A 57,671-nucleotide genomic window follows, 5' to 3' on the forward strand; every position below is an offset into this window, starting at 1 on the left:
TCCCCCAGCAGAGCCTCCGCGTCCGCCCGCGCCCCGTCGAGGGCACCGGGGAAGATGTGCAGGCCGTGCGCCACGAGGCCACCCTCGTGCAGCAGCATCAGCGTCCGGCCCAGGCGGGCCGCCCCATCCGGGGCGATCTCCTCGGCGAGGCCGGTGAAGAGTTCGAGCATCCAGGCCTTCTGGCCGGTGATGACCGCGTACGCGGGGTGGGCGGGGTCACTGATCTCGGCGTGCGCGTTGACCATGCCGCACCCCTTGGTCAGGCGACCATCGGCCCAGTCGCGAGCGGCGTCGAAAACCGCGAGGACCCGGGCGTGCGGCGTGGGCGCGGCCTTCAGATACGGAGCGAGGAAGGACCGCCAGCGCTCGTCCCGGTCGGCGAGGTACTCGACGACGATTCGCTCCTTGGACCCGAAGCGGTCGTAGAGGGTCTTCTTCGTCACCCCCGCCTCGGCGGCGATCAGATCCACGCCGACGGCATGGATGCCCCGCTCGTAGAAGAGCCGCCCGGCGGCGTCGAGGGCGCGCCGCGCGCCCGGAGTCATGGCGATGCGCCGCGGCGCCGCGGTCTCGCCCTCTGTTCCGCGCCCGTTCCCGGTGACTTCAGTCATGACTCCATAGTAAACCGACTGGTAAACCGATCTGTATACTCGCGGCCAGGTAGACCGATCGGTTTACTCGCCCGCCTCTCGGGCGCGGCGCGCACGACGGGAGGAACTCATGAACGTCCTGCTCTCGACCGCCTTCGTGCTGACCTGGAGCTCCGGGTTCATCGGGGCCAAACTGGGCGCGGGCAGCGCGTCCGCGGTGACCGTGCTGATGTGGCGCTTCCTGCCGCTGGCCGCCGCCCTCGGGCTCGTCGCGCTGCTGTGGGCCCGGGCTTCCTGGCGGGGCCTGACGGCGCGTGACGTGGGGCGGCAGGCGGCAGTGGGAGCCCTGTCGCAGAGCGGCTACCTGCTCACCGTGTACTACGCGATCCAGCTCGGCGTATCCAGCGGCACCACAGCCCTGATCGACGGGACTCAGCCACTGGTGGCGGGCGCCCTCGCCGGGCCGCTGCTCGGCCACTACGTCTCCCGCACCCAGTGGGCCGGCCTCGGCCTCGGGGTGACCGGAGTCGCCATCGTCACCGCGGCCGACTTCTCCGGCGGTGGCGACGCCCCGTGGTGGGCCTACGCGGTGCCGTTCCTCGGGATGTTCTCGCTGGTCGCCGCGACCTTCCTGGACCGGCGCGCGACCCGCGGGGTCACCCCTGCCGTGTCCCTGACGGTCCACTGCGGCACGAGCGCCGTCGTCTTCACGGGGCTCGCGCTGGCGTCCGGCGCCGCGACACCGCCCGCCGAGGCGTCCTTCTGGGCGGCGATCGGCTGGCTGGTGGTCCTCTCCACGTTCGGGGGCTACGGCCTGTACTGGCTGATCCTGCGCCGGTCCGGGGTGACCCAGGTCAATACACTGATGTTCCTCATGGCACCGGTGACGGCCCTGTGGGGCGCCCTGATGTTCGGTGAGCCCTTCGGACCGCAGACGGCGGCCGGACTGGCCGTCGGGCTCTCGGCCGTGGTGGTGGTGCGGCGCGGCGCCCGGACGCGCCCGCCCGCCGCACCGGCGGCCCGGGTCACGGAGGCGTCAGGAAAGCCTGCACCGCGGGTGCGTAGCGGCCGGTGATCTCGGCGATCTCGGCGCCGCGCACGTGCGGGCCGCGGGCGATGCCGTACATCACGCCGAGACCGAGCAGCATGCCCACGGCGAGCTCGGCCCGCAGCCCCGCGTCCGGCCCCGTGAGCCGCTCGCTCAGCCGCTCGGCCACCTGGGCACGGAAGTTGGCGCGCAGGATGTCGCCCTGCTCGCCGTGGAGCGGGGCGAAGACGATGCGCAGGATCGGGTCGGCGCCCCGTTCGGCCTGGCCGGTGAGCAGATGGTGGACCATGTGGCGGCCGAGGTCCGGCAGCGGCGCGTCGAGGAACCCCTCGGCGTCGGCGTCGAACGACATGACCCGGGAGAACAGCGCGTCCTTGTTGCCGAAGTACTTCAGGATCAACGGAGCGCTCACCCCGGCCCGTTCGGCCACCGCCTTGAGGGTGATGTCACCGTGCGCGTGCCGGGCGAGGAGGTGGCGGGCGGCGCGGACGATGGCGCCCTTGGTCGCCTCGGCGTCCCTGCGGCCCGGGGGCGGCGGAGTCTCCGGGGCCGGGTCGGCCCGAAGTGCCGCGCTCGCCGCGGACCCGTTCGTCTCCGCCATGGTCACCGCCCCTCCAGGGCCGTCTCCTGGGCGGGCCCGCCGGGTCCGGCGGCGGCCCGCCCGCTCTCCGGGGCCGTGTCCGAGGGTATGGCCAGGGCGGCGGCGCAGGCGACGAGCGCCACGGCTCCGGCCATCGCGAAGGCGAGTCGGTAGCCGCCGAGAGTGGGGATCCGCAGGCCCTCGACAGCCGAGGTGTGCCGGACGAGCACGGCGGCGATCGCCGCGCTGGAGACGCTCTGTCCGATCGTGCGCATCAGGACGTTCACACCGTTCGCGGACGCGGTCTGCGCGACCGGCACCGCCCGCAGGATCAGCGTGGGCAGGGCCGAGTAGGCGAAGGTCGTCCCCGTCGAGACGACCGCGGCGCCCAGCACGATCACCCACAGGTCCCGGCTGTCCACGATCCGTACGGCATACCCGAGCGCCATGATGACGGCGCCGCCCGCCAGCGTCACCCTGGGGCCGCGCGATGTGGAGACGCGGGCCGACACCGGCGAGAGGACCAGCATGATCACGCCGTTGGGCAGCAGGCACAGGCCGGTCGCCACGATCGACAGGTCGAGGCCGTAGCCGCTCCCGGCGGGCGCCTGCACCAGTTGCGCGGTCACCAGCGAGTTGGCGTAGAAGGCGAAACCGGCGAGCAGCGCCGTCACGTGCGGCAGCGCCACGCGCCGCCCGGACGCCAGGCGCAGGTCCACCAGCGGCTGCTCGGAGCGCAGTTGCATCCGCCACCACAGGGACAGGATGCCGACGGCGCCCGCGAACAGCCCGAGGACCGGACCGCTCCCCCACCCCCACTGGCCGCCCTGCGACACCGCGAGCAGCAGACAGATCAGACCGGCCGCCAGACCGAGCGCGCCCCAGGTGTCGAACCGCCCCGGCGAGCGCACCGGCGACTCGCGGACGGCCCACCGGGCGAGCAGGAGCCCGCAGGTGCTCAGCCCCGCGGTCACCCAGAACATGACGTGCCAGTCCGCGTACTGCACGAGGAGCGCGGCAAGGGGCAGGCCGAGTGCGGCGCCGATCCCGACCGTCGAGCTCATCAGGGCGACCGCCGAAGCCGTCCGCTGCGGCGGAAGTTCGTCGCGCAGAATGCTGATGGAAAGCGGCACGACCGCGGCGGACGCGCCTTGCAGGGCGCGCGCCGCGATCAGCAGCCGGATGTCGGACGTGAGCGCGCACAGCACCGATCCCCCGGCCATCAGGCCGAGGGCGATGAGCAGTACGCGACGCTTGCCGTACATGTCGCCGGCCCGGCCGAGGACGGGGGTGAGGACGGCCCCGGCCAGCAGGGTCGCGGTGACCAGCCAGGACACGGCGCCGGGCGAGCTGCCGGTGAGCCGGGGCAGATCCGGAAGGAGCGGGACGACCACGGTCTGGGTGACGGCCATGAGGATGCCGCCGAAGGCCAGGACGGGGACGGCGAGGCGGGCGCGCAGGCCCCTCGTGTCACCCGGTATCGGAACGTTCCCCATGACGTGTCCCCCGCCCTGTTGAGGTGAATTGGAATTCACCATAGCGAGTGAATGGGAATTCACCCCGAGGAATTCGGAATGCGACCGGGCATGCGCGCCTGCCGAGGCGCCACGCGGGCGGTGACCGTCAGCCGACCGTCAACCGCCCCACCGGACAGAGTGGCTGCCGCCGGGCAGGTCCGCGCCGGGCGGTGTCGGTCATACTGCCGCCCATGAACCGACTCCGCATCGGCCTGGTGGGCACGGGCCCTTGGGCCACCGCCACGCACGGCCCCGCGCTGGCCCGGCACCCCGGCGTCGACCTCAGCGGCATCTGGGGCCGACGCCCGGAGGCGGCCGCCTCGCTCGCCGCCGCGCACGGTACGACGGCGTATCCGGACGTCGACGAGCTGTTCGCCGCGAGTGACGCGGTGGCGTTCGCGGTTCCGCCCGACGTACAGGCGCCGCTCGCCGCGCGCGCCGCGGCGGCCGGCTGCCATCTGCTGCTCGACAAGCCGGTGGCCACGACGGTGCGGGGAGCCCGCGACCTCGTGGCGGCGGTCGAGCGCGCCGGGGTGGCGTCCGTGGTCTTCTTCACGCTGCGCTACGCCGCCGTCAGCGCGGCCTGGGTGTCGGAACAGGCCACTACGGGCGGCTGGTTCACCGGCCGCGCGGACTGGTACGGCTCGTTCTACGCCCCGGACGGCGGCGCGGAGTTCTCGTCCCCGTGGCGGGCGAGCCGGGGCGGGCTGTGGGACGTCGGCCCGCACGCCCTGTCGATGCTGATCCCCGTACTCGGCGACGTGACCGCCGTGACGGCGGCGTCCGGCCCCCGGGACACGGTCCATCTGATCCTGCGGCACACCGGCGGGGCGTCCAGCACGGCGACGCTGAGCCTCACGGCTCCGGCCAAGTGCGCGGGACTGACCGTGGAGTTGCGCGGTGAGAGCGGGACGGTGGTGCTGCCGACGTGGGAGGAGTCGGGCGACGCATTCGCGACGGCCGTCGACGAACTCGCCGAGTGCGCGGCGGGCAGCCAGTCACATCCGTGCGACGTGCGGTTCGGGCTGCGGGTCACGGAGATCCTGGCGCGGGCGGAGGAGCAGCTCACGGCCACGTGAACGCCCCGGAACGACCACGGGCGGTCGGTACCGTGGCCGCTACGTAATGGCGAGTGACGGCACCGACCGCAGCCGGTGGCCCTATGAAACCGGCGCGGGAAGAAGAGCGGTGCGGTCCCGCACTGCTCTGATTCCGACCACGCAGACCGGAATACGAACAGTTGTCCCACACGCTTCCCGCATCGGCCCGATAGGCCTAGGGGGTACCCAATGCCGGGGAATTTCAGCCATTCTCAAACGCCCCGGACAAGATGCCCCGCTGTTGTGCACGGGTGCCGCCCGACGATCAAACCTGCAGGTCGGTGACCCCGCACGCTCCATCATGCCTGAGCGACTGATCGTTTTCTTCGGGCAATGTTTACTACCAAAGCCGATGTGAATATTTAGACTGATCACGCTCCAACTCGGCGTGCACCAAGAGGGATTACCCACCATGAACAAGACGGCGCTCCGCGCTCTGCTCCGCGAACGACGTTCCCTCATAGCCCCGGAATCACACGGCTTCGCCCGCCCGACAGGCCAGGGCCGACGCGCGCCCGGCCTGTCCCAGCACCAGGTCGATCAGCTGCTGCACCGTACGTTCGGCACGTACCACCGTCTCGAATCCGGCAATTACCCCAACCCGCCGACCTCGCTCCTCCGGGACGTCGCCCGCCTCTTCGGGCTCAACGAGCAGGAGTGGGTGTCCCTCTGCCGTTACGCACTGCTGCAGGACCCGCCGGGACCGCTCCACCTCTCCTCCGGCAAGGAAGTGCCCGGAGTCTGGCAGGAGGCCGTCGACGGGATAGGGCACATGGCCTACGTGACCGACGCCTCCTGGGAAGTACTCGCCTACAACTCCGCGTTCGCGAGCATGTTCCCGGGCGGCAAGGTCCCCGGCAACACCCTGCGCTGGATGCTCCTGGACCGGCACGGCCGCCAGACCCTGATGGACTGGCACCACTCCTGGGCGCCGATGGTGCTGCCACAGCTGCGCGCGGCGCTCGCCACCAGGCCGGACGACGACATCCTGCGGCAGATCGAGAAGGAGATCCTCGCCGACCCGCTGACCACCGACCTGTACACCGCGGGCACCTCGCACCCCCAGCCCGACGGCGACGAGCGCCCCCTGCTGCACGCCACGGAGGGGCCGGGCTGGGTCACCATGTGCGCGGCACAGCCCCTGACGGCGCCCGGCTCCCGGCTGATGATCCTGGTGTTCCACCCCGGCGCGGTACGCACCCACTCGCCCACGCCCAGCCTCCGCTCCGAGTGAGCGCGCCCCCGGCACATCTCTGCACGTCACCGCGCGCCATTCGTACGCACTTTCGACTTCACGGTGCGCAGAGCGCTTGTCCTCAACAGGGCACTCCCGCCCCAGTGAAGTAGTTTGGCCACACCCCACCCTTCAGCGTTCCTGGGGAGTGTCGCCCCGTGACTGCTCACGTACTCAGCCCCCACACCGTCCTCGGTGGCCACAAGGTCACCACGGCCGAGATAGCCGACGACGTGAGCGCGCACCACGCCGACCACCCGCGCCTGCGCGCGCTCCTGCGCGTCATCGGCAACTGCGGGGTGCAGACCCGCTACTTCACGCGCCCCCTCCACTCCCCCACCGTGGCCGGCACGGCCGACGTCGAAGAGCGTGTGCGCACCGCCTTCGCCGACGCGCTCGCCATGGCCGAGCGCGCCGCGACACTCGCCCTGGACGGCGCCGGGCTCACCGCACCGGACATCGACGCGATCGTCACCACGCACACCACGAGCTGGGCCGTCCCCAACCTGGACGTCCACCTCGTCTCGCGCCTCGGCCTCCGCCCCGACCTGCGCCGCGTCGCGCTCACGTCGGTGGCCTGCCCCGGCGGCACGCAGGCCCTCGTACGGGCCGCCGACCTCATCGCGGCGCGGCCGGGCAGCAAGGTCCTCGTGGTGGCCGCCGAGGTCCTCTCCAGCATCTACCACCACAGTGACACCGCCATCGAGTCGATGATCTACAAGGCGCTGTTCGGCGACGGGGCCGCCGCGACAGTCGTCACCGACACCCCGCTGGGTCCCGGGATCGCCATCGACGACACCTTCGAGTACGTGCTGCCGGACAGCCTCGAACGGCAGCGCGGCCGGATGGCCGCCGACGGCATCCACTTCGACTCCACGAAGCAGGTCCTCGCCGCGGTCACCGACGTGATGCCCCGCCTGCTCGAGTGGCTCGGTCCGCGCCGCCCGGATTTCGCCGTCCTGCACCCCGGCAGCACCCGCATCATCGCCGACACCGTGGCCGCCCTGCGCATGGACGACCACGCCGCACGGCACTCCCTCGACACCCTCAGCGACGAGGGGAACCTCGGCGGCGTGAGCATCCTGCGCGTCCTGGAGCGGACCCACGCGGATCCGCCCGCCGAGGGCGATGACGGCGCCGTCATCGCCTTCGGCCCCGGCTTCGCCGTGACGGCGCTGCGCTGCCGCTGGCAGAGCTAGGTCCTTTCGGTTGGATCAGGCCGGTGTCGGAAGTCCCGTCCGCCCCACCGAAATCCCGTTGCCGCCCGGTCGCCTCCCTGCTGAGGTGGCCGCATGAATCATGAAGCGGTACTGGCCGCGTACGACCGGCAGTTGCGGCACGGCGCGGGGAGCGAGGGCGCGAGCACGCGGGTCGAGCGGACCGGCGGCGTCGTGCGGGTGACCGGCTCCGCCCACGACTGGAACGGTGTCCTGTGGGCGGACATCGACGCGACGACGGCCGACCCCGTGATCGCGGCGCAGGTGCGTCACTACACCGAAGCCGGGGTGGAGTTCGAGTGGAAGCTGCACTCCTACGACCGTCCCGCGGACCTCGCCGAGCGGCTCCTCGCGGCCGGGTTCGAGGCCGAGCCGCTGGAGACCGTCATGGTCGCCGAGGCCGACACCCTGCTCGACGATCCGGGGCTGCCCGACGGCATCCGGCTGCTCCCGGTGACCGACGCGGCGGGCGCGCGGCTCATGGCCGAGGCCCACCTGTCGGCCTTCGGAGCGGACGACGCGGCGCTCAGCGAGCACCTCGCCCGGCGCGTGCTCGACCGGCTCACCGAGGCGCCGGACGAGATCGCCGCGGTCGTGGCCATGGCCGGGGACCGGCCGGTCTGCGGTGCGCGGACGGAGTTCCGACCGGGCACCGACTTCGCCGGCCTCTGGGGCGGCGGCACCGCCCCGCAGTGGCGCGGCAAGGGGATCTACCGCGCGACCGTGGCCCACCGCGCCCGGATCGCCGTCGCACGCGGCTACCGCTATCTGCAGGTCGACGCCTCGGACGACAGCCGCCCGATCCTGGCCCGGCTCGGCTTCGCCACGCTCTGCACGACCACGCCATACGTGTACCGGCCGTAGGACAGGAACGCACCGCCCTGCCGCCCGGAGCGGCCGCTCAGCCGAGCAGCTTGGCGATGGCCTCCGCGGTGTCCGTCTCACCGAGCCTCGGGAAGATCTTCTCGACGCTGTTGGTGTGGGCGTCGACGTCCATGTCGGTGACGGCGTCCACGGCGACGGTGACGTGGTAGCCGTGCTCGTGCGCCGCCCGCGCGGTCGACTCCACGCCGATGCTCGTCGCGATACCGGCGAGCACGACCTGGGTGACGCCCCTGCGGCGCAGCTGAAGGTCGAGGTCAGTGCCGTAGAAGGCGCCCCACTGCTGCTTGGTGACGACGATGTCGCCGTCCGCCTGCCGCAGTTCGGGCACGAGGTCCGCCCAGTCCGCGGGCGCCTCGCCCCCGCGCGTGGGGCCCTCGATGCGGCCCGGGGCGCCGCCGGTCACCCGTACCAGGATCACGGGCAGGCCGTGCTCGCGGAAGGCGTCGGCCAGGCCGGCGGCCCGTTCGACGATCTCCTGCGAGGGGTGGGCGGTGGGCAGGGCGGTGATGCCCTTCTGCAGGTCGATGAGGACGAGGGCGGTGGTGGGGTCAAGAACGGTCGCGGTCATGGGAATTGTGCCTTTCGGTAGCGGTGTCGCGGTTCCGCAGCGCGCGGTCCGTGACGGTCAGGACGATGAGGGCCAGCGCCAGAACGACGCCGACCGCGGCCATGAGGTGGAGCCCTCCGTCGTCGGCCCGCTGCCCGTAGGCGAGGCCGATCAGCCCGGACGCCGTGATGGCGCCGAGGTACTGGGCGGTGCGCTGGAGGCCCGCTGCCGCCCCGATGGCCTCGGCGGGCGCGTACTGCTGCACGGCAGCCTGGTTGCCGGTGCCCATGAGCCCCTGCGGGATGCCGAAACAGGCACCGGCCAGGAGCAGCACGGCCAGCGGCGTGGAGCCCGTGGTGCCGAGCAGCAGCGCGCTGCCGACGGCCAGGAGCACGGCCGCGACGGTGAGGGGTGCGCGAATGCCCTTCGTGCGCGCGCCGATCAGCGAACAGGCCAGCGCCGCGAGGGACATCGGCAGCATGACGAGTCCGGTGTGCAGCGACGAGTAGCCGCGCTCTTCTTCCAGCCACTGCGTGAAGCCGTACATCACGCAGTACACGACGAGGTAGCTGAGTCCGTGTCGCAGATAGGTGCGGGCGAGTGCATGGTTGGTGCCCAGCATGCGCAGGTCGATGAAGGGGTTCGGGTGGCGCAGCTGCCACCGGGTGAGCACGGCGGCGAGCAGCGCGGCGGGGGCGAGCAGCCACCACATCGGGTGGCGCAGGTCGAGCAGGAAGACGACGAGGCAGCTGAGCGCGCCGGTGAAGAGCAGTATCCCGAGCGGATCGAGCGTCCCGGCACGCCCGCCGCTCGTGCCGCGCGGTCGCTCCTCGCGCGGTGCGTCCTTGGGGATCCAGCGCAGGGCGCTGCCGTACGCGAGGAGCGCGACCGGCACGTTGACGGCGAAGATGCCGCGCCAGCCCGCGGTCGCGGCGAGGAGTCCGCCGAGCGTCGGCCCGACCGCCGCGCTGCCCAGTGCCGCGAAGGAGAGGCGGCCGAGGACAGTACGGGGGGTGGGGCGCCCGAGCCGGGCGGACTCGGTGCGCAGGACGGCCATCGCGGCCGGGTAGGCGGCGGACGTGCCGATGCCGAGCAGCAGCCGCGAGACGAGAAGCAAGGCGAAGCCGGGGGCGAGCGCCCCGACCAGACCCGACGCCACGACGACCACCAGGCCGCCGAGGAAGACCCGGCGCGGTCCGATGCTGTCGGCGAGCTTGCCGAGGACGGGCTGGGCGACGGCGCTCGCGAGGTAGAGCACGGAGACGAGCCAGGCCGTGTCGGCGGCGCCGACGCCGAAGTCGTGGCCGATCGCCACCAGGCCGGTGGAGATCATCGTGGTGTTGAGCGGGTTGAGCAGCGAGCCGATGAGCAGGGGTGCGGTGAGGCGTGCGCCGAAGCCCGGCCGCCCGTCCGCCGGGGCCCGGGTCCGGGTGACGGACGCGGCCCTCACTTCTGCACCAGTCGCTCCAGCAGGACGACGGCCTCGGCCAGTTGGCGCCGCTCGGCCGGGTCGAGCTCTTCGGCGACGGCCACCGACAGCCAGCCGTGCTTGGCGGCCCGCGCGTCGGTGAGGGTGCGGCGGCCCTCCTCGGTGAGGGAGACGACGGACTGCCGCCCGTCGTCCGGGTCGGGGGTCCGCTCGATGAGCTCCAGGGACTCCAGCGCGCTCACGGTCATCCGCATCGACTGGGGCCGTACGAACTCCGCACGCGCGAGGCCCGCGGTGGTCGAAGAGCCGCCTCCGTCGAGGCGGGCGAGCACGGAGCGCTGCGAAGGGCTGAGCCCGCTCATGGGCGATGCGGCGCGCAGCCGCCGCACGAGACGTCCGACGACGTTCGTGAGGTCGGCGGCGACCTGCTCCGGCATGGGCTCGTCTGGATGTCCGCTCATACGGGGCACCGTAGGAGATGGACAGGCAGACTTGCAAGTTTCCCTGCCTGACATCTCGGAGGGGGGGGCGCCGACGACGACACCCCCGCACCCCATGGAGGGGTACGGGGGTGTGACGGCGTACGGCGGCGCCCAGGTCCCTAGCGGATCGGCATCCCCGACAGCGTCCGGGCGATGACGAGGCGCTGGATCTCGCTCGTACCCTCGAAGATCGTGTAGATCGCGGCGTCGCGGTGCATGCGCTCCACCGGGTACTCGCGGGTGAAGCCGTTGCCGCCGAGGATCTGCACGGCCTGCGCGGTGACCTTCTTGGCGACCTCGCTCGCGTACAGCTTCGACATGGAGCCCTCGGCCGACTCGAACTTCTTGCCGGTGGAGGCCATCCACGAGGCGCGCCACACCAGGAGGCGGGCCGCGTCGATCTGGGTGCGCATGTCGGCGAGCTGGAAGGCGATGCCCTGGTTGTCGATGATCGGGCGGCCGAACTGGGTGCGCGTCTTGGCGTACTCCAGTGCCTCTTCGTACGCGGCGCGGGCCGTGCCCACGGCCATGGCGCCGACCGCCGGGCGGGACGCCTCGAACGTGGCCATCGCGGCGTTCTTCACCCGCTCACCGCCCGACTTGGCGCGCTCCCGCGCGCGGGCCATGCGCTCGTCCAGCTTCTCCTTGCCGCCGAGCAGACAGTGGCCGGGCACGCGCACGTCCTCCAGGACGACCTCGGCGGTGTGCGAGGCGCGGATGCCGTGCTTCTTGAACTTCTGCCCCTGGGACAGGCCGGGGGTGGCAGGCGGGACGATGAAGGAGGCGTGCCCCTTGGAGCCGAGCTCCGGGTCCACGACCGCGACGACGACGTGGACGTTGGCTATGCCGCCGTTGGTCGCCCAGGTCTTCGTGCCGTTGAGGACCCACTCGTCCTTGGCCTCGTCGTAGACCGCGCGGGTCCGCATGGCCGCCACATCGGATCCGGCGTCGGGCTCGGAGGAGCAGAAGGCGGCGACCTTCACGTCGTTCACGTCGCCGTACATCTGCGGGATCCAGGTGCCGATCTGCTCCTCGGTGCCGTTGGCGAGCACACCGACGGCGGCCAGGCCCGTCCCCATGATGGACAGGCCGATACCGGCATCGCCCCAGAAGATCTCCTCCGTAGCCATCGGGATGCCGAGGCCCGAGGGGTCGAAGAACTGCTGAGCATAGAAATCCAGCGAGTAGATCCCGAGCTTCGCCGCTTCCTGGATGATGGGCCACGGGGTCTCTTCGCGCTCGTCCCACTCGGCGGCCGCGGGGCGGATCACCTCGGCGGCGAACCCGTGGAGCCAGTCCCGGACCTCCTTCTGTTCGTCGTTGAGCTCCATGGTGAACTCGGCCATGACCCCTCCAGGACCTGCGATCAACTGCGGCGTTACTTGCGGTAACCGCAGTCTGTTACCGGCCAGTAGTCCATGTCAACTCCCGGCAGCCCGTTCGATACGCGCCGGCCGGCGGGTGTTACGTTGCGCGTGCGTCACCGATACAGCACGGGCGGGGAGAAACGATGGAGACCACGCAGCGGACCGATCAGCAACGGTCCGCGGAGAACCGACGGCGCGAGTTGCTCGAAGCCGCGGACCGGGTCGTGCTCCGCGACGGTCCCGGCGCGTCGATGAATGCCATCGCCGCCGAGGCGGGCATCACCAAGCCGATCCTCTACCGCCACTTCGGCGACAAGGGCGGCCTGTACGCGGCGCTCGCCAAGCGGCACACCGACGCGCTCCTCGAAGCGCTGCGCGCCGCGCTCGACGCCCCCGCCGAACGCAGGGAGCGCGTCGAGGCCACCCTCGACACCTACCTCGCGGCGATCGAGGCACGCCCCCAGGTCTACCGCTTCCTGATGCATCCGTCGGAGACCCCCTCGCCCGGCGAGCAGGGCTTCGACGTCGGCCTGCACTCCGCTCCCCTCCTGCGGCGCCTCGGCGAGGAGCTCGCCGAGGTCATCGAGGAACGCGTCGACCTCGGCCCGGAGAGCGCCCAGCTCGCCCGCGTGTGGGGGCACGGCATCGTCGGCATGATGCACGCGGCCGGAGACTGGTGGCTCGGCGAACGGCCGTGCCCGCGCGCACAGTTGGTGCGCAGCCTCGCCGACCTGCTGTGGGGACGCCTCGCCGCGGCGGGCAACCGGGTCGGGGGCCCCGGGTTCTGAATTCAGACGTTCCAGGGGGCCCTGGCGGCGGCCCGCAGCACCCTGCGGCGCCGCCAGCCCGTGACGCGGTCGGTGTAGACGCCGCCTCCCAAGTGGTCGTACTCATGCTGCAGACAGCGGGCGAACCAGCCCGTCCCGTGCACCTGGACCGGCTCCCCGCGCAGGTCGACACCTTCGACCACGGCGTGGTCGAAGCGCGTCGTGCCCGCCTCGAGGCCGGGCAGCGACAGACAGCCCTCGGGCCCGCGCACGGTCACTCCATCGGCCTCGACGAGCGTCGGATTGACCACATGCCCGAGGTGGCGGACGTCGTCGTCGTCCTCGCAGTCGTACACGAACACCCGCAGGCCCACGCCGATTTGATTCGCGGCGAGGCCCACCCCCCGTGCCGCGTACATCGTCGCGAACATGTCCTCGACAAGGCCCGCCAGTTCGGGGCCGAAGTCGGTGACGTCCTCGCACGCCGCGTGCAGCACGGGGTCGCCGAGCAGGGTCAGAGGTCTTACGCGCCCCGAGGCGCCCGGGATCGTGCCGTGTCGCATGGCGGCAAGAGTACGGTCCATGGGACGGAGCGGCACCGCCGAGGTGCCGAGGTGGTGCCGTGATTCGGGCTTGCCAGTGGATCTCGATAGGCTGAGCAACGAATCGATGCCGGGGGCAGGCGCGGCGCCGTACGCAAGGAGGATCTCGACAGATGTCAGGCAACACGGACCCGCTGTCGCCGCGGGCCAAGCTGGCCGTGACGGCGGGCAAGGCGGCCGCGGCGGTGTCGCGCGCGGCGGGCCGCGGCAGCGGATCGGTGATCGGCGGCAAGGTCGCGCTCAGGCTCGACCCCGAACTGCTCGGACGGCTCGCCACGCACCTGGACGTTGTCCTCGTGTCGGCCACCAACGGCAAGACGACCACCACGCGTCTGATCGCCGAGGCGCTGCGGGCCAGCGGCCCGGTCGTCTCGAACGCGCTCGGTGCGAACATGCCCGCCGGAATCACCTCGGCCCTCGCCGGCGGCTCCGACGCCCGGTACGGCGTGATCGAGGTCGACGAGAAGTACCTCGCGGGTGTCGCCCGTGACGTCGACCCGAAGGCGATCGCGCTGCTCAACCTCTCGCGCGACCAGCTGGACCGCGCCGCCGAGACCCGCATGCTCGCCGAGCGGTGGCGCGAGGGCCTGGCCGGTTCCAAGGCCGTGGTCATCGCCAACGCCGACGACCCGCTGGTCGTCTGGGCGGCCTCCTCCTCGCCGAACGTGGTGTGGGTGGCCGCGGGCCAGGAGTGGAAGGACGACGCCTGGTCGTGCCCCTCCTGCGGTGGTGTCATGCAGCGCCCCGGGGACGACTGGTTCTGCGGCGAGTGCGGCTTCCGCCGCCCCGCGCCCAGCTGGGTGCTCTCCGGCGACCACGTCCTGGACCCGCACGGCTCGGCCTGGCCGATCCACCTCCAGCTGCCCGGCCGCGCGAACAAGGCCAACGCCGCGTCGTCGGCTGCCGTCGCCGCGGTCTTCGGAGTGCCCCCGCAGGTCGCCCTGGAACGCATGTACCAGGTGCAGGCCGTCGCCGGACGCTATGACGTGGTGCAGTTCCAGGGCCGCGATCTGCGCCTGCTGCTCGCGAAGAACCCCGCGGGCTGGCTCGAGACGTTCTCGCTGATCGACCCGCCGCCGACCCCGGTGATCCTGTCCGTGAACGCCCGCGGCGCGGACGGCACGGACACCTCCTGGCTCTGGGACGTCGACTACACCCGTCTCGCCGGTCACCCGATCTTCGTGCTCGGCGACCGCAAGCTGGACCTCGCCGTGCGCCTGGAGGTCGCGAACCTGGACTTCCGGGTCTGCGAGAGCCTCGACGAGGCGGTGCAGCTCGCCCCGCCCGGACGCATCGAGACCATCGCGAACTACACCGCGTTCCAGGACCTGCGCCGCCGCGTCGGCAACTGACCCGCCCGGCCCCTCTAGATCTTCGTAGGGACAAATGAGCATGAGCGACAACAGCCTGCGGCTGGTGTGGGTCTACCCCGACCTGCTGAGCACGTACGGAGACCAGGGCAACGCCCTCGTCGTGGAGCGCCGCGCCCACCAGCGCGGCCTCCAGGTCGAGCGCTACGACGTGCGCAGCGACCAGCCGGTGCCCACCTCCGGCGACATCTACCTGATCGGCGGCGGCGAGGACCGTCCGCAGCGCCTCGCGGCCGAGCGGCTGCGCCGCGACGGCGGCCTGCAACGGGCCGTGGGCAACGGCGCGATCGTCTTCTCGGTCTGCGCCGGCTACCAGATCCTCGGCAACGAATTCATCAACGACCTCGGCCAGCGCGAGCCCGGCCTCGGCCTGCTCGACGTGGTCTCCACCCGCGGCGAGGGCGACCGGTGCGTCGGTGACGTCCTGGGCGACATCGACCCGCAGCTGGGCCTGCCCCCGCTGACCGGCTTCGAGAACCACCAGGGCATCACGCACATCGGCCCGTCCGCACGGCCGTTGGCGCGCGTCACGCTCGGCCGGGGCAACGGCACGGGCGACGGCACCGAAGGCGCGTACAACGGCACCGTCTTCGGTACGTACATGCACGGCCCCGTCCTCGCCCGCAACCCGCTGATCGCGGACCTGCTCCTGAAGCTGGCCCTCGATGTGAACGCGCTGCCGCCCACGGATGACCGGTGGTACGAGGCGCTGCGCAACGAGCGCATCGCCGCCGCGCAGCAGCCCGCGTGACACCCCGGCACGGAGCCCGCCTGACGCCCCGCCCGCACATGTGAGCGGGGCAGTCCAGCCCTCGGACGCCTGATGTGGCCCCGCCCCCCGCCGCCTATAGGGTGGCGGGGATCCAGCCGGACGACGTGGTCCGGTCATCGACCCACGTTGCAAAGGTATTCCGGGCAATGCGCATTGGTGTCCTGACCTCCGGCGGCGACTGCCCCGGCCTGAACGCCGTCATCCGGTCCGTCGTGCACCGCGCGGTGGCGGACCACGGTGACGAGGTCATCGGCTTCCACGACGGCTGGAAAGGCCTCCTGGAATGCGACTACCGCAAGCTCGACCTCGACGCGGTGGGCGGCATCCTCGCCCGCGGCGGAACGATTCTCGGCTCCTCGCGCGTACAGCCCGCGCATCTGCGGGACGGCGTGGAGCGCGCCAAGGGGCACGTCGCCGAACTCGGCCTCGACGCGATCATTCCGATCGGCGGTGAGGGCACCCTCAAGGCAGCTCGGCTCCTATCCGACGCGGGCCTGCCCATCGTCGGGGTGCCCAAGACCATCGACAACGACATCGCGGTCACCGACGTCACCTTCGGCTTCGACACGGCCGTCGGCGTGGCCACCGAGGCCCTCGACCGCCTCAAGACCACCGCGGAGTCGCACCAGCGCGTCCTGATCGTCGAGGTCATGGGCCGGCACACCGGCTGGATCGCCCTGCACTCGGGCATGGCCGCCGGTGCGCACGCCATCGTCGTCCCGGAGCGCCCCTTCGACATCGAGGAGCTGGCGAAGAAGGTCGGCGAACGCTTCTCCGCGGGCAAGAAGTTCGCGATCGTCGTGGCCGCCGAGGGCGCCAAGCCCCGTGCGGGCTCCATGGAGTTCGACGTGGGCGCCAAGGACATCTACGGCCACGAGCGCTTCGCGGGCATCGCCCGGCAGCTCTCCCTCGAACTGGAGCACCGCCTCGGCAAGGAGGCCCGGCCGGTCATCCTCGGCCACGTCCAGCGCGGCGGCACGCCCACCGCGTACGACCGCGTCCTCGCGACCCGCTTCGGCTGGCACGCGGTCGAGGCCGTGCATCGCGGCGAGTTCGGCAGGATGACGGCGCTGCGCGGCACGGACATCACGATGGTGCCGCTGGCCGAGGCGGTCGAGACGCTGAAGACGGTGCCCGAGGAGCGGTACGCCGAGGCGGAGTGCGTGCTCTAGCAGGTTGTGCTCCAGCCAAGTCGTCCGTCGTCGCACTACTTGCCCCCGGTCGTGTCAGCGGCCGGGGGCAGTTCTACTCTGGTGCCGACACACGTCGCACAATCCGCACGAATCAGGAGCCACTGGATGGATCACAGCGGGCACGGCATGAACATGGATCTGCCGCCGTTCACGCTGGGGCGAGGCCTGGAACTCTCCGCCGACCCCTTCTTCCTCATCAGCTGCCTGGTGGGCCTCGCCCTGTACGGGTGGGGCGTGGCGCGGCTCGTGCGGCGCGGTGACAAGTGGCCGGTGGGCCGCACGATCTCGTTCGTGCTCGGCGTTCTCACCGTGCTGCTCGTCATGTGCACCAAGCTCAACGACTACGGCATGGTCATGTTCAGCGTGCACATGTCCCAGCACATGGTGATCAGCATGCTGTCGCCGATCCTGCTGCTGCTCGGCGCGCCGATCACGCTGGCACTGCGGGCGCTGCCGGTGGCGGGGCGCGGCCGCAAGGGCCCGCGTGAGGCGCTGCTCTGGCTGCTGCACAGCAGGTACATCAAGATCATCACGCATCCCGCGTTCACCATCCCGCTGTTCATCGCGAGCCTGTACGCGCTCTACTTCACGCCGCTCTTCGACACGCTGATGGGCTCCAAGGCGGGCCACATCGGAATGATGGTGCACTTCCTCGCCGTCGGCCTGGTCTTCTTCTGGCCGATCATGGGCGTCGACCCGGGGCCGCACCGGCCCGGCTACATCTTCCGGATGCTGGAGCTGTTCGCGGGCATGCCGTTCCACGCGTTCTTCGGCATCGCCCTGATGATGGCGACCCAGCCGATGATCGGCACCTACATGCACCCGCCCGCCTCCCTCGGCATCGACGCCCTCGCCGACCAGGAGGCGGCCGGCGGCATCGCGTGGGCCTTCAGCGAGATCCCGTCCGTGGTGGTCCTGGTCGCCCTCCTCTTCCAGTGGCGCAAGTCCGAGGAGCGTGAGGCACGGCGCAAGGACCGCGCCGCGGACCGCGACGGCGACAAGGAGCTCGAGGCGTACAACGCCTATCTGGCCTCACTGTCCGCTCGCGGACGCTAGCGCCAGGGGCGCTTTCCGGGTCAGGATGGCCTTCGGACCGCGGCCTCGGCGCGATGTCGTCGCAGGCTGCCGGGAGGAGGCTGAGCGATGCCCAGTTCCACGAAGACCATGGGTGGGTTCACCATCGGAGGCCTGGTCATGGTGACGGCCTACACCGCAGCGCTCGGAAGCAACGGCTGGCTGTGGTTCGGCTGGGTGGTGGTCGGTCTGATCACCCTGGCCATGGTCCTGTCGCGCGGCACGCCCTGAGGCCTCCCCCGGAAGGCCCCTCCCCCAGCACCCCCGTACGTCCGGCCGGTCAGAAGCGGAAGACGTGACCCGTCTCCACATCCATGGCGCAGGCGTTCGGATACGTCTTGTGCCAGCCGACCGCCCGCCCCCGGTACGTGCCGGTGACGGTCGCGGTGACCGGCTCGAACTCCTTCGTGCACACGTGCGGGTCCCGCGGCAGCGCGTCGAAGTCCCCCCGCGCGTGAGCGATCGCCTCACAGGCCTCGGCCGCCCGCGGATGGTGCCCGGCGGGCTCGGGCGCGCAGCGAAGCAGCACGCCGCGGACCCAGGTGTTCTGGGCGCCCGAGACGGTGAGGAAGAGACCGCGCTGCGGGGCCGGGGCCGCCGGGGTCCCGTCCGCCGCCTGGGCGGGCACGGCCGCGGCGAGGGCGATCAGGGCGGCGGCCGCGAGGGAGAAGGGGCGCATGGGAGACCTCCGGGAACGTGGCGTCGGACGTACCGGTGCCGGTGCCACCACAGGGGCCGGTCCGGTGCCGGTGACGCTCCGTGGCGTCGGGGACGCCGGGAAGAGGCCAGGGCACCCCTCGTACGCGCCGCAGGGCCTGCCGCCGCGCCGACCGGTCCCCCGTGCGGGCGCACGCAAGGGTCCGAACGGGCTCTCGCGTCCGCGCTGTCGATTGGCTACTGTGCGTCGGCACCGGGACCAGGGGGAAGGCTGCAGCCATGTTCTACCTACTGCTGAAGCACGTGATCATCGGCCCTCTGCTCCGGCTGATGTTCCGGCCCAGGATCGAGGGGTTGGAGCATATCCCCGACAGCGGAGCGGCGATCGTCGCGGGCAATCACCTGTCGTTCTCCGACCACTTCCTGATGCCCGCGATCATCAAGCGCCGCATCACCTTCCTCGCGAAGGCCGAGTACTTCACGGGGCCCGGCATCAAGGGCCGCCTGACCGCCGCGTTCTTCCGCAGCGCGGGGCAGATCCCGGTGGACCGGTCCGGCAAGGAGGCGGGCCGGGCGGCGATCCGTGAGGGGCTCGGCGTGCTGCGCAAGGGCGAGCTGCTCGGCATCTATCCGGAGGGCACCCGCTCGCACGACGGGCGGCTGTACAAGGGGAAGGTCGGCGTCGCGGCGATGGCGCTCAAGGCACAGGTGCCGGTGGTCCCGTGCGCCATGATCGGCACGTTCGAGGCGCAGCCCCCCGGCCAGAAGCTCCCGAACTTCAAGCGGGTGACGATCCGCTTCGGCGAGCCCCTCGACTTCTCCCGGTACGTCGGCATGGACAACGAGAAGGCCGTGCTGCGAGCGGTCACCGACGAGATCATGTACGCGATCCTCGGGCTCTCCGGACAGGAGTACGTCGACAAGTACGCGGCGGTCGTGAAGGCCGAGGAGGCCGAGCGGGCCGCGGCGGGCACCAGGGAGCAGCGCAAGTTCCCGAGGATGCCGCTGAGCTGACGTGCCTCTGCCGAGAGCAGATATCGTTCCGGCGGCCATCCGCGGGGCCGTACGGTCCGATCATGAAGAACGCGATGGTGATCGGTGCGACAGGACAGATCGGGCGCGTGGCCGTGCGGGCGCTCGCCGAGGACGGCTGGGCCGTGACGGCGGCGTCCCGGGGCTCGGGCCGCGACGAACGGTGGCCCGAGGACGTACGAGAGATACGGCTCGACCGGGAGGACGACGCGGCGCTCGCTGGTGCGCTCGGCGACGGCATGGACCTCGTGGTCGACGTGGCCGCTTTCACCACCGCGCACGCAGGGCAGTACGCGGCCCTCGCCGACCGGATCGGGTCGGCCGTGGTGATCTCCAGCGGTGCGGTCTACGAGGACGGCCAGGGCCGCAGCTTCGACACCCAGAACGAGCCCGACGGCTCCCCCAGGTACCCCGTACCGATCCCGGAGACCCAGCGCACGGTGGCGCCCGGCGACGCGACGTACGGCACCCGCAAAATCGCCCTTGAGCACGGGCTGCTCGCGCTCGGCGAGAAGCTGCCGGTCACGCTGGTGCGGGCCGGGGCGATCCACGGACCGCACTGCCGCGCGCCGCGCGAGCTGTACTTCGTGAAGCGGAACCTGGACGGGCGGCGCACCCGCGTCCTCACGCACGGGGGGCTCAGCCGCTTCCATCCGGCGAGCGTCCACAACATCGCGGAGCTCATCCGGCTCGCCGGCGCGCGCCCCGGCTCCCGTGTGCTCAACGCGGGCGATCCGGACGCTCCCACGGTTGCGGAGATCGGTGCGGCGATCGACTCCGTGATGGGGGTGGAGGTCGAGACGGTGACGGTGCCGGGCGAGGCTCCCGCCCCGAACGTCGGCATCACGCCCTGGTCCGCACCGCACCCGGTGGTGTACGACATGTCCGCCGCGGAGCGGGAGTTGGGCTACCGCCCCGTGACGACGTACGCAGGCTCCCTCGAGGAGACCGTCCGTTGGCTCTCGGAGCACCTGGAGGGGCGCGACTGGCGCGAGGCCTTCCCGAAGATGGCGGCGAGCTACGACGTCTCGGTCGACCTCTTCGACTACGTGTCGGAGGACGCGTGGCTGGCGGGCCGCAAGCCCTGAAGCCGAAGCCCTGAGACCGGACTCGTGAGAACGGACTCGTGAGAACGGACTCGTGAGAACGCACGAACGGCCGGCCGCCACCGGGTTGACCCGATGACGCCCGGCCGAGCTCGTCCTTACGGCTTCGGCGTGGCGTGCGGGCCGCACGTGACGTCGGAGGCATCGACCTTGCCGGACAGCAGGTAGCGGTCCACGCGGTCGTTGAGGCAGGGGTTCACGAGGCCGGTGACACCGTGCGAACCGGCGCCCTTCTCCGTGAGCAGACGGGAGCCCTTGAGGCGCTTGTGCAGTTCGACGGCGCCGGGGTACGGCGTGGCCGCGTCACGGGTGGACTGAACGATCAGCGTCTTCGGCAGCCCGTCGTGCGAACGGATCTCCAGCGGGCGCTGCTGCTTGCTCGACCAGGTCGCGCACGGCAGGTTCATCCAGGCGTTGCCCCAGGTCATGAAGGGGCTCGTCTTGTGGATGCGGGTGTTGTCCCGGTCCCATTTCTGCCAGCTGCGCGGCCACTTGGCGTCCGCGCACTCGACGGCCGTGTAGACGGCGTTGCTGTTCTCCTGGGCGATGTTCCCGGCCTTGTCGGCCAGGTCGGGGCTGGCCGCCTCGATGAGGGGCTTCGGGTCCCCGGCGACGTACTTGCTCCAGTTCGTGGCGATCTCGACCCAGTAGGAGTCGTAGTACGGCGCGTTCTGGAAGTACCCCTGGAGCTCGGCCGGGCCGACCACGCCGTTCAGCGGCTGCTGCTTGACGGTGGCACGCAGCTTGTCCCACGCCGCGCGGACCTGGCCGTAGGTGGTGCCGAGGTGGAAGGCGGCGTCGTTCTTCGCGACCCACTTCATCCAGTCGATCAGGCGCTTCTCGAAGGCCACGTCCTGGTCGAGGTTGACCTCGTACCAGATCTTGTCCGTCGACGGGTTCACCACGGAGTCGAAGACCATGCGGCGCACGTGCGTCGGGAAGAGGTTGCTGTAGACGGCGCCCAGGTAGGTGCCGTACGAGACGCCGAGGAAGTTGAGCTTCTTCTCGCCGAGCGCGGCGCGGATGACGTCCACGTCGCGGGCGGTGTTGGGCGTCGTCATGTGCGGGAGGAGGCGACCGCTGCGCTCCTGGCAGCCGTCCGCGTACTCGGCGGCGAGCTTGCGCTGGGCACGCTTGTCGGCCTCGCTGCCGGGGATCGGGTCCAGCTTGGGCGCCTTCACGAACTCCTGCGGGTCGACGCAGGACACGGGCGCGGAGTGGCCGACGCCGCGGGGCTCGAAGCCCACGAAGTCGTACGCCTTCGCGGTCTTCTTCCAGAGCTCGTTCTTGGTGGTGACGCGGCGCGGGAAGCGCAGGCCGGAGCCGCCGGGGCCGCCGGGGTTGTAGACGAGGGCGCCCTGGCGCTCGTCCTTGCCGCCGGTGTTGCCGATGCGGTCTACGGCAAGCTTGATCTTCTTGCCGTTCGGCTTGGCGTAGTCGAGCGGGACGGTGACCCAGCCGCACTGGATGGGCTTCTCAAGTCCCCAGTCGGCGGGGCAGTCCTGCCAGTCGACGCCGGCCTTCGCGGCACGCTGCGCGGCAAGGGCGGCGCCGCGCGCCTCGCGGTCCTTGCCGGAACGGGCCGCGGTGGCACTCTTGCCACTCGCCGCGGCATCGGCGTTCGCCGTCGGAGCCGCGACGGCCCCGGCTATGAGTGTCGCCGCGACGAGAGCACCCGCCGAACCGAGCACCGCCGTCCGTCTGGTCCCTGGGGTCCTTCGCAAGTGGGGCCTCCCGCACATCGATTCGAACAGATTCGATCAGTACGGGGATCCTTGCGCCTGGGAGGTCGCTGAGAACAGACGCGGCGGAGCTTCTTTACCAATCCGATAATCGATCCGGTCGGTACCGGTGAGCGGCTATCGCCAATCGGAGGCCCGACCGCCTCGCCGGAATCCCGCTGGACAAACCGCGATCACTGGCGAGTCCTAGGGCAGCGGTCGCGCGGGCGTCACGTGCTCGGTGTGGACGACGGCATCGAACCAGTTCGCAAGTGATCCGCCGGAAAGGTGGTGGGCGGCGTCGTCCTGCGGGTCGTAGAACGGTCCGATCAGTCGCGTCCGGGTCGGGCTGTCCAGCAGCCGACGGACGGGTTCGGGTCGTGGGGTCCGCAGGTTCAAGACGTACCCTGCTCTGCCTGCGGATGCCGCGCTGAGAGCGGCGTCGACGAAGTCCGGGCTCGGAGCCGGCAGGGGCACACCGATCGAGCCGCGCGCCATGGTCAGTCCGATGGAACGGTAGTCCGGGCCCAGGCGTTCGCGGAGGTAGCCGCCCATGTTGCGGTGTGTCTCGGGGGGCTGGGACGGGGACACCGTGCGAGGGTCACCCACGGCGGTGTGCGCCATACCGCCCCAGTAGACGACCTTGTCGCCCGACTGCTCCTGCCACCCTGCCGCACCATCGGCGAGCGTCCGCTCCAGTGCGGCCAAGCCGTCGAGCTGCGTCACGTGCCGGACCGGCTCGTCGGGGAACTGCGCGAAACGCACCGGATCGTCGGCGTGGCGCTGGTTGTAGGACCGCATCCAGCCGACGAGGTCGAGGATCTCCCCGGTCTGCCAGAACGACCGCGCCCCGGCCAGCAGTGCCCCCGGATCGCCTTCACCGGTGGCGACGTACACGTCCAGGCCGAGCCGGGCCGCATCATCACCCTCCAGGGCCAGGGTCCTGAACCCTTCCTCCTCCACCAGCAGCCGCACGATGCGATGCGCCACCACCGACAACTCGCGCGTCTCCCGCGCGGCGGCTCCGAGCGCCACGATCCTGGCGTCGCGCACCAGCGGCGCGAGCGGCCGCAGGTCGTCCAGCGGCTCGTCCGACCTCCTGGCCGACAGCCCGTGGGAGTTCTTCTGAATCCACTCCGTCGCCATCTGCACTGCTCTGCCGCCCCTCGTCCTCAGCGCCCGCACTGTGCGGACCACTGCAAAGATCCTCTGACGAAAGATCCTCTGACCTGAAGCATGGTTGAGGTCAAGGGCGAGGCCGTTCGGGCCGCCTTCCGCTCGGGACACCTGCCGTCACTGGTGGCGGTCCTCCTTCGGGTCCCACCGGACCTGGGTGCCGTGCGGGGTCGTCGTGGCGAGGACGACGCGCCTTCCGAGCGGCCACATCTCGCAGACCAGGTTCACCACGCTGGAGTCGTCGTCGCTCGGCTCCAGCGAGATCCACGCCAGGGGGCGGTCCTCGTCGGTGGCCGCGCCGCGTGTGCGGATGACCTTCGCGAACCGGGCTCGCTCGTCCGGCGTGAAATAGGCGAGCACGATCGAGTGGAAGACCACCGTGGTCCGGCCGCGCGGCAGCTCCGCAAGGTTCTGGGAGACCCACGTGCACGCGTCCGCGGCGTCAAGGGACAGCTTCGGCGCCGAGCGGGCGACCTTCAGGGCGGCGTCGAGCCGCCGGCCGCGCTCGACGTGCTCGGGCCATACGAACGACCGCAGCAGGCCGTCGGTCCCCGGCGCGTGCGCGTCGATCGGGTTGAGGTCGCAGCCCCGGCGTTCCTCGATGTCGGACGTCGCGGCGGGCGGCTGCCCGGACGCGAAGTGGCCGACCAGGCGCAGGGTGGAGTCCGCCGGGCCCCACGAGGTGTCGCCGGACGCCACGAAGTAGCGGTCGAGCAGCAGGTTGAGGCCGGCGCTCGCCCCCACTTCGAGCAGCCGCAGAGGCAGGCCGGTGACCATCGCGACATAATTCATCGCCGCGGACAGGGGCGCCGCCCGCCCCACCTCGTTGGTCTGGACGGAGACGGTCATCTGGTCCCGGACGGCGTCCAGGTTGGCTGCCAGGAAGTCGAAGAAGGCGGGTACCGCCTTGTCGACGTCGGTCGCTCCGCCGAACGTCGGGTAGTACGCCTTGAGCCAGCTCGCGGACTGCGCCATCGCCACTCTGTTGACCGCGCCGAACAGCCGGAGACACAGCGCGGACTGGACCGGGTCCTGGCCGTCGGCGGTGAGCAGTTCGGTGACGGCCTCATCGGTGCCGAGCCGGCCGATCAGCTCCGTGAGAATCGCGGCATAGGTGGGTGAGGCGTTCTTACGGCACAGATCACGCTGCCATTCGCACCCGGCCCGCACCTGATTAACAGTCAACTTCATGTGTCCCCCTGATGCTCTCGAGGTACTCGGCCGAGTACCTGTAAGTACCGCAGAACAGCCGTATCGGACAGAGACCCGGTGGAGTCGTTGGGATGGTCAGCACAGCAACAGGGCTGCCTGCCAGGGCAGTTCGCCGAGCGGCGCCTGTGGATTCGTCGCGCAGTGCAGCGCGAGCGCCGCGCCCGCCGCCCCGTCGAGGAAGCCCGGCCGGTGGACGACCGACCCGACTCCGGGTGCGGCGGCGGGCCACAGGAAGGGGTGGGCCGGGTCCGCCGCGGCCGACAGGGCATCGGTCAACCCCGGGATCACCCGGGCCAGTTCCTCTCCCCCGGGCTCTCGGGCCATGAGGGTCACGATCGTGGTGAGTCCCGCCAGGCCGTGGCAGAGCGTGGGGTCGGCGAAGTCGCTGCGGTCGCAGGCTCGGGCGATCGCGGCCACCGCCTGCCGGTTCCATTCCGGTTCCTTCAGCGCCAGTGCGGCCAGTTGGAGGGCGCGGGCGACGCCGGGTGTTCCGTAGCACCAGCCGGTGCGCGCCTCGGCCAGCTCGGGGCGGGCTCCGGAGGCCGCGGTCAGTTCGGCGTCCAGCGGCACAATGTTGGGCCAGCCCGCGCCGTCCGGGCTGCGGCGGGCCAGCAGCCATTCGGTGATCGTGCGGATCGCCCGCTCCTGGCCGGGCACGCGGACGCCGGCGCGGTGGGCGAGGGAGAGCAGTGCGAGCGGGCCGGGGATGCCGTGGGCGAGACCGGCGTTGAAGTGCCCGCCGGGGATTCCGTCGGGTTCGCTGAACAGGATCGGGTCAGCGGTCCACCAGCCGGGCACGCTCCTGCCGCCCGGTTCGGTGACCGGGCGGGTGAGCGCGACGAGGTGAGCGAGGACGAGCTCGGTGGTCTCACGGTGCTCGGGCCCGGCCGCGAGAAGCAGGCGCCCCAGGCCGGAGAGACCCGCCACCACGTCGTACCCGGTCATCCTCGCCCCGGCCGTCCCGGCCGCCATCCGGGGTGTGTCCTCCTCGATGATTCGCCGGGCCAGCAGGGCGACTTGGCCGTCCAGTCCGGTGAGCAGCGCCGCGTACTCGCCGGGTTTGGTGACGGCCGTGCGGGCGGCGAAGGCGACCGCGGGCAGTCCCGCGTAGAGCCCCTCGCGTGCGGGCCTGGACACGCCGGTGACCGCCGCCGTCAGGTGCGCGTGCGTGGCGCGCGAGTATCCGGGTCCCGAGTATCCGGGTTCGGTGTGGGCGAGCGCCGCGAGGAGGAGCGCGACGCCCGCGTGGCCGTCCGCGAGGGACTGGGGATGCCACAGGGAACGGGCCTCGGCCAGCTCCGGGGTCTGCCCCGCGGCCACTTGCGCGGCCAGCGCGACCGGATCGGTGAGGCGCTCGGCGAGCAGCGTGACGGGGTTCTCGGTCATGATCGGGCCCTCTCCCGGTCGAGGTGGGCCTGGACCGCGCCGCGGGCCACGGCCAGGCTCTGCGCTTCGGCCGTACGGTCCGTGCCGAGGCGCCGGTTGCAGTGCATGTGGACGAGGGAGGCGAGCACCGCGTCCGGGGAGACGCTCAGCGCGCCCCGTTCCTGCTCCGCGCGCACCAGCCGCCCGAACCGTTCGGCCGCCGCGTGGTGCGGGTGGGCCTCCGGACCGTCCGGCGCGATGCGCGCGAGTGCTTGTCTCCTTCGTGCCGCGAACGCCTTGTGGTGCTGTTCCCGCTTGGGATACGTGCGGGTGAGCCAGTGCCGCCAGTCTCCGCCGTAGCCCCGGTGGAAGGCCGTTATCAGCCCGGTCACGTCGTGTGCGGTGGCCAGGATCCGGTCGCTCGTCGGCGCCGCGAGGCGCTCAAGGATCAGTTGGCTGTCCGCATGGAACACCTCTTCTGCCGCGCCGAGCAGCGTCGGCCCTCCGTAGCGCTCGGTCTCGGGCGCGTAGCTGTCGAGGCGCAGTCCCCGGGCGAGTCCGTCTGCGGCCAGTCGCTGTGCCAGGTCGTGGAGTTGGGGCAGCAGTACGCCGTTGAGCAGGGCCGGGTCACCGTGCAGGCGCAGCCGCAGGTGTGGGTCCGGGTCGGCGTACCGGATGAAGAACCACCGGTCGACGCCGCCCGCCTCGCCGGACGGGGAGGGCAGCGCGGTCAGGAAACGGTGCAGCGGCCCGGTCAGGAGTTCGTCCTGGCGCTCGGCGGAGGTGTAGATCGACGCGTACAGCCAGGGACCGCCGGGCGGGATCTCGCCGGTGCCCTGTCGGCTCGCGGGGAGTGCGGTGCGTACAAGGAGCGTGGCGCGTACGGGGAGTGTGGCGCGTACGGGGAGCGTGGTGTGCGTGGGCCGCACGGATCGAGGCCGCGGGTCCGAGTGGGGAGGTTGCGGTGTCAGGGTGACTACGGCTTCCGCCTCGTGGGCGCCGCCGGGGCCGTGCAGCCAGCCGGCGTCGGGGTCCTGGCCAAGGGGCAGCTCATGGACCACGGCCGCGCCCGTCCGCTCGCACTCGCGGCGCAGGATCTCCTGGTGCGCGGGGACGGTGAGGTTCAGCGGGATGCGGTGGTCGCCGAGGGTGAGCTGGACGTGGTCGGGCACGTGCCAGACCGCGCGCCACTCCGCCAAGGGCAGGCCGGTCGCTTCCAGGCGCCAGCGGGCCGGGGTGAGCAGGGTGCGACCGGTGCGTACGGCGGGCAGGAACGGCAGGTCCTCCGCGGCGCCCCACTCCCACAGTCGCCACTGCCTGCGGTTGAACGCGGCGGCCTCGATGAGGAAGCGCACCGTGTTGGGCGCGGTCAGTTCGCGGTTGAGCACATGCAGCGCCGACGGCGTCAGCTCGCGGCCGAGCGGGACGGAGACGATCCGGAAGCCTTCGGAGTCAGCGCAGACGGCGATGTCGTCGAGGGAGAGGTCGGTGACGCCGGGCGCGGCGGGGCCGGGGTGGGCGCCGATGACCAGGCGGCCGTCCAGCCAGGTGGGCACCTGGGCGACGTTGGCGTGCCGGTGGTGGGAGGCCTGGTGGTGGATCTGGACGGGGAGGCGCCCTGTGGCGTCCTCGCGGGCGGTGCGCACGGTCTGCCGGATCGACTCGGCCTGTGCGGGCTCGAAGAGGTGCGCGAACCGGCCCATGAGACCGCCGGACGCGGTGGCCGCGCCGTTGAGGACGAGCGTGAAGTCGCCCCGGTCCACCGCGGCCGCCGACGCCGCGGCGATCTGTACGACGAGTTCGATGGCGGGCGGCCGTACGCCGTCGTCGGCCACGTCCCGCTCGCCGGGCCCGCCGCCGTCCGCGGTCTCCAGCCTGCGCAGCCACTGCTCGTCCAGGACGACCTCGCGCGCTCCGCGTGCCTGCGCCTCGGCAGCCAGCCCCAGCAAGAGCCGCTGTCGTTCGGCTCCCAGCGGGGCGAGCCCCGGGTCCGGGCGGTGGCTCGGGGGCAGCCGGTATCCGGCCGGGGCGCCGAGGCCGATGTCGGGGTCGAGGAGTTCTTTCACGGGGACGTAGCGCCCCAGGCCGTACCGCTCGACGAAGTGCTGGTGGTACGAGATCAGGCGCCCGCGCCCCGGGGGCGCGAGGCGCCACAGCGCGGCGGCTGCGCGCTCCAGTTCGCGGGCCACCTCGTGGATGAGCACGACGGTGCCGTCCAGGCGCAGGTCCACCTGGACCGCGTGCCCGCCGCCCGCGGTGTCCTTGGGGTGGGGAAAGGTGCCGTCGACTGCTGCGGTGGCGCTCTCAAGTGCCGTACGCCAGGCGGCCCTGCCCTCTCCGAGCGGGGCGCGGAGGTAGTCGTCGAGGGCTGCGCGCAGCTCGGCGACGCGCCCGGCGGCGGGGGTGCCGGCCGGGAGCAGGGCCTCGACGTGTGCCAGCGGATCGGGGGCGTCCAGAGGTGGGCGCAGCTCCGTCAGGAGCACTTCCGCGCCGATGAGCTGGGCGACGAGTCGGGCCACGGCGCCTTCGGGTGCCCCGGCGAAGCGCGCTTCGACGTCCTTGACCAGGGCCTCGCAGCGTATGGGGTGGGCCGCGGCCTCCAGGACAGCGCGTACGACCGGGGTGTGGCGCAGTGTCCGCGACGTGGGGCGGTTCTCGCCCGCCGGGGTGGCGGCGTCCTGGCCGGGGCCGGCCGGGGCGAACGGCAGGACCAGGCGCCCGCCGCGTACGAAGCACAGCCCGTTGGCCACCACGCTCAGCCCCCGGTGCACGGCCGGGTCGCGCTCCCACTCGGCGATCAGCCGGGCCAGCAGGCCGGCGTCCAGCCGCGCGGCTTTGTGCCCCTCGCCGGTGAGTTCACCCTTGGTGGCCGCGCCGAAGGAGCCCCACAGGACGCCCGCGAGCAGCCCGAAGGGAGTGGGCCGGGAGGCGGCCCGCAGCAGGTAGCGGGTCACGGCGCGATGGGCCTTGCGCAGATCGGACGCGACGACGGGCGCGTCCGCGAGGACGGCGTCCAGGGTGCGGGTGAGCGAGGGGCTCGAGACCTCCAGGGCTTCGCGGAACCGTGCGTCGGCGACCAGTTCGGCGAGCTGGGCGCGGAGTTGGCCGAGTGCGTCGGCTTCGCTCCGTCCGTCGCCCGGGGCCGCGTCCTGCCAGGTCCCACGGACTCTCGGCCGTGCCAGGAGCGGCGCTCTCAGAAGCATTCCGTCCGCGCAGCGGAACACCGGTTCCGCGCTTTCGTCACGCCGCATCTGCGCTACTGCCCCTTACTGGATGGCCCATAAAACTGAGTTAAGAAACCCCAATTCCCCTCTCGGAGAATGGCGTCACACTACCCAGACACCCGCCCTGCCGTAACCCCTTGACTCCGTCCGCTATTCGAACCTAGATTCCGATCCCGTCACCCGAGGGTGGCGATTCGTTCGGTTTCACAGGTTCCACTGGAAGGAATTCCCATGCCCGAAAGCATGACTCAGGACCTCTTCGACATCGACCTCACCGAGACCGCCATCCAGGACGTCGCCCAGGACAGCGCCGCGGGCGCGATCTCCGGTGAGGAGTCCTGCTTCCGTACGTGCACGACCTGCTCGCTCTGCTGACGCAGGCCAGGTGAAGGGCCGGTTCCGGCAGTGCTGCGCACGGCCGGGACCGGCCCGTCGGCCCGTTTGGGCGGGCCGGGAAAACCGGGCGGGCAATATGCGTTGCCCTTTGAGGCACGGACCTCCGGACCAATGGGCAGGGTTTCCGGGAGTGCGACCGTACCGTTGAGACGTCGACGGATTAGCAGCGACCTTTCATTTCGTGCTGCACGCACACGCGCACAATGCGACCACATCAATAGACGGAAACGTCAATGTCACCCGCCGCTGACCCAGTGCTGAGCGACATGGAAGGCCACCTTTTACGGGTGGGAGCGCCGCCGCCTCGACATACGAGCGCCGCCGCCCGTCGATGACGAGGCGGCGGCAGGGAAACGGGACGGCAGGGTCAGCAGGCGCCGAGGTCCTGCCAGACGCCCCACTGTCCGGTGGTGCCGGGCTCCTCGCCCGTCGTCCACCACTTGGCCTTCCAGTTGCGGCCCTTGTGCGACACCTGCTGGCCACCGGTGTAGACCGAGCTCGTGGCCCAGGGGGCCGCCGTGCACTGGTTGCCGTTGCCGCCGGTGATGGTCAGGGAGTACGTCACCGAGTGGGCGGCCGAGGGACTCGCGCCGTTGACGGTGATCTCGTACGTGCCGTTGACGGCCGCCGCGGTCGTGCTGAGCGTGAGCGCCGAGGTCTCTCCGGCCGTCACCGAGTCGGGGCTGAGGGACGCGGTGACACCGGCGGGTGCGCCGCCGGCCGTGAGCTTCACGGTCTGGGCGGAGCCCGCCGTCACCGCGGTCTTCACCGTCGCGCTGACGGAACCGCCGGCCTTGACCGTCCCCGCGGCCGGGTTCGCCGTCACCGAGAAGTCGTCCTTCGGCGCGGTGTCGCCGCTGGTGAAGGGCGCGAAGATGCGGGAGAAGTCCCAGGTGTTCTGCTCGATGCCGGAACAGTTGTCCGCGGCGGCGCCGCCGGGGCAGCTTCCGTTGTCGCGTTGGAGTGCCCAGAAGGAGATCATGTTGATCCCCTTGGCGACCGCCCAGTCGTACACCTGCCTGGCGTTGGCGAGCGTGAATGTCTCGGCCGGTCCGAAGTCGTCGACGCCGGGCATCTCGGTGACGCCGATCATGCCCCAGAGCTGGGCCGGGCTCTTGCCCGGGTAGAGCTTGGCGAGCTGGTCGTACAGTCCCTGGGCGGCGGTCTTGGTGTCCTGCGCCATGTCGTGGGCGGCGTTGTCGTAGTAGTCGAACGTCATCAGGTTGGCGACGTCGACCCGCGCGCCGTTGGCCACGGCGCTCTTGAGGACGGCGAGACCGCTGGGAGCCAGGCCCCGGGTCGTCGTCGGCAGGGTGTACGAGATCTCCAGCTTGCGCCCGTTGGCGGCGGCCCAGTCCTGGACCTTCTTGATCGCCTTGTTCCGCCGATCGATACCGGCGGCGTTGTCGAGTGCGTCGACCTCGATGTCCATGTCGAGTCGGGGGATGTCGTAGGTCGTGATGACCTTCTGGTAGACGGCTGCTATCTGGTCGACATCCGTACAGCTGTCGGCGATCTCGGTTCCGGTGGTGTCCGCCGTGTAGCCGCCGAAGGACGGAATGACGTCCCCGCCGCGTCCCTGGATCGTCTTGATGTCGGCGCCGAAGGATGACGAGGCGACGGGCAGCGAGGTGTCGCCGTTCCAGTAGGCGGTGCAGGAGCCTTTCGTCGCCGTCTGGAGGAACGCCATGGTCAGGTGCTTGGCCCCGGACTGGGCGCTGAGTGCGGCGGGGCTCTCGCCTGTCCACGACTCGAAGTAGGGGGCGAAGACATGGGCGGGGAGCGGGGTCGCGGCCTGGGCGGGGGCGCCCGAGATCGCGGTCAGGCCCAGAGCGGCCGCTGCGGTGGCCGCCGCGGTGAGAGCGGCACGGAGGGAACGCATACGTCTCATGGCCATCCAAGAGGTGAGGAGGCGTCAACTGGGTCGTGACGCACTGGCGTTGCCCTACGAAGTAGCCCTGCGGTCATAGACATGTCAATGGTCTGAACCAAATAAGGACTAGACCAATCCGATGAGTCCTCCGCGCCCCGCCCGGCCACGCACTGCGCCCCGTAGCGTCGGGCCGCTGGTCAGACAGGGCCGCTCAACTCCGGCCCGGTGCGCACGGGTTGTCGTACCAGGAGAGCAGCCCCACAGGGCGAGCCCGCTGCCATGAGGTGGACCATGACCGCCATGCCCCTCACCGCCCGTCGCATGTTCGAGCTCCTGGAGCCGACCTGCCTGGTCACCTACCTTGCTGACGAGTGCGACGAAGGGGAGGGACGGGGATTCCGGCTGCTCAAACGGCATCGTCTCAGTCCACGTGGACGCACCGCGGGTCGCGGGCCCTTCGCACCCCTGCCGAGCTAGTCCCCGCCCCCACCGCCGTCTCCCCCGCCTCCATCGCCGCCCCCGTCCCCGCCGTCTCCCCCGTCTCCCCCGTCTCCTCCGTCGGAGCCCCAGCCGTCCGAGCCGCCCGGTTCGTTGTCGTCGCCGCCTCTGCCCAGATTGCTGAACCAGGGGCGGTCCCAGGCGTCGTCCGTGGCGATCGGTTCACCGGCTCCGGTGCCCGCGTGCGGGCGCTGGAGCCGGAAGCGGGCCGTGCCCGTGGTGTCGCCCAGGCCGAACGCGGTCGCGAAGGCGTGGGCCAGGACGGCGTCCAGTGGGTCCGGGCTCTCGTGGTGCACGGGCGCCAGGGGCAGCAGCACCGTGCCGGGGTCGAGGTCGGGGCGGCGCGGCGGCCTCTCTATCAGGGCGACCCGCCGCTCGTCGCGCAGCAGCCAGGAGCTCTTGCCGCTCTTGCGCCGCAACTCCCAGACGCCCTGGGGCAGCCGCGCCCGTACGTAGCTCTTGGACTTGCGCAGCTTCTTCTGCAGGACGAGGACGGCCGGGACATCTCCGACGGTCATCCGCAGGCCCTGCGCCTGATCGCCGGTGCTGCTCTGGAAGCCGTGCGGCGCCCGTATCCGTACGCGGGGAGCGCCCGGCCCCCACACGTCCACGCGCACCAGTCGGCGGTCCACCGCGACGCCCACCTGACCGGTCGGCCCATCGGCGTACCGTCGGGCCATCCACAGCGGCACGCCCTCCGCCCCTGCCTGCTCGGCCAGCGCGTTCAACTGCGCGGGGCCGCCGGAGTGCCGTATCGCCAACTCCCCGAGTCGCCGGGTGAATTCGGCTGCCTGGCGCACCTTCACGGGGAGGGTGGTGCCAGTGACCCGCGTGACCGGGACGATGCCGCTGCCGTCGACCAGGCCGTCCAGTGGGCGTTCCGAGCCGCCGCCGCCGAGCCAGTGGCCGCGCCGGAACGCCTCGGCCATGGCGGGCAGGTTCAGCTCGCTCAGCGGCGTGACCTTACCGCCACGACGCAGGTGTTCCTCCGTCAGCTCAACGGTCCGCGCCAGCGGATTCCACGACTGTTCCCTGTAGAGCACCTGGCTCATGTCCATCCCCCGTGTCCGTGCGGTACAGCGAACGAGCCTACCGACCCGTCATATCCCAGGTCGATCGCGGACCAGGCCGGTCAGCGGGCCGTGCGTGCGCCAGCCCAGGAACTCGTACAGTGCCCGCCCCTCGTCCGTCGCGCCCAGCACAGCAGCCGACGAGCCCGCTTCGGCGGCGACGTTCGCCAGCGTTCGCATGACCAGGCTGCCGAGACCCTTACGACGGTGATCCACCGAGGTCTCGATCTGATCGAACACCGCGGTGCGCCCGGGACCCGGCACGGCGACCTGCCCGCGGGCGGCGAACGCGCCGTCCAGCGTCAGGACGAGCAGCCGGGTGACACCGCCCCGCGTCCAGCTTCGTACCTGGTAACCGTCGGGGGTTTCGGCAACGGTCGGGCGCAGCGGTGCCGTCATCAGGAAGCCGTCGTCGTCGAAGCGCCAGCCGGGCGCCACCCACGGGGCGACGATCCCCGGCGGCAGGAAGACCTTCAGCCAGGTACCGGGCGCGGTGGCCGTCTCCGTGATTTTGCGGACCAGCGGCTCGTCGGCATCGGCCAGCACGTGCCGGGTGATGTGGCCGCTCAGCCCGACGTCGACGGTGAAGCCCCACGGCTCGACGACGGGCGGCGCGGCTCCACGCGAGACGACCCAGCCCTCCACCCAGGAACGTACGAGTTCGGCGTCCATCAAGGCCCTTCCGTAATGTGCAGAGACGATGACTGCACCTTACTCACCCCACATGCCGTTGGGGCGGCCCCTGTACAGGGGCCGCCCCAACGGCATGTGTCGCGGTCAGTGCTTGCCGACGTCCTTCGTCTTCTCCTTGGCCTCGCGCGCGTCGCCCTTCATCTGCTGGGCATGGCCCTTGGCCACGAGGCTCTCGTTGCCCACGGCTCGTCCGGCGGCCTGCGCGGCAGCGCCGGTGGCCTGCTCGAACTTCGCCTTGGCCTTCTCGTTGGCAGTCATCGTCCGCTCACGCTCCTTGGCGTCGACATCATGTGCTGACAGTCCGTCTGGCCACTCGAGCGCCGGGGAAACATCGACACCGCGATCGGATCATCCGCTCGGCCCTCGGCTAGGTCGGTCGGCAAGGTCGGTCGGCGAACCCCGTCGGCGAGGTCTGTCGGAAGAGTCATTGCAAGTTGCAGGTATACACCTCCGTTTCGCGGGTAACCGCGCCGCTACGGGGACGGCAAGCAAGTCCGAATTCGAAAGGGTGGGACTCAATGATCACCGTGGCGGCGCGGGAACAGGCCCAGGGCAACCAGGCTGAGGCGGATCTCGTGGAGCGTGCGTACACGGATCCCTCTTCCATCGCACCCAGGGATGCTCGAGAGGTAGGCAAGCGGTTGTTCGACCGCCTGACCCAACTCGAGGAGGGCACAACCGAGTATCAGTACGTACGCAACTGCCTGATCGAGATCAACCTCTCCCTTGTGCAGTACGCTGCCTCGCGGTTCAAGCACCGCGGCCAGCAGGAGATGGAAGACATAGTCCAGGTCGGCACCATCGGCCTGATCAAGGCGATCGACAGGTTCGAATTGACCCGGGAGGTCGAATTCACCTCCTTCGCTGTCCCGTACATCACCGGTGAGATCAAGCGGTTCTTCCGCGACACCTCCTGGGCCGTGCATGTGCCGCGCCGTCTGCAGGAGGCGCGCATAGAGCTGTCCAAGGCCACGGAGGAATTGCGCACCCGCCTGGGCCGTCTGCCGTCGACGGCCGAGCTCGCCGAGCTGATGCAGCTGGAGCCCGCGGAAGTCACCGAGGCGCAGAAGGCGTCCAACGGCTACAACGCGGTCTCCCTGGACGCGGCGGTCAACAGCAGCGACGACGAGTCCGACACGATGCTGGCCGACTTCATCGGTATCGACGAGCACTCCTTCGAACTCGTCGAGAACTTCCACTCCCTCGCTCCGCTGATCGCGGAACTCGACGAAAGGGACCGCACCCTCATCCACCTCCGCTTCGTCGAGGAGCAGACCCAGCAGACCATCGCCGACACGCTGGGCTGCTCGCAGATGCACGTGTCCCGCCTGATCAGCCGCGTGGTGGCCAAGCTCCGCGCCGGCCTCCTGACGACCGAATAAACAACCCGAATAAACAACACTCCCTTTCATCGGTCTCATATCGGCCCCATACGGGCCTCATCGGCTCAACGCTGCCCCCGTGCGAAATCAAGCGCGGGGGCAGTTTCCGTGCGGTTGATCCCTGTTTCACCTGGCTCACTGTGGTTACGTGTCCTGTTCCGGTCCTTGACTCGCGGGACCGGGCACAGAATCGGGCACAGAGAAGGAAGAAAGAACGCGTGGTGGGTCGGGTACGGAGTGGTTGGGCGTGGTTGTCGCGCGCGTGGAATTCGTCCGGGCACGAACGGCACACGAGCCTTCTGGTGGCGAAGAGTGTGCTGGCGTCAACGCTGGCCTGGTGGGTCGCCCACGACTGGCTGAACGCGACGTCGCCGGCGTTCGCACCGTTCTCCGCGGTGCTGACCATGAACATCACGATCTACAGATCCGTGTGGCAGACGCTGCGCTATATCGCCGCGGTCATCCTCGGTGTGGCGGTGCAGTCGGCCATCGGTTTCACGGCGGGGCCGGACCTGTTCGCGTTCATCGTGGTCGCTGTCATCGCGCTGGCGCTGGGACAGTGGTCGGCACTGGGCGAGCAGCGCTCGCAGATCGCCACAGCGGCGTTCTTCGCGTTCTCCACCTATGCGGCGGCCGGTACGAACTCCGACCGGGCGCTCCAGCTCGGCCAGATCATTCTGCTCGTCCTCATCGGCTGCGGCATCGGGCTGATCGTGAACCTGTGCATCGCACCCCCGCTGCGCTACCGCAGCGCCGAGTACGGCCTGCAGATCCTGGCCGCCGAGATGGAGTCCCTGCTGGACGACATGGCCGACGGCCTGAGCAGCGGGGACGTCGACGCCGAACGTGCCGAGCAGTGGCGGGCGGCGGGCGAACGCGTACAGAGCGCCGTGGGGCAGGCCCGTGACGGGCTGACCGCGGCGGAGAACAGCCTGCGCTTCAATCCGCGGCGGCTGCTGCCCGCGCACCGCGGCTACCTCACCTTCGGCCGCTACCGGCAGGCGCTGGACGCCATGGAGCGCGCGGTCTATCAGCTGGCCTCGCTCACCCGAAGCCTCGGCCGGTGGCGTGCGACGGAGGACACCTACAGCTACGCCCCGGTCCTGGAGTCGTACGCCGACTTCGCCGTCCGGCTGCGCGACATCGCGCACGTCATCGCGGAACTGGACAGCGACACCCTCACCGAGCAGGCCGGGGAGATGTGCGAGCTGGCCACCGTCGCGCAGGACCAGCTGCAGAAGGTGCTCAACGCGGCCCGGGAGAACGAGCTGCCCCTGGACGACGCCTCCCAGCCGTTCGGGGTCCTCGTCGTCGAGGCCACCCGCCTGATGGAGGAGTTCCAGAACACCTGCGACGTCCTGAAGGACACCGCGGAGGACTGAGAGCCGGTCTTTGAGTGGCGTTCGGTGCGAGGGTGCCGAGAACAGGAGCAGCGCGCCGCGGGCCGGGGTGAGCCGGTCCGCAGCGCGCTGTGGCGCCGGGCGCAGGGATCAGTGGTTGGCCGTGCCGTTGCCGGAGAGGGCCGAGATGTCGTCGACGAGGTGCGACAGCGGCTCGTCCTGCTTGGCCTGCGTGGAGTTCTCGGTGCACTGCTGGTTCTGCGGGGCCGAGAGGATCGGGATGTCCTGGACGGCGATCGGCACGAGGCCGACGAGGGCGCCCACGTTGGCCTTGACCGGGATGCCGAGGCAGAGCTTGTTCAGCGAGCTGCCGACCAGGGTCCCCTGCGGGCTCAGGTCCCCCTGGGTGGCGCTGTTGGCGAACGATTCCCCGGCGCCGTTGCCGCTGGCGCTCTGGGTGCCGGTGTCGTCGCCGATGGCGGCCGCACTCCCGGCGCTGCCGACCAGTGCGAGGGCGGCGAAGCTCAGGGCGAGGGGGAGATTACGGGTACGCATGTCACTCCAGTACAGAATGTCAGTTGACAGAACAGTTGCCAGAAGAGCCCAGTACATCCGGCAATGCACCGAAGTCGGGGCTTATTCGCCCGTTAGCGGAGTGTCGCGGGCGCGAGGCTGACGCCGCACGCCAATCCGTCGCGGCCCTCCGGCAGTTCAGATCAACGCGGGCCGTGGCTCCGGCTCCGGCTCCGGCTCCGGTTCAGGGCGGTCGGCCGGTGCCGGTATCGGCTCCCACAGCTTGATGGTCCGTGCGTAGCCGTAGATCACGGAGGCCGTCACCAGGAGGAGGAGGGGACCGGCCAGCCAGGGGTGCCGGGCCATTTCCACCGGCAGGTAGCGGTAGGACAGCAGGAGCGCGGTGAAGACCGCGGTGCCGTAGGCGACCTGCTGGATCGCGGGGCGGCCCCAGCCGTGGTCGAGCGCGCGCAGGCCCGTCTCGACCGTGAGCGCGAACACCACCCCGGCGAGCAGGTCGACGCCGTAGTGGTAGCCGAAGCCCAGCGTCGCGGCGAGCGTGGCGGTCAGCCAGAACGTCCCCGCGTATCTCAGCAGCCTGGGGCCCTTGCGGGAGTGGATGAAGATCGCGGTGGCCCACGCCGTGTGCAGGCTGGGCATGCAGTTGCGCGGGGTGATCCCGTCGTACGGGACCGGGTGCGGGACGCCGATCGACGGCGGCGTGTGCGGCCACAGATCGGCCACCGCCCACTCGACGCCACCGGTGCCGGACGTGCCGGGCCCGTACGCGAAGATCGGGCCGACCACCGGGAAGATCATGTAGACGGCCGGCCCGAGGAGGCCGATGACCAGGAAGGTGCGCACCAGGTGGTGGCGCGGGAAGCGGCGCTCGGCGGCCACGTTGCGCAGTTGGAAGATCGCCACGACGATCGCGGCCACGGCGAGTTGTCCGTAGACGCCGTCGAGGAGGCGGGTGCCGACCGGGCCGGTGGCCTCGAGTATCCGGCCCGCCGCCCAGGACGGGTTGCCGAGCGCGTGATCGGCGGTCGCCACGTACGGATCGAGCACGGTCGGCCGGGTCTTCGACGTGATGAGGAGCCAGGTGTCGCCGGTCTTGCGGCCGGCCACGAGGAGCAGGCCAAGGCCGACGCCCTTCAGGAGCAGGGCGCGTTCCGGGCCGGTGCGGCGCGTCAGCGCGAAGACCGCACAGCCGAGCATCACCCACAGTGCGCCGTTGCCGAAGAAGTGGTCCTCGGGCACGTCGGCGTCGACCGCCCAGCGCACCAGCACGAAGACGGCGTCGATGCCGATCGCGGCCCCGGCCGCGATGAACCGCTGCCGCCAGGTGAGCACCACCATCATCAGCGCCAGACCGCCGTACAGCGGCCCCGGCTTGGGCGGGAACAGCACCTCGCGGGCCTGGTTCGTGATCGGCCCCGGTACGCCGCCGTAGCGCCGCGCGGCGATCTCCAGGGCGATGAGGAACGCGAGGGTCACCACACCGGCCACGGCCCACAGGACCGTCTGTGGTCGACGGAGCGAGGGGGACCTCATTGCGCTGTTTATTCCTGAAAACACCCGCGACGCGATGGATATCAATTGTTCGACCGATTTGTTAGATGGTGGTGATGGTGGCGAGGACGAGCTGCTCGGGACGCCCGTCGAGACACCGATCATGCCATCGGAGCGGTGCGGGGCTGACGGCGGGCGTCCTCCGGCGAGGTCCACCCGGTGGCCGGTGCGAGACGTCAGCGTTTATGCGGCTGTTGAATGAGTGTCCTGTTCCGACTGGAGCGATAACTTCCAGGAAGCGCGGATTTCGGCTTGGATATGGAATTCTTCAGGCCGCTTCGCATTCCCTCTTCTGTTGATCTGGGAGTGGTGGGAGGATCGGTCTCCTTCGCCGCCCGGGAGATCGACAGGTGGGAGTGACCATGGCCAGCACGGTGCCCATCACCGCGGATCTTCCGGTCTTTCCGCATCTCGATCTCCATCTCGTTCTGACCGGCGGTCTGCCGCTCAAAGTGCAGGTGTTCAGCCGGACTTTCACCGAAGCGGCGCCGAAGCCCTTCGTGCTGACGGACCAGACGAACGGCAGTACGTTCCAGTTCTTTGCGCCCTATCACCCGACGGGGGAGCGGTTCAATAATCTTCCCTCGGTCAGTAGCGCCGGAATCGTGACGGCCACGGAGCCCGGGGTCTATCTCTTCCAGATCACCGTCGCGGGCGGATTCGGGGTGGTGGTCGGCAGACTGCAAGTGCACGAGAAGATCGAGGACTGGTGGTTCGGGAACAAATCCATCACGACGACGAAAGACACCGCTTTCGCGCACGCGCAGCCGTCGTTGTACGCCAGGTTCAGCGAACACCCCGCGGCCGGTACGGACGCGGTCGGCGACATCACCGGCCATGAGTACGTCGATCTGGCGTCACCGAGTCCGGCCGTCGTGATCGCCCCGCGGGGCAGGCTGCGGGGAACGGCGGAGTCGGCGGCCCCGGTGGTCATCACCGGAACGCTCAAGGGCACGGCCATCAGCAACACCCTGCCGGTCCGCGTGGCCGACCACGCGAAGTCGCGCACCACGCTCACCCGGGTCAGGGCCACGGACGTGGTGAACCACGAGGACCAGTGCAACATGGTCTTCGTCGCGGAGGGGTTCGAGGCCAAGGACGCCCGCCTCTTCGACAGCATTGTCCAGCGCACGGTGCGCGACATGTTCGAGAAGCCGCGGCACCAGCCCTACGGATTGCTCAGCAAGAGCTGCAACGTCTTCGCCGCGTTCGAGCCGTCCCAGCAGCCGCTCGTCACCTGCGGCCCCCGCGTCGTGGACAAGGCCGGGCAGGGGGGACTCGATCTCCTCGGCCGGCGCATTCCCGAGTCGAGCCGCAACGGCTTCGCGGACAACACCTACAGCGTCCAGGACCTGATCGAGCGCGTGGGTCTTCCCCAGCGCGGCGAGAGCAGGATCCCGGCGGCCCTGCGGACCCTCTGGAAGGGCCAGAGCCTGCCGGACTTCGTCGAGGGCAAGGCGACCGACCTGGTGATCGAGACATGGAAGCAGCACCAGGCCGAGGGGTTCATCGAGGCGTCGGACACGTTCTACGGGCTGTACTTGGGCCGCCGCCGGGCCGACGGAGGCAGGTTCAACGGTCACGGGGAGCCCGCCGTCCAGCCCCCCCGCGAGCGATACGCCGAACGCCCCGCGCCTCAAGGAATTCATCGACCGCGTCTACGAGTTCTACCGCAGCGACGCGCACCAGACACTGGAACTCGATCCGCGCAGGCACGCTCCCGAGGTGTATGCCAAAAGCAACGTGACGAATCCGGGAAACTACGTTCTCGGATATCTGGATGGCCTCCGTCTCGCGGAGCCGCCCAACCCGCCCATCGGCAAGAACTGGGTGCCCGACGACACCCGGTTCCGCAAGAGCCGGGGAATGGTCGCGATCATCGCGTACGACCCGCTCCTGGGCGGCACGGCCTTCAACAAGGGCACCATGACGGCCTCGACGGTGGGACGGCAGGGGAAAGTCGAATTCACCCCGGTGCCCGGGACAAGGCCGATACGGACCAGGACCGCCCCACCTCCCGTTCCGCCGGAAAAGCCCCTGGGGATCACCGATATCGATCACCTCGTCAACAAGGTGGCCCACGAGTTCGCCCACTCCTTCAACCTGGGCGACGAGTACGAGGACTTCGGGGGCGACCGGCAGGGGGACAACGACCCCACCCACGACCTGCCGTCCGACAATCTGGCGAAGCTCACCTTTCTGCACCAGGGAGCGCCCCCGCAGGCCCGGAAGCTCAATCCGGCGAAAATCAAGTGGTTCGAGGTGCCCCGGATGCGCGTCTCCGGAAAGCTGCTCGTGCCCTCCGTGCCGCTGGTGTCCGACATATTCGAGGTCACGGTCGGCACCACCGACATCGGCAAATGGGTCCAGGCGTGGAAGGACCAGGCCAAGGTCACCGTGCGCGACTTCTCGACGGGTTCCGACAACCGGCAGCTCCCGCTGAAGGCGGGCCCCGGCGACGTGCTGACCAACCTGACCATCGCCACCAGGCCCGACGAGAAACAGGGCACCCTCTTCCTCCAGACCCCAGGACCCCTCCCGCAGCTCCCGGTCTTCAAGAAGGGCGCGGTGGTCTTCGTCCAGCGGACGGACCTCACGGGCCTCCCGGTCTTCTTGGTGGACAAGAAGGTACGGGACTTCGTCGCCGACCCCGACCCCGCGAACCAGCGCAGCCACTCCCCGCTGAACAGGAACAGGGACACGACGAAGCCGTTCGGGAGCAAGGAAGAGGAGACAGACCTGCCGATCGGCGTACCGGGCTTCGTGCCGCCGAAGTTCGCGTACCAGATGGTGGGGATCTTCGAAGGCGGCAACCACTTCGCAGGCGGCTTCTACCGGGCGTCGGGCGAGTGCAAGATGCGCGGCCAGGACAAGGGCACGACCAACGACGCGGACCTACGGGGCATGTTCTGCTTCCTCTGCAAGTGGCTGATCGTCAACCTCATCGATCCCGCCCAGCACGCCCCGCTCGACGCGCACCAGTATCCGAGGGCGTGACATGGCTGAACAGGGCACCTTCGACAAGCTCCTCGCCGAGATCGGGCAGGCACTGCTGCCCCTGCGGGAGGCGGTCGCCTCCCCCCAGGCGTTCATCGGTCTCCTCCACGAACTCGGCTGGACGGTCACTGAACCCCCGGCCCCACTGCGCGCACTCGGCACCCAGGTCGACACGCTGTACGACAGCCTGCGCCGCCTCCTCGGCGAGGGCGGGCTCAACGAGGGCGCGCCCGGACTGCGCGCCGCGGTGCCCGCCAAGTCAGAAGGGGCGAACGCCGCCGATGCCTCCGCCGACGACGCGGCCCGCGTACTCGCCGCCGTCCAGGGCCTGGTGACCGCCGTCCGCGCCATCGCGAGCGCGCCCGACTCGGCCATCCCGGCGAACCTGCGGGCCGACGGGTTCCGCGAGCAGTTCCCCCGGCAGCTCCTCGACCATCTGGTCATCACCTACCTCCAGCGCTTCCACCCCTCCGTGGGGTTCGCGCTGCGCGCGTTCGGCGTCGTCAAAGCGGTCTACGTACCGCCCACGGGCAGCCGCCCCTCCCACACCCGCAGGACGCTCGACGTGACCGACGTCCCCAAGGTGCTCGACGATCCCTCACTCGTGCTGAAGAACGCCTACGGCTGGGGCGGGCCCGCCCTCGACTTCGACGAACTGGCCTCCCAGCTCGACAACCTCTTCCTGGCCATGGGCTTCGACGTGCGCGTCGCGGCGCTGTCCGAGGGCGCGGAGAGCGCGGTGCAGGGCCCGCGCCAGGACCCGCTGGGCCCCGCGGCGACCGCGCTCACCTTCGCCGCCTTCGACCAGACCGTGGGCGACGAGGAGGGCGAGGGGCGGGCGCGCGGCGCCGTACGGCTCGTACGCCTGCCGCCCGCCGCACCCGGCGGGGCGCCGGGGCTCGCGCTGCTCCCCTCGCTGACCGGCTCGCTCGGGCTCCGCTTCGAGCTGGCGTGCGGCATCGCCGTCACGGTCCGCAGCGGACTCGACCTCCAGGGCGGCGTGGCGCTCCTCGCCAGGCCCGGCGAGGGCGTGGACGTGCTCACCGGGTTCGAGTCGGGCAGCGCGCCGGTGCACGCCAAGGGCGCGATCGAGGTCACCGCCGAGAGCATGGCCGCCGACGGGGAACCGGTGCTGCTCCTCGGCACCCCGGACGGCACCCGGCTCCAGTTCCGCGCGCTCGCCGGTACGGGCGGCGTACGGGTCGACGGCGGCCGGGCCGACGACGTCGATGCCGATGGCAAGGTCGATGTGTTCGCCGAATTCGACCTCAAAGGTCTTGAGTTCGTCTTCCAGCCGGGCGCGGACGCCGACGGGTTCCTCGCCGCCGTGCTGCCCGCCGACGGGTTCCGCATCGGCGGCGACCTGACCCTCGGCGTCTCCCACCGCGACGGCCTCTACTTCCGCGGCACCTCGAACCTCGACCTCCAGATCCCGGTGGGCCGGCGGATCGGCCCGGTCGAGATCCAGAGCCTGACCGTCTCCGTCACGCCCACGGGCGGGGCCGTGCCCGTCGGTCTCGGCGCCACGTTCAAGGCCCGGCTCGGCCCCGTCACCGCCGTGGTGGACAAGACCGGCCTCACCGCCCTGTTCGACGCGCGCCCCGGACTGGACGGGAACCTCGGCCCGCTCGATGTCTCGCTCGGCTTCAAACCGCCCGGCGGCGCGGGCCTCTCGGTCGACGCGGGCGTGGTGCGCGGCGGCGGCTTCCTCGCCTTCGACGCCGCGCGCGGCGAGTACGCGGGCGCCATGGAACTGGAGTTCGCGGACTTCCTGGCGCTCAAGGCCATCGGCCTGGTCAGTACGAGGATGCCGGACGGGTCGAAGGGGTTCTCGCTGCTCATCGTCCTCACCGCCGACTTCGGCGAGGGCATCCAGCTCGGCTACGGCTTCACCCTGCTCGCGGTCGGCGGCCTGATCGGGCTGAACCGCGGCATGAACCTCCAGGCGCTCGCGGAAGGCATCAGGACGGGATCGATCGAGTCCGTGGTGTTCCCGCGCGACGTGATCGCCAACGCGCCCCGCATCCTGTCGGACCTCAACGCGTTCTTCCCGCCCGAACAGGGCACGTTCCTCATCGGCCCGATGGCCAAAATCGGCTGGGCCACCCCGACGCTGGTGAGCATCTCCCTCGGGCTGATCATCGAGATCCCCGGCAACATCGCCGTCCTCGGCACCCTGCGCGCCACCCTGCCGAACCCGAAGCTGCCCCTCCTCGACCTCCGCGTCGACTTCTTCGGCGCCCTGGAACCGGGCAAGAACCGGCTGTGGTTCGAGGCGCGGCTCGTGGACTCGCACATCCTGACACTGCCCCTCGACGGCGGCATGGGCATCCTGGTGGCGTGGGGCGACAACCCCGACCTGGTGCTCACGGTCGGCGGCTTCCACCCCTCGTACAAGGCACCGGCCCTGCCCTTCGCCGTACCCGAGCGGATCTCCGTCGACATCCTGCACCGCAGCAAGCAACTGATCCGCATCTCCGGCTACTTCGCCATCACCAGCAACACCGTCCAGTTCGGCTCCAAGGCGGAACTCCGCCTGGGATTCGGCAGCTTCGGCATCGAGGGACACCTCAGCTTCGACGCGCTGTTCCAGTTCAACCCCTTCCGGTTCGCCATCTCCATCAGCGCCGCGGTCTCGCTCAAGGCCTTCGGGGTCGGCGTGTTCAGCATCGACCTGCGCTTCCAGCTCGAAGGGCCCGCCCCCTGGCGTGCGCACGGCAAGGGATCCATCGGGTTCCTGTTCTTCTCCATCTCCGCCAACTTCGACATCACCTGGGGCGAGAGCCTCACCACCACGCTGCCGCCCGTCCTTGTCCTGCCGCTGCTCGCCGCCGAACTGCGCAAGACCGAGGGCTGGCAGACCCGGCTGCCCACCGGCAACGGCAAGCCGCTGGTCACCCTCCGCCAACTCCCGCCCTCCGACGACCTGGTGCTGCACCCCCTCGGCACGCTCTCCGTCCAGCAGCGGGCCCTGCCGCTCAACGTCCGCCTCGACAAGGTCGGTTCGCAGCGCGCCGCCGACGGCAGGCGGTTCACCGTCGCGCCCGCGCCGGGCAGCGGGCTCGTCCGGGTCTCCGACACCGGCGACAAGTTCGCCATGGCCCAGTACCAGGACATGAGCGACGCGGCGAAGCTGTCGAGCCCCGCGTACGAGACACAGGACACCGGCCTCGAACTCACCGCAGCCGCAGGCACGTTGGCGACCGCGCGGGTCGTGCGCCGCAGCGCCCGCTACGAGCTGCACATCCTCGACAGCGCGCCCGCCGCGAACGGTGTGCGCGGTGCCGCCGCCGAGAGCCCGGTGGCCGACCCGCCCGCGCGGCTGTCCGCCGCGCGCACCAAACGGTTCCACAGCGTCAGCCCCGCCGTCTTCGACGGGCTGCTGCAAGGGAGCAGCACGAGCAGGTCGCCGCTGTCCCGGCGCGAGGCGCTGCTGCGCCAGCCGTTCGCGGCGGCCGACACCGTGCGCGTCGCCGACCAGCGGTTCGTCGTCGCGTACGTCCGCAGCAACGTGCCCGCGCTGGCGCCGCGCACCCTCGGCCGCGGGTCCGCGGGCACCCCGGTGGACTTCCGCAACCAGGCGACGGCGGCCGACGCGCTCGCCGACTTCGTCGCCGCCGACCCGACGCTGGACGGCCTTCTGCACGTCATCCCCGCGTCGGAGGCGGCAGTGGCGCCCTTCGTCCCCGGCACCTGGGCGGACACGGGCACCCTGCCCACCCCGGCGGCGCAGACGGAGACGGTCATCCTCGCCACGGGCAAGGCGCTGATCGCCGGAGGCACCGGCGCGAGCGGTACGGCCCTCGCCGCGACGGCGCTCTTCGACCCGACCGCCGACGCCTGGTCCGCGTCGGTCCCGCTGGCGGCGGCCCGCCGTCTGCACTCCACCACCCGGCTCGCCGACGGCCGCGTCCTCGCCGCCGGCGGGCGGGGCGCGGACGGCACGCCCCTGGCCTCCGCCGAACTGTTCGACCCGGCCGCCGTGACGTGGTCGCCGTCCGCTCCGATGGGTGTGGCCAGGTTCGCGCACTCCGCGACGCCGCTGTCCGGCGGCCGGGTTCTCGCGGCCGGCGGCAGTGCCGCCCGGGGCGGGCAGGGCTTCGGCGCGCTCCGCTCCGCCGAGCTGTTCGACCCCGTGACGCGCGCCTGGACCGCCACGGCGCCGATGAACGACGCCCGCACCGGGCATCAGGCCGTATCCCTGCGCGACGGCCGGGTCCTCGTCGTGGGCGGCGCACTGCCCACGGGCGGTACGGGCGGTACGGGCGGCGACGCGGCGCTCGCGTACTGCGAGCTGTATGACCCGGCGAGCGGCGCCTGGACTCCCACCGGAAGCCTGCACACCGCCCGCAAGGGCCACCAGGCGACCCTGCTGCCCGACGGCCGGGTCCTCGTCACGGGTGGCGAGGCGGCGGTCGCGGCGGACGGCACGTTCGGTCCGCGCGCCCTCGCCTCCGCCGAGCTGTTCGACCCCGCCGCCGGGACCTGGACTCCCGCGGCCGCCCTGCCCAGCGGCCGGGCACGGCACCGCGCCCTGCTCACGCGCGCGGGAGACGTCCTGGTCATCGGCGGCACCACGGGGCCGGGATTCACGGCGGGCTTCCGGAGCGTCCTCGCGTACGACCCGGCGGCGGGCACCTGGACACGGATCGCGGGCCTCTCGCAGGGCCGGTGGTCCACCGCCGTCGCCGAACTCGCCGACGACCGCGTGCTGGTGACCGGCGGCATCTCGGCGGCGGGCGCCGCGGCGCCCGGCCCCGAGCCGCTGCGGCTCGCCGCCACGGGGGAGGCGCTCATCCCATGACCACCGCCCTGACGGGCCCCGCGGACTGTACGGACCTCAACGACGGCCCACCCGAGGAGCTTCGATGACCACCATCTCCGCCCGGGCCACCGGGTCCTGGGCGTCCGCGCCCGGCCTGCCCGAGGCCGCCACCTGGTACGGGCTGCACGACAACGCCGTGCCGATCTCCAACGGAAGCGCCGTGCTCGTCGCGGGCGGCGCCGACCGCACCTCGGCAGCCCTCGGCCAGAGCGCCGTCTACGACGCGACCGCCGGAACCTGGCTGCCTGCCGGATCCCTGAACACCCCCCGGCGGCTGCACACCCTCACCCTCCTCCCCAACGGGAAGGTCCTCGCCACCGGTGGCACCAGCGGCTCCGCGCCGGGCGCACCCGCACTCGCGACGACCGAGCTCTACGACCCGGCGACGCACGTCTGGACTCTCAGCGGCGCCCTGGCCGGACCCCGCGCGGGCCACAGCGCTGTCCTGCTCCCCGACGGCAAGGTGCTCGTCGCCGGAGGCACCACCGTCCGCTCCGCGCAGACCGCCAAGGCCCTGCGCACGGCCGAGCTGTACGACCCCGCGGCGGGCACGTGGTCGGCGGCGGGCGACATGACGGAGGCCCGTACCGGGCACACCGCCGTCGCCCTCGCGGGCGGCGCCGTCCTGGTCTGCGGCGGCACCGCGCCGGTCGGCACCGCCGACGACCCGGCCCTCGCGTTCTGCGAGCTGTACGACCCCGCCGCGAAGAAGTGGACGCCGACCGGCAGCCTGCGCACGCCCCGCAGCCACCACCAGGCCACCCGGCTCTCCGACAGCAAGGTCCTCGTCACCGGCGGCACCGCGCTCGGCGCGCCGGGCGGCGGCCCGTTCGACCCGTTCAGCCAGCGCACCGCCGAGGTGTACGACCTGACCTCGGGGGCCTGGAGCCCCGCGGCCGACATGCCCTCGGGGCGGGCCCTGCACCGCGCGCTCCCGTTCGGGCAGCACGGGGTGCTCGTCATCGGGGGCGCCGCCGACGACAAGGACGAGACCGGCTACCGCAGCGCCGTCCTCTACGACGCCACGACGGACACCTGGACCCCGGCCGCCGGCCTTGCCGAGGGACGGTGGGCCTTCGCCGCCGCCGCGCTGCCCGGCGGAAAGGTCCTCGTCGCGGGCGGCACGGCCCGCACCGGAACGGCCGCCGCCGACCCCACGCTCGCCGAACTGATGGCGAGCACGGAGATCTTCACCGCCGGGGGCACCCCGTGACCGCGAACGCGTACTCGTTCCTGCCCTGGCTGCGCGCCGGGATCGCCACCCGCATCACGGGCGACCCGGGCCCCGCCGCGCGCGCCGCCGTCCCGGTCCGGCTCCGCGTCTCGGGCGAGCCCCTCAAGAGCGGGCCGCTGGTCCAGGAGATCGAACGGAGCGTCCAGCTCTACGGCCCGGGGGACGTGACCGGCATCGACCCGCGCGCCGTCTCCCGCACGGAACCGCGGCCCGGCACCACCAACTACGAACCGAACTACCTCGCCCACATCGAGTTCTGCGACGAGGACTTCCCCTGGCGCTACAGCCCGGCCCCGCCCGACACCGCCACCGGCCGCCTCGCCCCCTGGCTCGCCCTCGTCGTCCTCGCCGCCGGGACCGGCGCGGCGAACGGCACGGCCCCCGAGTTCACCGAGCGCCCGCAGGGGAGCGGGCCCCTGCCCGCCATCGCCGTACGGGACACCGCCGCCACCCTGCCCCGGCCCGACCAGCTCGGCGCCTGGGCGCACGTGCACGTCAACGGCGCGCTCACGGGCCCCGTCGCCACCGACAGCACGGCGCCCGCCCTCGCCGCGCTCGCCGAAGTGCTCCGCACCAACGCCGACAACGCCTGCTCGCGCCTCATGTGTCCGCGCAGGCTCCGCCCGGACACCGCGTACGAGGCCTTCCTGGTACCGGCGTTCGAGACCGGCCGCCTCGCCGGGCTCGGCCTCGACCCCGCGGGCTCGCCCGGCGCCCTGTACCTGGCCTGGGGCCCGCCGTACGCGGGCCGGCCCGTCCCGGGGCTCCTGCCGTACTACCACCGCTGGCAGTTCACCACCGGCAGCACCGGCGACTTCGAGGCCCTCGTACGGCTGCTGCGGCCCCAGCGGCCCGACCCGCGCGTGGGGCGCAGGGACATCGACGTGCACCGCTCGCCGGGCCTCGGCCTGCCCGGCATCCAGACCCCGGCCGGACTCGGCGGCGTCCTGCCGATGGGCGGCGCCCTCAAGGTGCCGAAGGCGCCGGGCGCGCCGCCCGACGAGGCCGAAAACTGGGACAACTTCCACGACCGGCCGCCCCCCGCGGCCCCCTACCCGCACCCCTTCCAGCGCGCCCTGGCCGCCCTGATCGACCTGGCGGACGACTACCAGCGCCACGCCCCGGCCGCCGCCCACGCCGCGCTGGAGACACCGCCCCTCGCCGCGTCGTCCGACCCGCTCCTCACGCCCTCGCTGTACGGCCGATGGCACGCGCTCACCCCGCGGCTGCTGACCCGGCAGGACGGCACCGACGTCCCCGCGCCCGAGAACCGCAACTGGGTCCACAGGATCAACCTCGATCCGCGCTTCCGCGTCGCCGCGCACCTGGGCACGCAGGCCGTCCAGGACCGGCAGGAAGAGCTGATGGCCGCCGCCTGGGCGCAGGTCGGCGACGTCCTCGCCGCCAACGCCCGGATACGGGCCGCACAACTGGCCCGCGAAGTCGGGCACGTACTCCAGACCAAGCACCTGGACCCGGCCACGGGCACCTCCGCGGCGGCCCTGACCGCCGCCCCGTCAGGACGGTCGCTGCGGCTGACCGCGCCCGCGCACTCGCGGGTGACCGCTGCTGTGACCGCTGCCGAGGCCACCGCCCCGGGAGCCGCGCTCGACGGGCAGGCGGAGAAGATCGCCATCGGGTTCCGGGTGGCCGCGAGCCAGGTGGCGGGCGCGCCGCTCTCCCCGGCGATGCGGCGCATCACCCGGCCCGGATCACGCCTGATGCGGGCCCTGCCCTTCACCCCGCAGCGCCCGCCGGACGCGCTCGTCCCCCGCATGGACGACCCCACGGCAGCGGTGACGGCCGCCCCCGCGAGGACCACTCCGGCCGGGCTCGTCACCGTCGAACGGCTCGCCGCCGAACTGCACCCCGGCGCCCCGCCCGCCGACCCGGTCGACAGCCTGCCGCGCAGCCCCGACTTCCGCCTGCGGGCGCCCGGCGACCCCGCGGTGCCAGGACCCGGCGCCACCGACAGCCCGGAGGCGGCCCGCTTCAAGGGCGCGCTGCGCGAGCTGCACGGGAGCAGGAACGTCGCCGTCTCCGTCGGCAGGACCCCGCCGCGCGCACGGCTCGAAGTCGCCCTCGCCACCGGCTCGGTGCTGTCCGGGCTGCGCGCCGACACGACGGTGCCAAGGACGCTCCTCGGCTCGGTCGCCCTGCCCGAGCGGCTCCGCCCGTTCGCCGACGACTTCATCGAGGCGATGGCCTACCCGGTCTTCGACCTGCCCACCTACCAGCCCCTCCTCGACCAGTCGGTGGACGCGTTCGTCCCGAACCTCGGCCTGCTCCCGCAGAACTCCGTCACCCTGCTCGCCAACAACCGCGAGTTCATCGAGTCCTACCTCGCGGGACTCAACCACGAGATGGCCCGCGAGCTGCTCTGGCGCGAGTACCCCACCGATCAACGGGGCACCCCCTTCCGGCAGTTCTGGGACCCCCGCACCGCCCAGCTCAGGCCCGGCGAGAGCGCCGGACGCCGACGCGAGCGGTGCTACGACATCCCGCCGCTCCACACCTGGCCCACCACAGGACGCCTCGGCCAGAACGCCAACCACCCGGTCGGCGCGGGCCCGCAGAAGGAGGACCTGGTCCTCGTCGTACGGGGCGAGCTGCTCAAGCGGTACCCGACCGCCGCCGTCTACGCCCAGCGTGCCGAGTGGCCCCTCGGCGCCGACGGCCTGCCCGACCGCACCCAGGAAAGAGTGCCCGTCACCCTCCCCGACGAGGACAGGCCGCCGCCCGCGCTCGTCCGGCTACCGCTGTACGAGGCGAAGATCGAACCCGACATCACGCTCCTGGGGTTCGACCTCGACGCCGACGAGGCACGCGGTGACCCGCCCGCCGACGCGGGCTGGTTCTTCATCCTCAAGGAGCGCCCCGGAGACCCGCGGTTCGGGGTCGACGACGCGGCGCCCACCCCGGTGGAGGTGTGGAACGACCTGTCGTGGGCCGACGTCGACCCGCACGCGCGCGGCTTCCTCGAACTCGACTCCCAGGTCACCGTCGCCCTGGCCGGTTTCGACGGCTCCGAGGACGACCAGGAGAAGCGGGAACAGCGCGCCGAGGACGAGAACCTGCCGCTCTGGCACGCGGGGCTCAGCTCCGCTGATCTCGCCTACATCCTCTTCCAGGTGCCGGTCCTCGTGGCCGTCCACGCACAGGAAATGCTGCCGCGATGACGCACTCGACCACGCCTCCGGAGACCGTGCCCGCTACCGTGCCCGCGACCGCGACCGGGCTCAGCGACGACTTCCCCGTCCTCCTCGCCCCCGTACGGATCGAGACGCGTTTCACCCCGACCGAGCTCCTGATCCGGGTGTTCCCCGACGAATGGGCCGTCGACAAGTTCGAACCCCGGCCCACCCCGGCCGAGATCGCCGCACTCGACGCCTACTGGACGGCACGCTGGGCCGCGGCCCGCGAGCCCGCCGCGCTCCGCGCCGCCCGCCTCGAACTGGCCGGACGGATCGCCCCGGGGCGCGCCGCGTGGCTGCTCGGGCGACGGGTTCCGGCCAACCCCGCCGATGAGCCGCTCGCCGTCCCCGAAGGGACGACGGTGCTCGTCGTCGTGGGCCCCAAACCGGTGGCCGCCGCGGACCGGCAGCCGACCGTGACGTACTGGACCGCCGTCTGGCGCGCGCACGGCGACCGCCGCCTGCTGCGGCAGGCCGACGCGGCCCTGCTCACCGCGGTCAACACCGCCCGTGCCGCGGCCATCAGGGCCCTGCGGCCCGCCGGCATCGAAGGCGCCCCCGTCAGCACGGGCGACGCCGTGCACGTGGCCTTCCTGGTGCTGCCGCCGCCCGCGGCCGGTGACACGGAACCCGAGTCCTGGACCCGCGCGGCGCGCGCCCGGCTGCTGCCCGCCCGCTTCCAGGCCCTGGGATACGTCGACGGCGCGCAGGTCCTCTCCGCGACCGGCGCGCCCGTCCCCGAGACGCTGCCCGTGAGCCCCGACCCGGCCGCCGCCGACCAGATCTCCGTGGACCCGGCGACCGGAACCCTGCACATCCCCGACGAACTGCGCTGGCTCACCGACTTCGACCGCGCCGTCGCCGTCGGCATGGGGCTGCGGGTCCCGCTCGACGACCGCACGCGCGGCGGCCTCGACCGGCTGCTCGTGTTCGGCCTGCGCGCCCAGACCGACCCCGTCAAGTCCGCGCAGGACCTCTCCGCCCTGATCACGCAGCAACTGCGCGGCCCCGACGGCTACGCGCTGCTGCCGCAGGGCACCCCGACCAACAACACCGAGCGGCTGCCCGCGGGCCCGAGCGACACCGACGAGGCGGAGTCCGCCCTGCGCCCCGCGACGGAACAGAGGACACGAACGGCCGCACAGGCCGGTGACTGGACCACCGCGACCGACGGCCGCCGCTTCACCGACCTCCTCGGCCTGCCGCCCGCCGTCCTTGACGGCATGCCGCACGCGGACGGCACCGACCAGCGCGAGGCGCGCGCCGCCAACACCGCGCTCTGGCCCGTCACGTGGGGCTCCTTCCTGCAGACCGCCATGCACCCGGTACTCGACGCCGAGACGGTCCGCAGGACCAGGGACTTCTTCCTGCGCCACGTCTCGGGACGCGGACCTGTCCCGGCCGTACGCATCGGCAACCAGCCCTACGGCATCCTGCCCACCACCGCGTTCTCCCGCCTCACCTGGCCCGCGTCGGACGCCCATCTGCGCGGCCTCGACCGGCTCCTGAGCGCGGCGGCCGAGGACTGGCAGACGGCGGCAGCCCAGGTTCCCCATCTCGGCAAGGACACCGACGACCCCCACCAGCTCCTCCTGGACATCCTCGCGCTGCACCCCACGTCGGCCGAGTACCACCAGCGGTACGCGCAGAGCGTCGAGGACGTCTTCAACCGCGAGAACCTCGGCGGCCGCGGCGCCACCGTCCTGCCCGCCCTCGACCGGCTGGACATGCCGGGCCCCCTGCGCGCACTCCTGGCCAGGCTCGGGCACCACAACGGCAGCCCCGACCACGACCCCGACCTGCTGCGCAAGCTGTTCACCGAGTTCCAGCAGCCGCTCATCGCACCCCTGGTCGACGACCGGCCCCTGTCGGAGACCGACCCCGTGCACGCCTGCACCCCCGACGGCCGCAACTACCTGCGCTGGCTCGCCGACGAGGCGGCCCACGGCCTGGACACGGTCCGCCTCGAACTCGGCTTCACCGACGACACCCCACCCGCCACCCTCCTCTACCTCCTCCTCCGGCACGCCGTCCTCATCGGCTGGGCCGACGCCGCCCGCAACCTCGCCGTCGCCGCAGGCGTGGCCCCGCCCGACGAACTCACCGCCGACCCGCCGTTCGTGCACGTACGGATACCGGACCCCGGCCAGAGCCTGCCCAGCGAGAGCCGCTTCCGCAGGCTGTACTCGCCGGAGCGCGCCGTGACCGGAAGCCCCGACCAGCTCCTCGCCGACTTCATCCCGGGCACGATCGGCACCACCCCCGCCACCGCCGAACTCGCCGAACAGATCACGGCACTCGGCATCCTCGCCGACCTGCCCACGGCCCGCCTCGAACGGCTCCTCGCCGAACACCTCGACCTCGCCACCTACCGCCTCGACGCCTGGCGCACCGGCCTGGCCACCGCACGCCTCGCGGAGCTCAGGTTTGGCGCGAACGGTGCGGGACCGCCCCGTCCGGGCCTGCACCTGGGCGCGTACGGCTGGCTGGAGGACGTACGGCCGCGAGCGGCACAGCTCACCCCGGTCGCCCTGACCGGCAAGCTCGCGGAGATCTTCGCCGAGGGCGCCCCGCTCCTGCACGACCCCGGCAACTCGGGCTTCGTCCACGCCCCCTCGCCCGCCCACGCCCGGACCGCCGCCGTCCTGCGCGCCGGATACACGGCTAACGCCGACGCCGACAACCCGAGCACCTTCGCCGTGGACCTCAGCTCACAGCGCGTACGGATCGCCCTCAGCCTGCTCGACGGGCTGCGGCAGGGCCAGCCACTCGGCGCGCTGCTCGGCTACCGCCTCGAACGCGGCCTGCACGACCGGCACGACGAAGCGGAAGTCGACCGCTTCATCACCGCGCTGCGCGAACAGTTCCCGCTGCGCGCCGGGAAGATCCCCGAGACCGCTCCCGACCCCTCCCACCCCGTCCCCATCGAACAGGTCGAGGCGCGCAACGTCGTCGACGGCCTCGCCCTGGTGCGGCACGTGACCCGGACCGACGTGCCCGACACCTACCCGTTCGGCCTCGACGCCGTCCTGCCGCCCGCCGACCCGGGCCAGGCCGCGGCCCTGACCGCGGAAGTCCGCGCGCTCCTCGACGTGCACGACGCGCTCGCCGACCTCGCCGTCGCCGAAAGCGCCCACCAGGCGCTGGCCGGGAACACCGAGCGCGCCTCCGCGACCCTCGACGCCTACGCCAAAGCGGGCTTCCCGCCCCAGCCCGCCGTCGTCGAGACCCCGCGCGGCGGCACCACCCTCACCCACCGCTTCGGACTGCGGCTGCGCCCCGGACTGCGCCCCGACAGCCACGCCACCCCCAGGGCACAGGCCGAACCCGCCGTCGACGACTGGCTGGAAGGGCTGCTCCCCGACGCCGACGACGTCGTCGCCCGCGTCACCTGGAACGACCCGGTGAGCGGGCAGGCCAAGAGCCGCGTCATCGCCCTCGACGACCTCGGGCTCGAACCGATCGACCTGCTGTGGACGGTCCGCCCGGCAGGCGCCGAGGCGATGACCGACCTGGAGGACCGGATCGTCGGCGCCGTCCTCGACAGGGACCACCCCCGCCCCGACACCGCCCTCACCATCGCCCACACCGTCCCCGTCCCCGGCAAGGTCACCTTCTTCCAACTCGCCCCGCTCATCAGCGCGTTGCGCACCCTGCTCACCACCGCACGGCCCCTGCGCACCAGCGACCTCGTGCCCGCCGCGGGCACCGCGACCGTCGACCGCGCCGCCGACGACGCCGTGTCCCTGTCCCGCGCCCGCCCCGCCGCCGTCCGCGACTCCCTCACCGACCTCGACGAAGAGGCCGCCGACTTCGTCCACGACCTCTCACCGCTCTACCCGGCCCCGCCCGCGCAGCCGTCCCGGTCAGCGGTGCTCGCCGCCATCGACGGATTCCTCACCCGGTACGCCGAACTCGCCACCACGGCAGCTGGGTTCGGGATGGTGCGCAGCGGCTGGGGCGAACTCGTCCAGTGGCGCAGGAGCGCGTACGCCGACGTGCTCGCCGCCGTCGCCACCACCGCCTCGCGCATGGCACGGGCACTCGCCGACGCCGACGCCCTGCTCGCGCAGTACGACACACTGCCGCCCGCCACCTCCGACAACGAACGCTTCCGCCTGCTCCAGCAGGCCGAGCGCCTCCTCACCACCCGCCCCACCGACCCCCGGCCCAACCGGCCCGCACAGCTGCGCTCCATCGTCGGCAACCGCCGATCCACCTTCCGCAACCGCCTCCAGGCCCTCGACCAGCAGGCACGCACGACGAGGAGCACCCTCAGCGGGCTGCTCGCCGAAGTCGCCGGACACCTCCCGCTCACCGACCTCGACCCCGCCGGACTCGCCCTGACCCCCGTCGAGGACCGGATCGTCGCCTTCGGCAGGGAACTCCTCGACCGGGCCCGCGCGTTGCGCGCCGACATCGCCGCCCGGCTCGCCCCGGCGAACGCCGCGCTCGCCGAGTACGACCAGGCGGTGACCGGACCCGACCGGGTCGCGGCGGGCACCGAGGCGCTCCGGGCGATGCTCGGCCCCGAAGTCCTCGTCGTACCCGAGTTCACGCCGCCCGACGCGCTCACCGCCGAGTGGACCAAGGCGCGCAGGGACAGCGACAAGCTCGTGGACCACCTGACCCGCGCCCCGGTGGGCCGGGACTTCCCGCTCGACGACTGGATCCACGGCCTCGCCCGGGTCCGTGAGATGCCCCGCCAGTGGGAGCGCGCCGTGCTGCTCAGCGCCGCCCTGCGCGAGGACGACGACGAACCCGGACTCGCCCCGGTCCAGCTCCCGTACCGCCAGAACGACCACTGGCTCGGCATGGAGTTCGCCCCCGGCGCCGAGATCACCGAGGACAGGCTGCTGTTCACGGCGCACTACGCCGACGGCGCGGACGAGGACGAACCGCACTGCGGACTGCTGCTCGACGAGTGGACCGAGGTCGTGCCCGCCGAGCGCGAGACCACCGCGATCACCGCCGACATGGACCGCCCCGACTCCGAACCGCCGCAGGCGATGCTCCTTGTCGCACCGCCCGCACGGACCGGCAGCTGGGACACCTCCGACCTGGTGGCGGCCGTCCACGAGACCTTCGCGATGGCCAGGGCCCGCGCCGTGGAGCCCGCGCACCTGGAGCACAGCGCGTACGCGCAGCTGCTGCCCGCCACGCTCATGTCGGCGACCACCCAGCCGATCACCATCAGCACCGACCTCGCGACCGCCAACGTGCGCTGGAAGGCCGACCATGACTGAGCCACGCATCGCGGACCTCGCCGGAGCGCTCCGGGACCGCGCGCACCCCGCCGTCGGCGTCTGGAACCGGCTCGAAGGCAGGCCGCGCACCACCGACTTCGACCGCGCCCTGCGCGCGGAGGTCCGGGACGCGCTGTGGCTGCTGACCCGGCAGTGGCAGCTCGGCGAGTTCCGGGGCGCCGACGCGGGCTCGCCCGTCACCGCCCGGTACGCCGTGACCACCAGCACGCCAGGACGCTTCCGCCCGGAAGGCGGGCCGCCCGAGCCGCTGCCCGCCGACCGACCCCTTGAGACGGTCGCCGAACGGCGGCCGCTGCCTTTCGCGTTCGGCGCCGAACGCACCTCCTTCGACCTCCGTCTCGCGCTCGGCCGCCGCTGGCACAAGCTGGTCTCCGACTCGCCCGTCTTCCGCGCCCATGACGTGCCCGAACAGTTCACCGAGCGCTACCCGGTCGCGCTGCCCGACCCCGCCGACGAGGCCGACAGCGCGGTCGTCGCGCACCCGGAGGTCTGGGCGACGCTGCAGGCGCTCGCCGGGCGGCGCATGGACGGATACCTGCTCTACCAGCACCTCAAGGCGGGCGGGCGCGCCTCCGACGGCATCGACCTGCCCCGCCCGCACCGTGCGAACCTCGACGCGCTCGCGCCCCGCCTCACCGCCTGGTTCGACCAGTTGATCGACCAGCCGACCGGGGTGACCGCGGAGCGGCCCGATGGCGACGCCACCTGGAACGCCCGGCGCCTGGAGCACTCCTTCGCCGTCTCCGCACCCGCTCCCGGCGGTGGTGAGCAGGTCCTCACGGCCGCCGAGTACCCGGGCGGCGAACTCGACTGGTACGCCTTCTCCACCGACCCCGGCGGCACGCTCGGCGGCTCGGCACCGGCCCCCGTACCGGCCGGACGCACCGTGTTCCCGGCGCCGGTCGGCTTCGCCGGAATGCCCCTGCCGCGCTGGTGGGCGGTGGAGGACGGGAACACGAACTTCGCCGCCGTCACCCCGGACAGCACCGACCTGGCCCGGCTCATCTTCCTGGAGTTCGCACTCGTCTTCAGCAACGACTGGTACCAGTTCCCCTGCGACGTGCCCGCCGGAACCCTCGCCACCGTGCAGGGCCTCGCGGTCACCGACGTCTTCGGCCAGCGCCGCTGGATCACCCCGGCGGGCACCGGCGAGCGGCACGACTGGCAGCGCTGGTCGATGTTCACGCTCGGCGCCGACGGCGGGACCGGCCTGCTCCTGCCGCCCGGCACCCCGAAGGTCGCCACCGGACCCGCCCTCGAAGACGTGGCGCTCGTACGGGACGAGAACGCCAACCTCGTCTGGGGCATCGAGCAAACGGTCCAACTCGCCGACGGAGGCGGCCGCAACGGCGACGAAGCAGCCGCCGAACACCTCGCCCAGCGGCGCCGGTTGCACCCGCCGTCCCGCATCGACGACCCGCGCGCCGACGTGGCCTACCGGATCGCGAGCTCCGTCCCCGAGAACTGGATCCCCTTCATCCCCGTACACGTACCGGGCGACAGCAGAAGCGTGCAGCTCCAGCGCGCCGCGATGCCCAGCGAGGTGGACG

44 protein-coding genes (2 of these 44 only partly in view) are annotated in these 57,671 nt (G+C 71.7%); 22 read left to right on the top strand and 22 right to left on the bottom strand.

Features of this window, described 5'->3' with window-relative positions; all coding sequences use genetic code 11:
* Window positions 1–545: the 5' portion of a TetR/AcrR family transcriptional regulator gene (locus ABZ953_RS28975; protein WP_361729762.1), read on the bottom strand. Its footprint begins 7 nt before the window's first position; only the first 545 of its 552 coding nucleotides appear in the window; its start codon is at window positions 543–545; its stop codon lies beyond the left edge, outside the window.
* A 175-nt stretch (window positions 546–720) separates the two neighbouring features.
* Between ABZ953_RS28975 and ABZ953_RS28980 the strand changes: the two genes are divergently transcribed.
* Window positions 721–1,665 (top strand): DMT family transporter, encoded by a 945-nt coding sequence (locus tag ABZ953_RS28980; RefSeq protein ID WP_361729599.1) that lies wholly within the window; start codon window positions 721–723, stop codon window positions 1,663–1,665.
* On the opposite strand, the gene ABZ953_RS28985 is transcribed toward ABZ953_RS28980, so the two are convergent.
* Both ABZ953_RS28985 and ABZ953_RS28990 read right to left on the bottom strand, forming a co-directional pair.
* Window positions 1,616–2,239 (bottom strand): TetR family transcriptional regulator, encoded by a 624-nt coding sequence (locus ABZ953_RS28985; protein ID WP_361729602.1) that lies wholly within the window; start codon window positions 2,237–2,239, stop codon window positions 1,616–1,618. The genes ABZ953_RS28980 and ABZ953_RS28985 overlap by 50 nt on opposite strands.
* 2 nt (window positions 2,240–2,241) lie before the next feature.
* Window positions 2,242–3,714: an MFS transporter gene (locus ABZ953_RS28990; RefSeq protein ID WP_361729605.1), complete on the bottom strand. Its 1,473-nt coding sequence runs from the start codon at window positions 3,712–3,714 to the stop codon at window positions 2,242–2,244.
* 212 nt (window positions 3,715–3,926) lie between these two features.
* Between ABZ953_RS28990 and ABZ953_RS28995 the strand changes: the two genes are divergently transcribed.
* The 4 genes from ABZ953_RS28995 (at window position 3,927) to ABZ953_RS29010 (ending at window position 8,150) form a co-directional block, all read left to right on the top strand.
* A complete protein-coding gene (locus ABZ953_RS28995) occupies window positions 3,927–4,814 on the top strand; it encodes a Gfo/Idh/MocA family oxidoreductase (RefSeq protein WP_361729608.1) in 888 nt (295 codons plus the stop codon).
* A gap of 433 nt (window positions 4,815–5,247) precedes the next feature.
* The gene (locus tag ABZ953_RS29000) at window positions 5,248–6,069 is read left to right on the top strand and encodes a helix-turn-helix domain-containing protein (RefSeq protein WP_361729611.1); all 822 of its coding nucleotides are present in this window, start codon (window positions 5,248–5,250) and stop codon (window positions 6,067–6,069) included.
* 158 nt (window positions 6,070–6,227) lie between these two features.
* The gene (locus ABZ953_RS29005; protein ID WP_361729614.1) at window positions 6,228–7,268 is read left to right on the top strand and encodes a PhlD; all 1,041 of its coding nucleotides are present in this window, start codon (window positions 6,228–6,230) and stop codon (window positions 7,266–7,268) included.
* Window positions 7,269–7,361: 93 nt separating this feature from the next.
* Window positions 7,362–8,150: a GNAT family N-acetyltransferase gene (locus tag ABZ953_RS29010; protein WP_361729616.1), complete on the top strand. Its 789-nt coding sequence runs from the start codon at window positions 7,362–7,364 to the stop codon at window positions 8,148–8,150.
* Window positions 8,151–8,187: 37 nt separating this feature from the next.
* Here the strand turns inward: ABZ953_RS29010 and ABZ953_RS29015 are convergent, their stop codons facing one another.
* From ABZ953_RS29015 to ABZ953_RS29030, 4 genes are all read right to left on the bottom strand, one after another.
* The gene (locus ABZ953_RS29015; protein WP_361729619.1) at window positions 8,188–8,739 is read right to left on the bottom strand and encodes an isochorismatase family protein; all 552 of its coding nucleotides are present in this window, start codon (window positions 8,737–8,739) and stop codon (window positions 8,188–8,190) included.
* Window positions 8,720–10,168: an MFS transporter gene (locus tag ABZ953_RS29020; RefSeq protein ID WP_361729622.1), complete on the bottom strand. Its 1,449-nt coding sequence runs from the start codon at window positions 10,166–10,168 to the stop codon at window positions 8,720–8,722. Before ABZ953_RS29020 ends, ABZ953_RS29015 begins: the two co-directional genes overlap by 20 nt.
* Window positions 10,165–10,608: a MarR family transcriptional regulator gene (locus ABZ953_RS29025; protein ID WP_361729624.1), complete on the bottom strand. Its 444-nt coding sequence runs from the start codon at window positions 10,606–10,608 to the stop codon at window positions 10,165–10,167. The genes ABZ953_RS29020 and ABZ953_RS29025 overlap by 4 nt, the downstream gene beginning before the upstream one ends.
* 140 nt (window positions 10,609–10,748) lie before the next feature.
* On the bottom strand, window positions 10,749–11,975 hold the full coding sequence (locus ABZ953_RS29030) for an acyl-CoA dehydrogenase family protein (RefSeq protein ID WP_361729627.1): 1,227 nt from the start codon (window positions 11,973–11,975) through the stop codon (window positions 10,749–10,751).
* A gap of 164 nt (window positions 11,976–12,139) precedes the next feature.
* Between ABZ953_RS29030 and ABZ953_RS29035 the strand changes: the two genes are divergently transcribed.
* On the top strand, window positions 12,140–12,784 hold the full coding sequence (locus ABZ953_RS29035) for a TetR family transcriptional regulator (RefSeq protein WP_361729630.1): 645 nt from the start codon (window positions 12,140–12,142) through the stop codon (window positions 12,782–12,784).
* 2 nt (window positions 12,785–12,786) lie between these two features.
* Here ABZ953_RS29035 and def read toward each other — a convergent pair whose 3' ends face one another.
* Window positions 12,787–13,326 carry a peptide deformylase gene (def, locus tag ABZ953_RS29040; RefSeq protein ID WP_361729633.1) on the bottom strand — a complete coding sequence of 180 codons (540 nt, stop codon included), beginning with the start codon at window positions 13,324–13,326 and terminating at the stop codon, window positions 12,787–12,789.
* 152 nt (window positions 13,327–13,478) lie between these two features.
* On the opposite strand from def, the gene ABZ953_RS29045 reads away from it, so the two are divergent.
* From ABZ953_RS29045 to ABZ953_RS29065, 5 genes are all read left to right on the top strand, one after another.
* Window positions 13,479–14,717 carry a MurT ligase domain-containing protein gene (locus ABZ953_RS29045; RefSeq protein WP_361729636.1) on the top strand — a complete coding sequence of 413 codons (1,239 nt, stop codon included), beginning with the start codon at window positions 13,479–13,481 and terminating at the stop codon, window positions 14,715–14,717.
* A gap of 40 nt (window positions 14,718–14,757) precedes the next feature.
* Window positions 14,758–15,486 carry a glutamine amidotransferase gene (locus tag ABZ953_RS29050; RefSeq protein ID WP_361729639.1) on the top strand — a complete coding sequence of 243 codons (729 nt, stop codon included), beginning with the start codon at window positions 14,758–14,760 and terminating at the stop codon, window positions 15,484–15,486.
* A gap of 167 nt (window positions 15,487–15,653) precedes the next feature.
* Window positions 15,654–16,679, top strand: coding sequence for a 6-phosphofructokinase (locus tag ABZ953_RS29055; RefSeq protein ID WP_361729642.1), 1,026 nt, complete (start codon window positions 15,654–15,656; stop codon window positions 16,677–16,679).
* A 126-nt stretch (window positions 16,680–16,805) separates the two neighbouring features.
* Complete coding sequence (locus tag ABZ953_RS29060; RefSeq protein ID WP_361729644.1) at window positions 16,806–17,756, top strand: cytochrome c oxidase assembly protein; 951 nt, start codon at window positions 16,806–16,808, stop codon at window positions 17,754–17,756.
* An 87-nt stretch (window positions 17,757–17,843) separates the two neighbouring features.
* Complete coding sequence (locus ABZ953_RS29065) at window positions 17,844–18,005, top strand: hypothetical protein (RefSeq protein WP_361729647.1); 162 nt, start codon at window positions 17,844–17,846, stop codon at window positions 18,003–18,005.
* 49 nt (window positions 18,006–18,054) lie between these two features.
* On the opposite strand, the gene ABZ953_RS29070 is transcribed toward ABZ953_RS29065, so the two are convergent.
* Entirely contained in the window at window positions 18,055–18,453 is a 399-nt protein-coding gene (locus ABZ953_RS29070) for an SSI family serine proteinase inhibitor (RefSeq protein ID WP_361729650.1), read from the bottom strand.
* Between the two features lie 257 nt (window positions 18,454–18,710).
* Here ABZ953_RS29070 and ABZ953_RS29075 point away from each other — a divergent pair, with 257 nt between their 5' ends.
* Together ABZ953_RS29075 and ABZ953_RS29080 are read left to right on the top strand one after the other, a co-directional pair.
* The gene (locus ABZ953_RS29075) at window positions 18,711–19,445 is read left to right on the top strand and encodes a lysophospholipid acyltransferase family protein (protein ID WP_361729653.1); all 735 of its coding nucleotides are present in this window, start codon (window positions 18,711–18,713) and stop codon (window positions 19,443–19,445) included.
* A gap of 62 nt (window positions 19,446–19,507) precedes the next feature.
* Complete coding sequence (locus ABZ953_RS29080; RefSeq protein ID WP_361729656.1) at window positions 19,508–20,551, top strand: NAD(P)-dependent oxidoreductase; 1,044 nt, start codon at window positions 19,508–19,510, stop codon at window positions 20,549–20,551.
* A 116-nt stretch (window positions 20,552–20,667) separates the two neighbouring features.
* On the opposite strand, the gene ABZ953_RS29085 is transcribed toward ABZ953_RS29080, so the two are convergent.
* From ABZ953_RS29085 to ABZ953_RS29105, 5 genes are all read right to left on the bottom strand, one after another.
* A complete protein-coding gene (locus ABZ953_RS29085) occupies window positions 20,668–22,293 on the bottom strand; it encodes an alpha/beta hydrolase (RefSeq protein ID WP_361729658.1) in 1,626 nt (541 codons plus the stop codon).
* Window positions 22,294–22,497: 204 nt separating this feature from the next.
* Window positions 22,498–23,436, bottom strand: coding sequence for an erythromycin esterase family protein (locus tag ABZ953_RS29090; protein WP_361729661.1), 939 nt, complete (start codon window positions 23,434–23,436; stop codon window positions 22,498–22,500).
* 147 nt (window positions 23,437–23,583) lie between these two features.
* A complete protein-coding gene (locus ABZ953_RS29095; protein ID WP_361729664.1) occupies window positions 23,584–24,657 on the bottom strand; it encodes a DUF2332 domain-containing protein in 1,074 nt (357 codons plus the stop codon).
* A 96-nt stretch (window positions 24,658–24,753) separates the two neighbouring features.
* Window positions 24,754–26,064, bottom strand: coding sequence for a lanthionine synthetase C family protein (locus ABZ953_RS29100; protein WP_361729667.1), 1,311 nt, complete (start codon window positions 26,062–26,064; stop codon window positions 24,754–24,756).
* Entirely contained in the window at window positions 26,061–29,294 is a 3,234-nt protein-coding gene (locus ABZ953_RS29105) for a lantibiotic dehydratase (RefSeq protein ID WP_361729670.1), read from the bottom strand. Before ABZ953_RS29105 ends, ABZ953_RS29100 begins: the two co-directional genes overlap by 4 nt.
* Before the next feature lie 204 nt (window positions 29,295–29,498).
* Here ABZ953_RS29105 and ABZ953_RS29110 point away from each other — a divergent pair, with 204 nt between their 5' ends.
* Complete coding sequence (locus ABZ953_RS29110) at window positions 29,499–29,642, top strand: hypothetical protein (RefSeq protein WP_361729674.1); 144 nt, start codon at window positions 29,499–29,501, stop codon at window positions 29,640–29,642.
* 388 nt (window positions 29,643–30,030) lie between these two features.
* On the opposite strand, the gene ABZ953_RS29115 is transcribed toward ABZ953_RS29110, so the two are convergent.
* The 4 genes from ABZ953_RS29115 to ABZ953_RS29130 form a co-directional block, all read right to left on the bottom strand.
* The gene (locus ABZ953_RS29115; protein WP_361729677.1) at window positions 30,031–31,554 is read right to left on the bottom strand and encodes a glycosyl hydrolase family 18 protein; all 1,524 of its coding nucleotides are present in this window, start codon (window positions 31,552–31,554) and stop codon (window positions 30,031–30,033) included.
* 455 nt (window positions 31,555–32,009) lie between these two features.
* Window positions 32,010–33,086 (bottom strand): hypothetical protein, encoded by a 1,077-nt coding sequence (locus tag ABZ953_RS29120; RefSeq protein WP_361729679.1) that lies wholly within the window; start codon window positions 33,084–33,086, stop codon window positions 32,010–32,012.
* Between the two features lie 48 nt (window positions 33,087–33,134).
* Window positions 33,135–33,776 (bottom strand): GNAT family N-acetyltransferase, encoded by a 642-nt coding sequence (locus tag ABZ953_RS29125; RefSeq protein WP_361729682.1) that lies wholly within the window; start codon window positions 33,774–33,776, stop codon window positions 33,135–33,137.
* Window positions 33,777–33,881: 105 nt separating this feature from the next.
* Window positions 33,882–34,055, bottom strand: coding sequence for a CsbD family protein (locus ABZ953_RS29130; protein WP_361729685.1), 174 nt, complete (start codon window positions 34,053–34,055; stop codon window positions 33,882–33,884).
* A 260-nt stretch (window positions 34,056–34,315) separates the two neighbouring features.
* Here ABZ953_RS29130 and ABZ953_RS29135 point away from each other — a divergent pair, with 260 nt between their 5' ends.
* Both ABZ953_RS29135 and ABZ953_RS29140 read left to right on the top strand, forming a co-directional pair.
* Window positions 34,316–35,179 (top strand): SigB/SigF/SigG family RNA polymerase sigma factor, encoded by an 864-nt coding sequence (locus tag ABZ953_RS29135; protein ID WP_361729688.1) that lies wholly within the window; start codon window positions 34,316–34,318, stop codon window positions 35,177–35,179.
* Between the two features lie 302 nt (window positions 35,180–35,481).
* On the top strand, window positions 35,482–36,561 hold the full coding sequence (locus ABZ953_RS29140; protein WP_361729691.1) for an aromatic acid exporter family protein: 1,080 nt from the start codon (window positions 35,482–35,484) through the stop codon (window positions 36,559–36,561).
* Window positions 36,562–36,669: 108 nt separating this feature from the next.
* Here ABZ953_RS29140 and ABZ953_RS29145 read toward each other — a convergent pair whose 3' ends face one another.
* From ABZ953_RS29145 to ABZ953_RS29160, 4 genes are all read right to left on the bottom strand, one after another.
* Entirely contained in the window at window positions 36,670–37,074 is a 405-nt protein-coding gene (locus ABZ953_RS29145) for a rodlin (RefSeq protein WP_361729694.1), read from the bottom strand.
* A 156-nt stretch (window positions 37,075–37,230) separates the two neighbouring features.
* Window positions 37,231–38,586 carry a phosphatase PAP2 family protein gene (locus ABZ953_RS29150; protein WP_361729696.1) on the bottom strand — a complete coding sequence of 452 codons (1,356 nt, stop codon included), beginning with the start codon at window positions 38,584–38,586 and terminating at the stop codon, window positions 37,231–37,233.
* 194 nt (window positions 38,587–38,780) lie between these two features.
* Window positions 38,781–39,443, bottom strand: a complete 663-nt coding sequence (locus tag ABZ953_RS29155; protein WP_361729699.1) for a hypothetical protein — start codon at window positions 39,441–39,443, stop codon at window positions 38,781–38,783.
* 18 nt (window positions 39,444–39,461) lie between these two features.
* Window positions 39,462–40,187 (bottom strand): hypothetical protein, encoded by a 726-nt coding sequence (locus ABZ953_RS29160; protein ID WP_361729701.1) that lies wholly within the window; start codon window positions 40,185–40,187, stop codon window positions 39,462–39,464.
* Window positions 40,188–40,347: 160 nt separating this feature from the next.
* On the opposite strand from ABZ953_RS29160, the gene ABZ953_RS29165 reads away from it, so the two are divergent.
* The 6 genes from ABZ953_RS29165 to ABZ953_RS29190 form a co-directional block, all read left to right on the top strand.
* Complete coding sequence (locus tag ABZ953_RS29165; RefSeq protein WP_361729704.1) at window positions 40,348–41,601, top strand: hypothetical protein; 1,254 nt, start codon at window positions 40,348–40,350, stop codon at window positions 41,599–41,601.
* Between the two features lies 1 nt (window position 41,602).
* Window positions 41,603–46,405, top strand: a complete 4,803-nt coding sequence (locus ABZ953_RS29170) for a DUF6603 domain-containing protein (RefSeq protein WP_361729707.1) — start codon at window positions 41,603–41,605, stop codon at window positions 46,403–46,405.
* Between the two features lie 64 nt (window positions 46,406–46,469).
* Window positions 46,470–47,639 (top strand): kelch repeat-containing protein, encoded by a 1,170-nt coding sequence (locus ABZ953_RS29175; protein ID WP_361729710.1) that lies wholly within the window; start codon window positions 46,470–46,472, stop codon window positions 47,637–47,639.
* Window positions 47,636–50,839: a hypothetical protein gene (locus ABZ953_RS29180; protein WP_361729713.1), complete on the top strand. Its 3,204-nt coding sequence runs from the start codon at window positions 47,636–47,638 to the stop codon at window positions 50,837–50,839. The genes ABZ953_RS29175 and ABZ953_RS29180 overlap by 4 nt, the downstream gene beginning before the upstream one ends.
* Entirely contained in the window at window positions 50,836–56,100 is a 5,265-nt protein-coding gene (locus ABZ953_RS29185; protein ID WP_361729716.1) for a hypothetical protein, read from the top strand. The genes ABZ953_RS29180 and ABZ953_RS29185 overlap by 4 nt, the downstream gene beginning before the upstream one ends.
* Window positions 56,093–57,671, top strand: the 5' portion of a protein-coding gene (locus tag ABZ953_RS29190; protein ID WP_361729718.1) for a hypothetical protein. It continues 245 nt past the right edge of the window; the window shows 1,579 of its 1,824 coding nt (coding positions 1–1,579); its start codon is at window positions 56,093–56,095; its stop codon lies off the right edge, out of view. The genes ABZ953_RS29185 and ABZ953_RS29190 overlap by 8 nt, the downstream gene beginning before the upstream one ends.

This window comes from Streptomyces sp. NPDC046465, from assembly GCF_040646035.1.
GTDB lineage: Bacteria > Actinomycetota > Actinomycetes > Streptomycetales > Streptomycetaceae > Streptomyces.

What these genes read in the sequence shown, in the direction of transcription:
- ABZ953_RS29070 (WP_361729650.1), bottom strand. Translation starts at nt 18,453, where the DNA reads ATGCGCCCCTTCTCCCTCGCGGCCGCCGCCCTGATCGCCCTCGCCGCG.
- ABZ953_RS29115 (WP_361729677.1), bottom strand. Translation starts at nt 31,554, where the DNA reads ATGAGACGTATGCGTTCCCTCCGTGCCGCTCTCACCGCGGCGGCCACC.
- ABZ953_RS29135 (WP_361729688.1), top strand. Translation starts at nt 34,316, where the DNA reads ATGATCACCGTGGCGGCGCGGGAACAGGCCCAGGGCAACCAGGCTGAG.
- ABZ953_RS28995 (WP_361729608.1), top strand. Translation starts at nt 3,927, where the DNA reads ATGAACCGACTCCGCATCGGCCTGGTGGGCACGGGCCCTTGGGCCACC.
- ABZ953_RS28980 (WP_361729599.1), top strand. Translation starts at nt 721, where the DNA reads ATGAACGTCCTGCTCTCGACCGCCTTCGTGCTGACCTGGAGCTCCGGG.
- ABZ953_RS29145 (WP_361729694.1), bottom strand. Translation starts at nt 37,074, where the DNA reads ATGCGTACCCGTAATCTCCCCCTCGCCCTGAGCTTCGCCGCCCTCGCA.
- ABZ953_RS29095 (WP_361729664.1), bottom strand. Translation starts at nt 24,657, where the DNA reads ATGAAGTTGACTGTTAATCAGGTGCGGGCCGGGTGCGAATGGCAGCGT.
- ABZ953_RS29025 (WP_361729624.1), bottom strand. Translation starts at nt 10,608, where the DNA reads ATGAGCGGACATCCAGACGAGCCCATGCCGGAGCAGGTCGCCGCCGAC.
- ABZ953_RS29170 (WP_361729707.1), top strand. Translation starts at nt 41,603, where the DNA reads ATGGCTGAACAGGGCACCTTCGACAAGCTCCTCGCCGAGATCGGGCAG.
- ABZ953_RS29060 (WP_361729644.1), top strand. Translation starts at nt 16,806, where the DNA reads ATGGATCACAGCGGGCACGGCATGAACATGGATCTGCCGCCGTTCACG.
- ABZ953_RS29050 (WP_361729639.1), top strand. Translation starts at nt 14,758, where the DNA reads ATGAGCGACAACAGCCTGCGGCTGGTGTGGGTCTACCCCGACCTGCTG.
- ABZ953_RS29055 (WP_361729642.1), top strand. Translation starts at nt 15,654, where the DNA reads ATGCGCATTGGTGTCCTGACCTCCGGCGGCGACTGCCCCGGCCTGAAC.
- ABZ953_RS29045 (WP_361729636.1), top strand. Translation starts at nt 13,479, where the DNA reads ATGTCAGGCAACACGGACCCGCTGTCGCCGCGGGCCAAGCTGGCCGTG.
- ABZ953_RS29065 (WP_361729647.1), top strand. Translation starts at nt 17,844, where the DNA reads ATGCCCAGTTCCACGAAGACCATGGGTGGGTTCACCATCGGAGGCCTG.
- ABZ953_RS29090 (WP_361729661.1), bottom strand. Translation starts at nt 23,436, where the DNA reads ATGGCGACGGAGTGGATTCAGAAGAACTCCCACGGGCTGTCGGCCAGG.
- ABZ953_RS29035 (WP_361729630.1), top strand. Translation starts at nt 12,140, where the DNA reads ATGGAGACCACGCAGCGGACCGATCAGCAACGGTCCGCGGAGAACCGA.
- ABZ953_RS28990 (WP_361729605.1), bottom strand. Translation starts at nt 3,714, where the DNA reads ATGGGGAACGTTCCGATACCGGGTGACACGAGGGGCCTGCGCGCCCGC.
- ABZ953_RS29015 (WP_361729619.1), bottom strand. Translation starts at nt 8,739, where the DNA reads ATGACCGCGACCGTTCTTGACCCCACCACCGCCCTCGTCCTCATCGAC.
- ABZ953_RS29100 (WP_361729667.1), bottom strand. Translation starts at nt 26,064, where the DNA reads ATGACCGAGAACCCCGTCACGCTGCTCGCCGAGCGCCTCACCGATCCG.
- ABZ953_RS29105 (WP_361729670.1), bottom strand. Translation starts at nt 29,294, where the DNA reads ATGCGGCGTGACGAAAGCGCGGAACCGGTGTTCCGCTGCGCGGACGGA.
- ABZ953_RS28985 (WP_361729602.1), bottom strand. Translation starts at nt 2,239, where the DNA reads ATGGCGGAGACGAACGGGTCCGCGGCGAGCGCGGCACTTCGGGCCGAC.
- ABZ953_RS29185 (WP_361729716.1), top strand. Translation starts at nt 50,836, where the DNA reads ATGACGCACTCGACCACGCCTCCGGAGACCGTGCCCGCTACCGTGCCC.
- ABZ953_RS29150 (WP_361729696.1), bottom strand. Translation starts at nt 38,586, where the DNA reads ATGAGGTCCCCCTCGCTCCGTCGACCACAGACGGTCCTGTGGGCCGTG.
- ABZ953_RS29175 (WP_361729710.1), top strand. Translation starts at nt 46,470, where the DNA reads ATGACCACCATCTCCGCCCGGGCCACCGGGTCCTGGGCGTCCGCGCCC.
- def (WP_361729633.1), bottom strand. Translation starts at nt 13,326, where the DNA reads ATGCGACACGGCACGATCCCGGGCGCCTCGGGGCGCGTAAGACCTCTG.
- ABZ953_RS29155 (WP_361729699.1), bottom strand. Translation starts at nt 39,443, where the DNA reads ATGGCCGGTGATGTCGCCGACCGCGTCCGTACCGGCCGCGGGGTGTTC.
- ABZ953_RS29010 (WP_361729616.1), top strand. Translation starts at nt 7,362, where the DNA reads ATGAATCATGAAGCGGTACTGGCCGCGTACGACCGGCAGTTGCGGCAC.
- ABZ953_RS29130 (WP_361729685.1), bottom strand. Translation starts at nt 34,055, where the DNA reads ATGACTGCCAACGAGAAGGCCAAGGCGAAGTTCGAGCAGGCCACCGGC.
- ABZ953_RS29110 (WP_361729674.1), top strand. Translation starts at nt 29,499, where the DNA reads ATGCCCGAAAGCATGACTCAGGACCTCTTCGACATCGACCTCACCGAG.
- ABZ953_RS29120 (WP_361729679.1), bottom strand. Translation starts at nt 33,086, where the DNA reads ATGAGCCAGGTGCTCTACAGGGAACAGTCGTGGAATCCGCTGGCGCGG.
- ABZ953_RS29125 (WP_361729682.1), bottom strand. Translation starts at nt 33,776, where the DNA reads ATGGACGCCGAACTCGTACGTTCCTGGGTGGAGGGCTGGGTCGTCTCG.
- ABZ953_RS29080 (WP_361729656.1), top strand. Translation starts at nt 19,508, where the DNA reads ATGAAGAACGCGATGGTGATCGGTGCGACAGGACAGATCGGGCGCGTG.
- ABZ953_RS29000 (WP_361729611.1), top strand. Translation starts at nt 5,248, where the DNA reads ATGAACAAGACGGCGCTCCGCGCTCTGCTCCGCGAACGACGTTCCCTC.
- ABZ953_RS29030 (WP_361729627.1), bottom strand. Translation starts at nt 11,975, where the DNA reads ATGGCCGAGTTCACCATGGAGCTCAACGACGAACAGAAGGAGGTCCGG.
- ABZ953_RS29075 (WP_361729653.1), top strand. Translation starts at nt 18,711, where the DNA reads ATGTTCTACCTACTGCTGAAGCACGTGATCATCGGCCCTCTGCTCCGG.